Genomic DNA, 56164 nt, shown 5'->3' on the forward strand with positions numbered 1-56164 from the left:
TCATTTCGAGGCGGTTGACGCTGGCTCGTCTTCAAACCCGAAGGCTTTTCGTCGAACCGAGCCGCCCATCATAGCGGCTTTTTTCTTGCCGTCAATACCTTGTTGATCAAGGCGTTGACGCCGCTTCTTCGTCCAAACCCGTAGGCTTTTCCTCGAAGCGAGCCGGCCATATTAGCCGACTTTTTCACTTCGTCAACACCTTTTTGAGGAGGCTTTTGACGCCCTTGCCGCGTTGCCGTAAAGGCGTTGCGTCAGGGGAGGGAAATTATGGCTCCAAATCGGCCGCTTGGGAAGAGGGTGTGAAAACTTTTTTCACTCTGTCGTCGCAAAGCCCTGTCAGGGCCCTGTCTCCCCGCTGCCTGCGCGATCAGTCAGCACCGGCCGCGCGAGCGACGACTCCCTATATAGATGTGCAAGCCGCCACCGCCGCACTAGCCTTCTGCCCGTTCCGCCGTGGCCGGGCAGGCAATCTCATGCAGCGATGAGCTGCACACGGGCGAAGGTGCGCTTGCCGACCTGCAGCACGCCCTCGAAGCCGGGCGCGAAGCTCTGCTGCGGATCCTCCACCACTTCGCCGGCCACGCGCACCGCCCGCTCCTTCAGCTTGCGGGTGGCCTCGGAATTGCTGGCGGTCAGGCCCGCGGCGGTCAGCAATGCGGCGATCCTCAACCCTTCCGCCGGCACCGCAACCTGCTGCAGCGGCAAGGCGCTGGTGTCGCCCTGCCCGGTCACCACCGCGTGCCAGCCGACGATGGCCTGTTCGGCGGCGGCGGCATCGTGGAAGCGGGTGGTCAGTTCGCGCGCCAGGCGCAGCTTCACTTCGCGTGGATGCAGGCTGCCGGCCTGTACCTGCTGCCGCAGCGCCTGCGCCTCGGTCATGCCGATCTCGAAGGACAGCATCTCGATCCAGCGCCACATCAGCTCGTCGCCGATCTTCATGGTCTTGGTGACGATGTCGATCGCCGGCTCGCTGATGCCGATGTAGTTACCCAGCGACTTGGACATCTTGTTGACCCCGTCCAGGCCCTCCAGCAGCGGCATCGTCAGCACGATCTGCGCCGGCTGCCCGTAGTGCTCCTGCAGGCCACGGCCCATCAGCAGGTTGAACTTCTGGTCGGTGCCGCCCAGCTCGACGTCGGCCTTCAGCGCCACCGAGTCGTAGCCCTGCACCAGCGGATACAGGAATTCGTGGATGGCGATGGACTGCTGCGCGGCGTAGCGCTTGGCGAAGTCGTCGCGCTCGAGCATGCGCGCGACGGTGTGCTGCCCGGCCAGGCGGATCATGTCGGCCGCGCTCATCTGCCCGAACCACTCGGAATTGAAGCGCACTTCGGTACGGGCGCGGTCCAGCACCTTGAACACCTGCTCCTCGTAGGTGCGCGCATTGGCCAGCACGTCCTCGCGGGTCAGCGGCTTGCGGGTGACGTTCTTGCCGGTCGGGTCGCCGATCATCCCGGTGAAGTCGCCGATCAGGAAGATCACCTGGTGCCCCAGGTCCTGGAACTGGCGCATCTTGTTCAACAGCACGGTGTGACCGATGTGCAGATCCGGCGCCGTGGGATCGAAGCCGGCCTTGACCCGCAGCAGGCGGCCGCTGCGCAGGCGGGCCTCCAGTTCTTCACGCTTGAGGATTTCGTCGGCACCGCGGCCGATCAGGGCAAGGGACTCTTCGATCGTGGACAAAACTGGAACTCCGGCGAATGGCGTCAAGCAAGATGAATGGCGTTAAGAGCGAGTTAACCATGCAGCCAGGTGAAAATCCGAGCCGGCTCAATGGTTTGACGCGCTGTAGAACGATGTTTATGGTAGCCGAGTTTTGAGCTCGCGCTTCGGGCTCGTGAGGAAGCCTTGATGCCCAACAGTGATCAGGAACGCGCGCGCCGGCAGCGGTTCCAGCAACGCCTTCACGTTCTCCACGACACTGCGCTGCATCGCAAGTTGAAGGAACATCTTCCCGCCGGCCGCTGGACGCGCCGCCACTGGATCCACGCCAGCCTGTTCGCCACCATCGGCGCGATGGTCGCCACCATCGTCCCGGGCTTCTCCAATGCCATCGACGTGCCGCTGCAGACCACGCAGGCGACGTTGGCACTGCCGTTGCCGCCGATCTCGCTTGCCCAGCAACAGCAGGCCGCGAACACCGACAACTGGCAGGTGGTGCGGATCCAATCCGGGCAGACCCTGGGTTCGGTGTTCGAGCAACTCGGCCTTCCGGCCACGGTGATGCAGCGGGTGCTGGACCATCCGGGCACCCACGACGCGCTGACCAAGCTGCGCCCGGGCGCGGAGATCGGCTTCGACCTGGCCGACGGCGGCGACCTGCGCGCCCTGCGTTTCGACCGCGACGCCACCCACCGGGTGGAGCTGTCGCTGCTGGGCGACGACATCAAGGAAAAGGTGATCGAGCGCGAGACCAGCACGCGCACCGTGGTCACCAGCGGCGAGATCACCAGTTCGCTGTACGTGGCCGCGCGCAAGGCCGGGCTGTCGCCGTCGGCGATCGCCACGATGACCGACGAGATCTTCAAGTACGACATCGACTTCGACAAGGACCTGCAGCCGGGCGACCGCTTCAGCGTGGTCATGGACGAGACCTGGCGCGAAGGCGAGCGCATCGACACCGGCAAGATCCTGGCGGCGACCTTCACCACCCGCGGCAAGACCTACAGCGGCTTCCGCTTCGAGCGCGGCGGCAAGCCGGCCGAATACTTCGACGTGACCGGGCGGCCGCTGAAGAAGAGCTTCATCCGCATGCCGGTGTCCTACAGCCGCATCAGCTCCACCTTCGGTGCGCGCAAGCATCCGGTGCTGGGCACCATGCGCATGCACAAAGGCATCGACTACGCGGCGCCGACCGGCACGCCGATCATGGCGGCCGGCGATGCGCGGGTGCAGTTCGTCGGCACCCAGCGCGGCTACGGCAACGTGGTGATCCTGGACCACGGCAAGGGCTACAGCACGCTGTACGGGCACATGTCGCGCTTCGGCGGCGTCAAGGTGGGCCAGCGCATCAACCAGGGCACGGTGATCGGCTTCGTCGGCATGACCGGCATGGCCACCGGTCCGCACCTGCATTACGAATTCCGCGTGGACGGGGTGCAGCGCAATCCGGCCTCGGTGACGATGCCGCCGCCGACCCCGCTGGCCGGCGCCGAACTGGCGGCGTTCCGCGCGCAGACCTCGCCGGCGCTGGCGCGCATCCAGCGCGTGGAGAAGCTGATCTACGCCGATGCCGGCGAGCCGGCGGCGAAGAAGAAGAAGGTCGTCGCCTCGTCCAAGGCCGCCGCCTCGCACGACGCCGGCTGAGCGCCAGCGACCGGTTCCGCCGCGCCGCGCATTGACGGGCGGCGGCACCTGGCCCACGCTGCGGCGCCGACCGCTGCCTGGTGCCTTGCATGCCCTCGCCTTCCGCCGTTTCCGACGACGCCCTGTTCCTCGGCCTGATGTCCGGCACCAGCGCCGACGGCATCGACGCCGCGCTGGTGCGCTTCGACCATGACGGACGCCCGCAGCTGCACCTGGGTCGCACCTACGCCTGGGCACCGCAGCAGCGCGCCGCGCTGATCGCGCTGGGCGAAGGCGGCGACATCGCCTCGCTGGACGCGCTGGGGAAGCTCGACGCCGAGGTCGCGATCGCCTTCGCCGAGGCGGCGCTGCGCCTGCTCGACGACGCCGGCGTGGCGCCGGCCGCAGTCCGCGCGATCGGTTCGCACGGGCAGACCGTGCGCCACCGCCCGCTGGCCGACCCCGCCTTTACCTGGCAACTCGGCGACGGCAACCGCATCGCGGAGCTGACCGGCATCGCCACGGTCTGCGATTTCCGCCGCCGCGACGTCGCCGCCGGCGGCCATGGCGCACCGCTGATGCCGGCCTTCCATGCCGCGATGCTGGGGGCGGCGCACGAAGACCGGGCCGTGCTCAATCTCGGCGGCATCGGCAACCTGACCCTGCTGCCGGCGCACGGCGCCGTGCGCGGCTTCGACACCGGCCCGGCCAACGCGCTGCTCGATGCCTGGTGCCAGCGCCATCGCGGCCAGCCCTACGATGCCGGCGGCGCGTTCGCCGCCAGCGGCGCGGTCGACGCCGACCTGCTGCAGCGCCTGCTGGCCGATCCCTGGTTCGCACTGCCGCCGCCCAAGAGCACCGGGCGCGAGCAGTTCCACCTGCGCTGGCTGGAGGCCTGCCTGGAGGCGACGGCGCCCGCTCCGGCCGCGGTGCAGGCGACGCTGCTGGAACTCACCGCGGTCACCGTCGCCGACGCGCTGCAGACGCAGCAGCCGGCGACCCGGCAACTGCTGGTGTGCGGCGGCGGCGTGCACAACCCGCTGTTGCTGGCGCGGCTGCAGGCGCGGCTGCCGGACGTGCAGGTGCAATCGACCCAGGCGCAGGGCCTGGACCCGGACTACATCGAAGCGATGGGCTTCGCCTGGCTGGCCCGGCAGACCCTGGCCGGACTGCCGGGCAACCTGCCGTCGGTCACCGGCGCACGCGGTCCGCGCATCCTCGGCGCGATCCACCCCGCCTGAGCGACGCGTCGAAGGTCAGAAGCCGCTGCCGGACGGCAGCGCGCGCAAGGCCGCGATCGCCTCCGACAGCGCATCCACCTCGCGGTGCTCGAACCCGCTGCGCACGTCGTGCTCGCTGGAGAACAGGCCTTGCTCGATCAAGGCCAGCACCGCCTGGCGTTGGGTCCAGCCACGCGCGACGGCGATGCGGCGGATGCGTTCGAGCAGGAACGGGTCGATATCGCGCAACACAAGGTCGCTCATGCGGACTCCCGGGCAGCGGCGCACGGATGCGCCGTTGCTCATCATCCGTGCCTCAGGGCGCCCTTTCAATCGCCGGACGCGGTCGCCTGTGGCGTCTGTTCGCGGATCCGCGGCCACAGCCAGGCCAGCAGCAGCAGGGTCGGGATCACGGTGAAGGCGCTGAGCACGAAGAAGGTGCTGTAGGAGGTGGCTTCGACGATGTAGCCGGAGACGCCGCCGACGAACTTGCCCGGCAGGTTGGCCAGCGACACCAGCAGCGCGTACTGGGTGGCGGTGAAGTTGCGGTCGGTCAGCGAGGACATGAAGGCGACCAGCACGGTGCCGGCAAAGCCCTGGAACAGGTTGTCGGCGCTGAGCGCGGCATAGAACGACCAAAGCTGGCCGGGGTTGTGCGCCATCAGCAGGAACGCCAGGTTGGACAGCGCCACGCCCAGCGCGGCAACGAGCAACATGCGCCGGAAGCCGAAGGCGGCCACCGCCAGACCACCGGCGAAGGCGCCGGCGATGCCCATCCAGACGCCGAACAGCTTGGAGACGGTGGCGATGTCGGCCTTGTCGAAACCCGAGTCCAGGTAGAACGGGCCGGACATCACGCCGATCACCTGGTCGGGGAACTTGAACAGGCCCACGAACAGCAACAGCGCCAGCCCCAGCGCCAGGCCGTTGCTGGAAAAGAAGCTGGAGATCGGCTGCCAGAACGCGCCGACCACGTCGATCCTGCGCACCACCGTCGAGGCCGGCACCTCCGGCTCGCGGCACAGCAGGGTGGTGAGGATCGGCAGCAGCATCAGTCCGGCCATGACCAGATAGGCCACGGTCCAGTCGCCGTACTGCGCCAGATACAGCGCGCCGGCGCCGGCCAGGATCAGGCCGATGCGATAACCGAAGGTGTAGGTCGCGGCGAGCGCGGCCTGCGCCGACAGCGGCGCGATCTCGATGCGATAGGCGTCCACCACCGAGTCCTGGGTGGCGCCGGCGAAAGAGGCGATCAGCACCCACAGCACCAGTGCGCCCACACTCAGTTCGGGGCGGGTGAACGCCAGCGCCACCAGGCCGATGGCCACGCCCAACTGCGAGACCAGCAGCCACGAGCGGCGCCGGCCGAGGAAGCCGAGCAGCGGGAAGCGGTAGCGGTCCAGCAGCGGCGCCCACAGGAACTTGAGCAGGTAGAAGAAGCTGGCCAAGCTGATCAGGCCGATGCTGCCCAGGTCCAGGCCGACGTCGCGCAGGCGTGTGGACAGGGTCTGCGAGGCGATCAGCAGGAACGGCAGGCCGCTGCCGAAACCCAGCAGCGCCATCGTCGCCGCCGACGGCGTGGCGAAAGCGCGCTTGATCCCGGCCCAGCCCTTGTAGGACATCGGCGCCGTGGAAGCACCGCCGCTCATTCGCGGTAGTCCACCGTGAACGGCGCATGGTCGGAGAAGCGCTGCGCGGTATAGATGGAACAGCCCTGCAGGCGCTCGCGCAGCGCGGGAGTGACGAACTGGTAGTCGATGCGCCAACCGACGTCATTGGCGCGCGCCGCGCCGCGGTTGCTCCACCAGGTGTAGTCCTGGCCGTCCGGATGCAGCGCGCGGTAGGCGTCCACCCAGCCGCGGCCGCTGGCCGGGTCGGCGTCGTCGGCGCGATCGGCGCACAGGCCGTTGAGCCAGTCGCGCTCGGCGGGCAGGCAGCCGGAGTTCTTCTGGTTCGACTTCCAGTTCTTGATGTCCAACGCCGAGCGCACGATGTTCCAGTCGCCGCACAGCACGTAGTCGCGGCCGCTGTGCAGCCACTCCACCAGGATCGGCCGCAGCCAGTCCATGACCTGGAACTTGTAGCCCTGGCGCAGCTCGCCGGAGGACCCCGAGGGAATGTAGAAGGACACCACGCTCAGGTTGCCGAAGCGCGCCTCGATGTAGCGGCCTTCCTCGTCGAACTCGGGCCAGCCCAGTGCGGTCCGCACCTCGTCCGGCTCACGCTTGCTGTAGATGGCCACGCCGCTATAGCCCTTCTTGGTGCTGGCGTCGCGGAACCAGACCCGGTAGCCGTCCGGCAGGAACGCCGGCCCGGCCAACTGATGCTCCTGCGCCTTGGTCTCCTGCACGCACAGCACGTCCGCCTGCTGGGTGGCGAACCACTCGAAAAAGCCCTTGGTGGCGGCCGACCGCAGGCCGTTGGCGTTGAAGCTGATGATGCGCATAGAGCCGGGATTCGGGATGGAGGGATTGGGGATTCGTGGAAGCGTACCCCATGCGTGGACGCTGCACGCTCGCGACCAGCTATGCTTTTACGAATCCCGTCATCCCCAATCCCGAATCCCGGCCCCCCAATGACCGACTACCGGCAACGTTTCCTGCAACTGGCCCTGGACGCGGAGGCGCTGCGCTTCGGCGAGTTCACGCTGAAGTCCGGGCGCCTCAGCCCTTACTTCTTCAATGCCGGGCGCTTCGATTCCGGCGCCAGCATGGCGCGACTGGCGGCGTGCTACGCGGATGCGGCCGATGCCGCCGGGCTCGACTTCGACCTGCTGTTCGGCCCGGCCTACAAGGGCATTCCGCTGGCCACGGCAGTGGCCTGCGAGTACGCGCGGCGCGAGCGCGACCTGCCGCTGGCGTTCAACCGCAAGGAGGCCAAGGCGCACGGCGAAGGCGGCAGCCTGATCGGCGCGTCGCTGGCCGGCCGCCGGGTGCTGATCGTGGACGACGTGATCACCGCCGGTACCGCGATCCGCGAGGCGCTGGGCATCATCCGGGCCGCCGGCGGCGAGCCGGCCGCGATCCTGGTCGCGCTGGACCGCCAGGAGATCGCCGCCGAGCACGACCGCCGCTCCGCGGCGCAGGCGGTGGCCGCCGAAGCCGGCGTTCCTGTGGTCTCGGTCGCGCATCTTGGCGACCTGCTTGCATTCATCGACGGAAACGCAGACCTTGTCGGCTTCCGCGAACCGCTGCTGGCCTACCGGGCCCGCTACGGTTGCGCTTCGTCTGGCTGACAGCAGGGGGCTGCCACGATGCCGATCCGACCACGCAATCGCGTCCTGCCGGCCGTGCTGGCGCTGCTGGCCTTGCCGGTCGCGGCGCAACAGGCATCGGCACCGTCCAAGAAGCTGTACTGCTGGAACCAGGGCGGCCAACGCACCTGCAGCGATGCGCTGCCGCCGGAGGCGGTGAACCAGGCACGCGACGAGTTCAACGCGACCAGCGGCATGCGCAGCGCCGAGGTCGGGCGTGCGCTGAATGCCGAGGAACGCGCCGCGGCCGCCGCCGACGCCGCGCAGCAACGCGCCGACCAGGCCGCGCTGGAGACGCGCAAGCGCACCGACCAGGCGATGCTGCTGTCGTACCAGACCGAGGACGAACTGCGCCGGGTGTTCGCCGAGCGCATCGGCATCGTCGACAACAACATCCAGACCGCGCGCTACAACGTGGAGAGCCTGCGCCAGGGCCTGATCGGCCTGCTGTCCGGCGCCGGCGCGCGCGAGCTGGCCGGGCAGAGCGTGCCGGCCAAGACCGCCGTCGATGTGCAGCAGCGGCACCGCGCCTTGCTGTGGCAGTTGCGCATGCAGAAGAACTTCGAACAGCAGCGGCTCGGCCTGGATCAGGAAATCGAGGACGTGCTGCAGCGCTATCGCGCGGCCCGAGGCAGCGGCCCGGCACAGTCCGCGACCACCGCCGGCGGCTGAGCCGGCGCGCGGCCCGGCGCCCGGACGATCCCGGGCGCGGGCGAGCGACTCAGAAGGTCGGCGTCACCGCCGGCAACAGCGCCTGCAACTGGGCGCGGAACAGCGCCTTGATCCGCTCCAGCGCCGCCGTGTTGTCGGCTTCGAAGCGCAGCACCAGCACCGGCGTGGTGTTGGAAGCGCGCACCAGGCCCCAGCCGTCGGGGAAATCGGCGCGCAAGCCGTCGATGGTCAGCAGCCGCGCGCCGGCGAACGGCGAGCCGTCCTGCTGCGCCCGCGCGACCAGGTCGGCGACCAGCGCATGCGCGTCCTGCCCGTCCACCGGCAGCTTGATCTCCGGCGTGGCCACGCTGTCGGGCAGTTCGGCCAGCACGTCCGACGGCGATTCCTCGCGCTGGGCCAGGATCTCCAGCAGCCGCGCCGCCGCGTACAGGCCGTCGTCGAAGCCGTACCAGCGCTCCTTGAAGAAGAAGTGGCCGCTCATCTCGCCGGCCAGTTCGGCGTCGGTCTCGCGCATCTTCGCCTTGATCAGCGAGTGCCCGGTCTTCCACACCAGCGGGCTGCCGCCGTTGCGCAGCACGTAATCGGACAGCTTGCCGGTGCACTTGACGTCGTAGATCACCAGCGCGCCGGGATTGCGTTGCAGCACGTCGGCGGCGAACAGCATCAGCAGGCGGTCCGGATAGATCACCGTGCCCTCCTTGGTGACCACGCCGAGGCGGTCGGCGTCGCCGTCGAAGGCCACGCCCAGGTCGGCGTCGAAACGCCGCACGGTCTGCACCAGATCCTCCAGGTTGCGTGGCTCGCTGGGGTCGGGATGGTGGTTGGGGAAGGTGCCGTCGACGTCGCAGTACAGCGGCACGACCTCGGCACCGATCGCCTCGAGCAACCGTGGCGCCAGCTCGCCGCCGACGCCGTTGCCGGCATCGGCCACCACTTTGAGCGGGCGGTCCAGCTGCACGTCGTCGGCGATGCGCTGGATGTAGTCGTCGCCGACGTCGCGCTGCTGCAGCCGGCCCGGCTCGTCGGCCACCGGCAGGCGGCCGGCGCTGATCCGCGCGTGCAGATCGGCGATGGCGGCGCCGGACAGGGTCTCGCCGCCGACCACGATCTTGAAGCCGTTGTAGTCGGCCGGGTTGTGGCTGCCGGTCACCGCAACGCAGCTGCCGGCACGCAGGTGGTAGGCGGCGAAGTACACCACCGGGGTCGGCGCCAGGCCGATGTCGGTGACATGGCAGCCGGCGCGGCGCAGGCCCTCGATCAGCGCGGCCGACAATTCCGGTCCGGACAGGCGGCCATCGCGGCCGACCACCACCTCGTTGAGCCCCTGCTCCTGCATCACCGCACCGATCGCCTGGCCGATCAGCGCCGCGACCTGCGGGCTGAGGTCGCGGCCGACCACGCCACGGATGTCGTAGGCGCGGAAGATCTCCGGCGCCACCGTGAACGCCGGCACCGGCTTGGCCGGCGCGGCCTCCTCGGTGGCGGACGGCGGCGGCGGCGGCTCCTGGCGTTGCAGGCTCTGCTGCAGGGTGTGTTCTTCGGCGGCCGCCGCGCCGGCGCGGCGCGGCCGCGGCTGCGGCAGGCGCCCGCGCGCGGCCAGCAACAGCAGCGCGCCCAGCACCAGGCACAGGCCGGCGACCAGCAGGCAAGGCAGCGCGCCCAATCCCAGCGGACCGGCTTCGGTATCCGGCAGCGAGGCGACCATGCGCAGGCCGCTGTCGCCGACCGGGCGCGACATCGCGTCGGCGCGATCGTGCAGCGCAGTGTCGCCGGCGGCGATCACGTCGTAGCTGCCCTGGCGCAGGGCCAGATAGCCGGTGCCCGGCACCGATGCCTGCGCGACCGGGTCGGTGAGCAGCGCCAGCGGCAGGCGCAGGTAGACCACCCCGGTGCTGCCGCCCAGCGAAACCGGCGCGGCCAGGCCCAGCCGGGGGCCGCCGCCATCGCGGATCACCGCGCTGGCGAGCTTGCCGGTCATCAGCGCCTTCTCCAGCAGCGCCAGGCGGCCGTAGCCGAAGTGCGCCGCATCGGCGTAGCCCGGTTCCAGATCGGCCGGCAGCACCTGAGCGTCCTCGGCCTGCGCCCAGTCCGCACGCAGGGCCTGGGCGGCGGCCGCGGCGTCGCCGCGGCTCAGCGCTGCCTGCACGGCCGGCTGCTGCAGGCGCTCGGACAGGCGCTTGCCCACGCCCGCCAGCGCCTGCTGGGTCTGCGTCACCGTGGCATCGCGCGCCTGCTCCAGCGTGGCGGCGGCCTGCTCGGCTCGCCATTGCTCGACCCCGCTCCAGCCGAACCAGACCACCAACAGCACCAGCAGCACCGTCAGCAGAGGCGCCACCTTGCGCAAACCGTGCGGCACCGGCCGCGCTTGTGTTGCCTCGCTCATGCAGACGATCCCCTGTCAGCGCACTCCGGTATGGCCGAATCCACCCGTTCCCCTGGCGCTGTCGGCGAAAGTATCCACCACCTGCAGGGCGACGCGCACGACCGGCATCACCACCAGCTGCGCGATGCGGTCGCCGGGGGCGATGGTGAAGTCCTCGCGGCCGCGGTTCCAGACGCTGATCAGCAGCGGCCCCTGGTAGTCGGCGTCGATCAGGCCGGTGCCGTTGCCGAGCACGATGCCGTGGCGGTGGCCCAGGCCCGAGCGCGGCAGCACCACCGCGCACAGCTGCGGATCGGCGATGTAGATGGACAGTCCGCTGGGGATCAGCGCGGTGTCGCCCGGCGCCAGGGTCAGCGGCGCCTCGGTGGCCGCACGCAGGTCGAGCCCGGCGCTGGCTTCGGTGGCGTAGTCGGGCAGCGGCCAGCTGTCGCCGAAGCGCGGATCCAGCAGCTTCACCTGCAGCGGATAGGGCGTGGGAGTGCTCATGCGTGCAGCCTCTGCGCGATCAGGTCCAGCAGTTGTTCAGCCAGCTGCGTCTTGGAGACCGCCGGGAAGTCGCGTTCGCCATCCTGCCAATAGGCGGTGGCCGCGTTCTGGTCGCTCTCGAAGCCGTTCCCGGCCACCCCCACCCGGTTGGCCACGATCAGGTCCAGGTGCTTGTCGGCGAGTTTGCCACGGGCGTAGCGCTCGATGTCGTGGGTCTCGGCAGCGAAGCCGACCACCAGCTTCAGCGCCTGGGTCTGCGCGGCGACCTCGGCCAGGATGTCCGGGGTACGGGTCAGCTCCAGGGTCAGGGTCTCGCCGCTCTTCTTGATCTTCTGCGTCGCCACCTGCTTGGGCGTGTAATCGGCGACCGCGGCGGTGCCGATGTAGATGTCCGCCGGCAGCGCGCCGAGCACCGCCTCGCGCATCTGCGCGGCCGAGCGCACGTCGATGCGCTGCACGCCGGCGGGCGTAGGCAAATGCACCGGACCGCTGACCAGCACAACCTCGGCCCCCAGCCGGGCGGCGGCCGCGGCCAGCGCGTAGCCCATCTTGCCGCTGCTGCGGTTGCCCAGGTAGCGCACCGGATCCAGGTCTTCGTAGGTGGGGCCGGCGCTGATCACCATGCGCAGGCCGCGCAGGGCGCTCGTGCCAGTGGCAGTGCCGGAACGCGACGGGACGGCGGCCGCGGCCGCGGCGGCCGACACGGCGCTCTGGTCCGTATGCCCCGCCAGCGCGGCAACGATCTGCTCGGGTTCGGCCAGGCGGCCCGGGCCGGACTCGCCTTCGGCCAGCGGGCCATCGTTCGGGCCGACCACCTGTGCGCCGCGCTGGCGCAGAGTGGCGATGTTGGCCTGGGTGGCCGGGTGCAGCCACATGCGGTGGTTCATTGCCGGGCACACCGTCAGCGGCGCGGTGCTGGCCAGGCACAGCGTGCCCACCAGGTCGTCGGCCAGCCCGTGCGCCAGGCGCGCCAGCAGGTCGGCGGTGGCCGGCGCCACCACCACGTGCTCGGCCCAGCGCGCCAGTTCCAGGTGGCCCATCGCCTGCTCGGCGCCGCTGTCCCACAGCGTGGTGCGGGTGAGATGGCCGGACAGCGCCTGGAAGCTCAGTGGAGTGACGAACTGCTGTGCGCCGGCGGTCATCGCCACCTGCACCTCGGCGCCGGCGTCGCGCAGGCGCCGCACCAGTTCCAGCGCCTTGTAGGCGGCGATTCCCCCGCCGACGCACAACAGCACACGTCGCCCCTGCAGGGGCCTTTCCAAAATCGGGGTCACGTCGGGAATGTCCTACCCATACAAGGACGATTAGCTTACCCGATGGTTTTTGGCGGCCTGATACCGTTGCGCCATGTCGGCCGGCACCCTGGCGATATGCACATCTCCGACTGGCCCTGCGAAGAACGTCCCCGGGAAAAGCTGCTGGCACGCGGTCCCCGGGCCCTTTCCGACGCCGAACTGCTGGCGATCTTTCTCGGCTCCGGCCTGCCCGGCAGCGACGCGGTGCGCACCTCGCGCGACCTGCTGCAGCGGCATGGGCCGCTGCGCACGCTGCTGGACCGAACACCCGGCGACCTGGTGCGCCTGCCCGGGCTGGGGCCGGCGCGCGCCTGCCAGCTGTCGGCGGCGCTGGAACTGGGCCAGCGCCACCTGGCCGCGGAACTGCAGCGCGGCGACACCCTCAGCAACCCGGTCAGCGCCGGCCGCTACTTCGCGCAGCGCCTGCGGTCGCGGCCGTACGAGGTGTTCGCCGCGCTGTTCCTGGACACCCGGCACCGCTGGCTGGCCTTCGAGGAACTGTTCCAGGGCACCCTGGACGGCGCCGAGGTGCACCCGCGCGAGGTGGTCCGGCGCGCGCTCACGCTCAATGCCGCCGCGGTGATCATCGGCCACAACCACCCGTCCGGAAACCCGGAGCCCTCCCCCGCCGACCGCGCCGTCACCGAGCGGCTGAAGCAGGCGCTGGACCTGATCGACGTGCGCCTGCTCGACCACTTCATCGTCGGCGACGGCGTGCCGGTCTCGATGGCGTCGCGCGGCTGGGCCTGAGCCGCCGCGATGCGGGGCGAACCGTGCTGGCGTGGCGCCCGTCCCGGCGCAGCCAGCCGGGATTCCGCAAGGCAGGCGACCGGTCCAGGCGCCGACGCGCGCCGGGCGCCGCGTCACGGCTGAGGTCGGGCTGAACCCGGGGCGGGCCGGGAGGCGGCGGGTCGGGTAAAATCGCCGGTTCCGCGCTTCAAGCAGAGATCTCGTGAAATCCCAACTCCGCGCCCTGATCGGTCAAGGCATCGAAGCCTTGCGCGCCAATGGCACCCTGCCGGCCGACACCCTGCCGCCGGACTTCGTGGTCGAGCGGCCCAAGACCCGCGAGCACGGCGACTTCGCCACCAACGCGGCGATGCTGCTGGCCAAGGCCGCGCGCACCAATCCGCGCGCCCTCGCCCAGCAGTTGGTGGACGCGCTGCCGGCCAACGACGACGTGAGCAAGGTCGAGATCGCCGGTCCCGGCTTCATCAATTTCCACCTCGGCCCCGGCGCCTACCAGCGCGAGGTGCTGTCGGTGCTCAAGCAGGGCGAGGACTACGGCCGCAGCCTGGCCGGCAACGGCCGCACCGTGGGCGTGGAGTACGTCTCGGCCAACCCGACCGGGCCGCTGCACGTCGGCCACGGCCGCGCCGCGGCCATCGGCGACTGCCTGGCACGGCTGCTCGAGGCCAACGGCTGGAACGCCAAGCGCGAGTTCTACTACAACGACGGCGGCAACCAGATCGAGAACCTGGCGCGCTCGGTGCAGGCGCGCGCCCTGGGCAAGACCCCGGACAGCCCCGACTGGCCGGAGGAAGGCTACCGCGGCGACTACATCCAGGACGTGGCCGACGCCTACATGGCCGGCGCCGCGGTCGACCTGGAGGGCCACGTGGTCACCGGCGCCAGGGACCCGCAGGACCTGGACGCGATCCGCCGCTTCGCCGTGGCCTATCTGCGCAACGAGCAGAACCACGACCTGGCCGCGTTCGGCGTGGATTTCGACATCTACTTCCTGGAAAGCTCGCTGTACCGCGACGGCAAGGTCGAGGAGGCGGTGCAGAAGCTGATCTCCTCCGGCCATACCTACGAAGAGGGCGGCGCGCTGTGGCTGAAATCCACCGATTTCGGCGACGACAAGGACCGCGTGATGCGCAAGTCCGACGGCAGCTACACCTACTTCGTGCCGGACGTGGCCTACCACCTGAGCAAGTGGCAGCGCGGCTACGTGCGCGCCATCACCGAGCTGGGCGCCGACCACCACGGCTCGCTGGCGCGTGTGCGCGCCGGCCTGCAGGCGATGGACCTGGGCATCCCCAAGGGCTGGCCGGAATACGTGCTGCACCAGATGGTCACGGTGATGCGCGGCGGCGAGGAAGTGAAGCTGTCCAAGCGTGCCGGCAGCTACCTGACCCTGCGCGACCTGATCGAGGAAGCCGGCCGCGACGCCACGCGCTGGTTCCTGATCGCGCGCAAGGCCGATTCGCAGCTCACCTTCGACATCGACCTGGCGCGCCAGCAGAGCAACGACAACCCGGTGTTCTACGTGCAGTACGCGCATGCCCGCGTGTGCAGCCTGCTGCGCCAGGCGCAGGAGAAGAAGCTGGACTACGACCAGGCCGACGGCCAGGCGCAACTGAACCGGCTGAACGACGCGACCTCGCTGGAACTGATGCAGGAACTCTCGCGCTACCCGGAAGTGGTGGAGAATGCGGGGCATGCGCTGGAGCCGCACCTGATCGCGCAATACCTGCGCGAACTGGCCACGGCCTTCCACACCTGGTACCACGGCACCCCGGTGCTGGTGGACGACGCTGGCGAACGCAACGCCAAGCTGACCCTGGCGGTGGCGGCACAGCAAGTACTGGCGAACGGTCTGAATCTCCTGGGCGTCTCGGCCCCGGAAAAAATGTGAGTGGAGAAGCGGTAAATGGCAGCACGACGCGGTAAGACCCAGGCCCGGCGCAACAGCGGCAACGGCACGCCCGGGTGGGTGTGGCTGATCGCCGGCGCGGCGATCGCCGCGGTGGTGTTCCTCGGCGCGCCGGGCCTGTTCAAGAAGGATGGCGACTTCCTGCGCGTGGGCGGCCCGCGCGCCAATCCGGATGCGCAACCGGCGCCGGTGGCCGATGCCGATGTCGATGCGGCCCCGGATCTGCCCAAGCCCGCCGCCAACGCGGCCGGCAGCACCAAGCCGGAGGCGAAGAAGGACGCGCAGACCCAGTACGACTTCTACACCTTGCTGCCCGGCAAGGAAGTGCAGATGTCCGACGCCGAACTGGCTGCCAGCGCGCGCGCCGAGGCGATTCGCAAGGCCAAGGCACAGGCTGCCGCCGGCACGGCCGCGCCGGGCACCACCCCGGCTGCAGTCGCCACGGCGCCGACCGCGACGGCGGCCAATCCGACCCCGCTGCCGGAGACGCCGACTGCGACCGCCAGCGCCGCCCCCGCCGCCGCCAAGCCGGCGACCGCCACCGCAACGCCGGCCACGACCACCGCCCCAGCGGCGGCGGCCGCAACCGCGGCCGCCGCGCCCGACAACGCACGCTACATCCTGCAGGCCGGCTCGTTCGGCGCCTCCGGCGACGCCGAGTCGACCAAGGCCAAGCTGGCGATGCTGGGCCTGTCGGCACGCGTGGAATCGGCGCAGATCAGCGGCAAGACCGTCTACCGCGTGCGCATGGGACCCTACGGCACCGCCAGCGAACTGGCCGAGGCCAAGCAGAAGTTGAACGGCAGCGGGCTGTCGGCGATCGCGATCAAGGCGCAGTGAGGCCGGGATTCGGGAGTCGGGATTCGGGAATGGGAGGAGCGGGTTCCGTGCCGCTCTCACCTTCGCGTGCGTGCGTGCGTTGTCATCACCGATATTGGGCCGCGCCGGTCCTGAGATGACGCTGTCGTTCGATGGCAACGGCCTGCTGGCGACTGCGGGCAAGGCGCAGTGAAGCCGGGATTGGGGAATCGGGATTCGGGAATGGGAGGAGCGGGTTCCGTGCCGCTCTCACCTTCGCGTGCGTGCGTCGTTGCCACTGACATTTGGCCGCGCCAGCCTTGATATAACGCTGTCGTTCGATGGCAGCGGCCTGCTGGCGACTGCGGGCAAGGCGCAGTGAAGCCGGGATTGGGGAATCGGGATTCGGGAATGGGAGGAGCGGCATCCGTGCCGCTCTCACCTTCGCATGCGTGCATGCGTCGTCATCACCGATATTGGGCCGCGCCGGTCCTGAGATGACGCTGTCGTTCGATGGCAGCGGCCTGCTGGCGACTGCGGGTAAGGCGCAGTGAAGCCGGGATTGGGGAATCGGGATTCGGGAATGGGAGGAGCGGTTTCCGTGCCGCTTTCACCTTTGCGGTGCATGCGTCGTCACCACTGATATTGGGCCGTGCCGGTCCTGTGATGACGCTGTCGTTCGATGGCAGGGACCTGATGGCGACTGCGGGCCAGGCGCAGTAAGGCCGGAAGCAATAGGGGAAGAGGGGAAGCGAGCGCTGCCCCGTTCCCTGCGACAAGTAAGGCGCATCACGGCGCTTGGGATCTGCAGCTGTCGCGCTGGCACTGGCCGCAATCAATCATCCAAGCTGACTTCATACGCCGCCGTCGACGCCCGCGACCGCGTTTTGCTTTTACCATTCCCGATTCCCCACTCCCCATTCCCGGCCCCCAATGACCCAGACTGCCCTGATCACCGGCGCCACCTCCGGTTTCGGCGCCGCCGCCGTGCGCCGCTTCGTCGATGCCGGCTGGCGCGTGATCGCCACCGGCCGCCGCGCCGAGCGCCTGCAGCCGCTGCTGGACGCCTTCGGCGCCGAGCGCATGCACATCGCCGCCTTCGACATCCGCGATGCCGACGCCCTGGACGCGATGCTGGCGGCACTGCCCGAAGCCTTTCGCGGCATCGACCTGCTGGTCAACAACGCCGGCCTGGCGCAGGGCACCGCGCCCGCGCAGGCCGCGCAACTGGACGACTGGCGCACGATGATCGACACCAACATCACCGCGCTGGTGACGCTGACCCATCGCCTGCTGCCGACGCTGATCCAGCGCCGCGGCGCGATCATCAACATCAGTTCCGTCGCCGCGCTGTACCCCTACCCCGGCGGCAACACCTACGGCGGCACCAAGGCCTTCGTCAGCCAGTTCTCGCTGGGCCTGCGCTCGGACCTGCACGGCACCGGCGTGCGCGTGACCGCGATCGAACCGGGCATGGCCGAGACCGAGTTCACCCTGGTCCGCACCCATGGCGACCAGAAGGCCTCGGACACGCTCTACCAGGGCGCGCAGCCGATGACCGCCGAGGACATCGCCGAACAGATCTTCTGGGTGGCGACGCTGCCGCCGCATCTGAACATCAATCGGCTGGAAATCATGCCGGTGACGCAGTCCTTCGCCGGCTTCCAGGTCGCACGGCAACCGGCCTGAACGGTCGTGGGGGGGGGGCGCGCGGCCCCCCCCCCCCCCCCGCCCCCCCCCCCCCCCCCCCCCGCCCCCCCCCCCCCCCCCCCGGGTTAAAAAGGGTGGGCCCAGGCCCGGGTGGCGCCCCAACAGGGGGGGGCCCACCGCCCCGCGCCGCGGGGGGGGGGGGGCGGGGGGGGGGGGGGGGGGGGGGGGCCCGCCGCGGGCGGGGCCCCCCCCCCCCCCCCCGCCGCCCGCCCCCCCCCCCCCCCCCCCCGCGGGCGGGGCCCCCCCCCCCCCCCCCCCCACGACACCTCCAACTTCTCCCGCCATCGTGGCGAAGGCCCTCGGCCGCCTGCATGGCGAAGGCAGCACTTGTGGTGTCGCCACACGGCGATTCCGACAGCCCTTAACGAAATAATATAACATCACTTTTGTAGGGCCGCGTTCGTGCATCGGACCGTGCACCACCCGCTCGCCTGCAGCCGCGCCGCTGCCGCCAGCCTCCACTCCACTTTCTTTCGCAGACACCATGAAGATCGATTCCCGTGCCCTCGCCGTGCTGGCTGGACTCGCGGCCGGCGACGGCGCCGCGCAGACGACAACAACCGACACGACCACAACCACGACACTCGGCACCGTGGAAGCGCGGCGCCATAGCGCCGCTTCGCTGTCCACGCGCAACATCCTCAGCTCGGTCGACGTACTCGGCAGCGAGCAGATCGGCGACAAGAACGTCATGAACAGCTGGGAGCTGCTCGGGCAGATGCCCGGCATGCAACTCACCGAAACCCGGCAGGGCGCCGAGTCCGGCAAGGTCACCTTCCGCGCCTTCAACGGCGAGGGCTACCTCAACGGCATCAAGGTGCTGATCGACGGCGTGCCGAGCAACGTCAACAGCGGCAACCAGCGCTTCATCGACATGATCTTCCCGCTGGAGATCGCCTACATCGAAGTGGTGCGCGGCACCAACGACCCGCGCTACGGCCTGCACAACATCGGCGGCAATTTCAACATCGCCACCCGCCAGGGCGGCAACTACCAGGACCTGCGGCTGAGTGGCGGCAGCTTCGCCACGCGCGAACTGCAGTATGCCGCCGGCCATGAGGCCGATGGCCTTGCGCAGAACTACTTCGTCGGCGTGCAGGCCGCGCACGGCTATCGTGCGCACGACAGCTCGCGCAAGTACACGCTCGGCGGCAAGTGGTTCTACGGCGAGGAGGACGATGCCGCACGCATCGGCCTGATCGCCCGCGTCTACCACCACGAGGCCGACGAACCGGGCTTCCTCACTGCCACCGAACTGGCCGAGGACCGCGAACAGTCGCCGCCGAAGAACGCCAACGACGGCGACGACCGCGACATGCGCCAGGCCAGCGTGCACGCCGACTTCAGGCTCGGCGACGGCCTGCAGCTGCGCAACACGCTGTACCTCAACCGCTACCAGGACGACCGCCGGGTCACCTTTACCAGCTACCCGCTGGGCAACGCGCCGCGGCAGCGCCGGCAGTGGGACGAAACCCAGACCGGGCTGCTCAGCACCGTCACCTGGCAGGCCAGCGACCTGCTGAGCGTGGAAGCAGGCCTCAACGCCGAGCATCAGGACAACCGCTACCGACGCGCGCGCTACGCGTACAGCGTGCCGACCGACTTCGATCGCGCCCCGGCACGCGTGCAGAACGACGACCGCTACAGCCTGGACAACCTCGGTCTGTACCTGCAGGCGGTGATCCAACCGAGCGATGCGCTGAAGATCGTCCCCGCGTACCGCGTCGACCGCTTCTCCGGCGACACCGCGCTGCCCGGCGGTATCCATGCGCCGCTGCAGCGCTACGGCTGGATCGAGCAGCCCAAGCTCAGCGTGATCTATGCGCTGACCCCACAACTAAGTGTGTATGCCAACTGGGGCCGCACCTTCCAGATCCTCACCGGCTCCACCGCCCCGGCCTACCTGACGCCGGGGCAAAGCGCATTCCGGCCCTCGATCAATACCGGCAAGGAGCTGGGCCTGAAGCTGCAGCCGGTCGCCGGCACCGAGGCGCGCGTGGCGGTCTGGCGCCAGGATGCCACCGACGAGGTGGCCAACATGCCCAGCACCGGCACCACGGTCGGGCTCGGCCAGACCCGCCGGCAAGGCGTGGACCTGCAACTGAGCACGCAACTGGGCGAGCGCTGGACGCTGTGGCTGTCGCACGCGATCCAGGAAGCCAAGGTGGTCAGCGCCTTCACCGCGACCGGCGAACCGCTGCGCGGACGCGAGGTGTTCTCCACCCCGCGCTACATCAGCAACGCCGGCGTCGACTACCGGCCCAACGCACGCTGGAAGTTCGGGCTGCAGGCGCGCGCACAGGGCGACTACTACATCGACGAGCGTAATGCGCAGGGCAAGTACGGCGGCTTCCGCGTGGTCGACGCCAGCGTGCGCTACCAGCTCGGCCCGCGCACCAGCCTCGATCTGCAGGTGAAGAACCTCACCGACAGCCGCTACGCCTACGTCTGGTACGACAACTTCTTCTGGGGTGGCAACGACCAGCCGATGTTCTCGCCAGCGCCCGGGCGTTCGGCCTATCTCGGGTTCGAACTGCGGTTGTAACGGCGTCATGCGGTCAAGGCGGGCCGCGCAGTCGTCCGAAGCGGCGTCCGCCGCGTGTGTGGTACGGTTCCAGGCGTCGCCAGCCTTTGCGCAAGCCTCCCTCGTTCACAGGAGTGCCTTGCGATGCTCTCTCCTTCTTCGCTCGACCACGTCGTCTTCCCTTTGCGGGAGACGCCACGATGACCGACTTCGTCACCGACGCGGCGCAGCTGCAGGACTGTGTGGGCCGCCTGCCCGGCCCGCGCGACCTGAAGGTGATCGACCACCTGGACGCGCACGCGTTGCGTTGGCTGGCCGCCAGTCCCTTGCTGTTCGCCGGTGTCGCCAGCCAGCGCCTGGCGCTGAGCGCGGGCAGCGGCGCGCCCGGCTTCGCGCGCGGCGACACTCCGCATTTGCTGTCGATCCCGCTGCAGGCGCTGGATGCGGCCCACGCGCATGTCGGCGCCGGCTTCGGCTCGCTGTTCCTGGTGCCCGGGTTGGGCGAGACCCTGCGGATCAATGGCCGTATCGCCGGCGACGACGGCACGCGCCTGTTCGTCGCGGTCGAGGAATGCTATCTGCACTGCGCCAAGGCCCTGCTCCGCGCCGACTGGTGGCACGCCGAGGCGCAGACCGGCGCCACGCCGGCGGAAACGCCGGAGGGATTGCTCGCCAGCTGCCGGCTGCTGATCCTGGCAACTGCCGATGCCGAGGGCCGCGTCGATGTCAGTCCGCGCGGCGATCGCGCCGGGGCCTTGCTGCAAGCCCACCGCGACGCCTGGTGGTTTGCCGACCGGCCGGGCAACCGCCGCGTCGACAGCCTCGGCAACCTGCTGGCGCGGCCGCAAATCGCGCTGCTGGCGCTACGCCCCGGCAGCGCGCGCTGCGTGCGCATCGAAGGTCTCGCCCGCCCCAGCACCGATGAGGCGATCCGCAACGCGCTCGCCGTCGATGACCGCGTTCCGCATCTGGCGGTACGGGTGCTGCCCGCGCTCCTCGAAGACACGCACAGCCCGGCGCTGGGTCGCTTCGACCGTTGGCCGCCCGCCGCCATCGCACACGACCTGGATCCGCCGGCGATCTTCCGCGACCACGTCAGGCTCAGCGGCGCGCGTGGTGCCCAGGCCGCGCTGATGCGCGCGGCGGTCTCGGTGCCCGGCGTGGTCCGCAAGGGGCTGCAGGCCGATTACAAGAAGAACATGTACTGAGCGTGCGACCCAGCTGGCTCACCCGGCTGCGCCGATCGCGCCGGGTGCGCTGAGGTGATGCACGGCATAGCGCTGTGCCTCGTCGTCTGCCGGCGGCAGCTCGCGCCACAGGCGGAAATGCAGGCGCGTCCATCCAAGCGGTTCGTAGCCGTGCACCGTGGCCAGCACGCGTTCGTCGGGCGCTTGCGCGTCAGCGGGGTCGTTCCCCAAGGCAGGCGAAGCTGCCTGAAGCACGCGCGTGGCGTAGCGCGCCGTGCGCAACGCCGCGGACGACCATGCCGTGCCGACCATCCACGTCTGCACCGCCGGGCAGCCGAAGGCGTCGCACAGCGCGGCGAACGCGGGCCCGGCGAGGAAGGCATGCATCGCCGCGGCATCGCGCCACAGGTAGAACGGCGCATACAGGTTCTGCCGGCCTGGCAGGAGCGGATCGGTGCGATCGGCGACCAGGTAGGCCTTGAACTGCAGCCCCGGCAGGGTGTCGAGCAGCGGCCCCTTGTCGGCGATGCGGCGGCGGATGATGGCCATGTCGTAGTCCGCCGGCAACGCGATGCTGTACTGCATGGCGATCATGCCGGCGCTCCGCTGGCCGTGATGCCGGCGCGGCCGCCGCCGAAGGACCAGTCCTGCGCCGCGGTGGTGACGATGTTGACCATCACGTCCTCAGGCGCGATCCCCGGCGCGATCGCCAGCAACTCGACCAGGCGCCGGTAGAACGCCTGCTTGCAGGCGGCGCTGCGTTCGCGGCCGGCGGTGATGGCGATCAGCACGAAGCCATCCGAGCGCGGCCCGCCCAGGTAATGGCGGTCGAACACCAGTTCGTCCGGGTCGTGCTGATGGATGACCTGGAAGCAGTCGCCGGCGGGCACCTCGAAGGCCTCGTGCATGGCCTGGTAGAGGCTGGCCGACAGCGCGCGCAGATAGGCGGGCGCGTGGCCACGCAGCAGCGAAATACGGGCGTACGGCATCAGCGCGTCTCCGTCGTGGTCGTGGCCGACGCTGCCGCCGCGGCTGTGCGCAGCAACGGCAGTGCGGACGCCGCGCACGGCCAACCGGCGTAGAACGCCAGGTGGGTGATGGCTTCGGCCAGGGTGTCGCGGTCCAGGCCGTTGTCCAGCGCGCGGGCCAGGTGCAGCGGCAACTGCTCCAGGCGGGACAGCGCCACCAGCGCCGCCACGGTGACCAGGCTGCGTTCGCGTGGCGACAGCCCGGGGCGCTGCCACATCTCGGCGAACAACACCTCGTCGGTGAGGCGGGCGAAGGCCGGCGCGATGTCGCCGAACGCGGCCTGCGGGGAAGGAAACGGCGTAACAGGGTCGGACATCGGAGGTCTCGCAGTGGGAACGGGCACAGCCTAGTCGCGCAAGACCTTCCGAAAAATCGGAAAATATCGAACCGACCATTCGGAAAAACAGGATCGACCGATGCGCCCCGTGACTTTCGACCTTGATGCACTGCGCAGCTTCGTCGCCGGCGTGGAACTGGGCAGCTTCGCGAGGGCGGCCGACCGCCGCGGGCGCTCCACCTCGGCGATCAGCGCGCAGCTGAAGAAGCTGGAGGAGCAGGCCGGGCAACCGGTGCTGCGTCGCCAGGGCCGCGGCCTGGCCCTGACCGAGGCCGGCGAAGCGCTGCTGGGTTACGCGCGGCGGCTGCTCGAGCTCAACGACGAAGCGGTCGTGGCGCTGCAGGACACGGCGCTGCAAGGCTGGGTGCGGTTGGGCCTGCAGGAGGATTTCGGCGAGCACATGCTGCCGGACGTGCTCGGGCGCTTCGCCCGTGCCCACCCGCAGGTGCGGATCGAAGCACGCATCGCCCGCCACCAGGAACTGCTGGCGCGGGTGGAGGCCGGACAACTGGACCTGGCACTGGCCTGGGAGTCCGGCGCGGCCTCGGCGCATCGGCAGGCGCAAGCGGCGTGGCCGTTGCGCTGGATCGCCGCCGCCGAGCGCAGCAGCCTGCCCGCGACGGCCAGCTGGAGCGGTGAAGCGCCGCTGCCGCTGGTGATGCTGGAAGCACCCTGCCTGCTGCGCACGGCCGCGACCACCGCACTGGACCGTGCCGGCATCCCGTGGCGCATCGCCTTCACCAGCGCCAGCCTCGGCGGCGTGTGGGCCGCGGTGCGCGCCGGATTGGGCATCACCCTGCGCACGCCGGCCGGGGTGCCGGCCGGACTGGCCCTGCTCCCGCCCGGCGCCGGCGGCCTGCCGACGCTGCCGGCGCTGGGGCTGGGCCTGCATCGCGCGGTCGCCGTGCCGCCACCGGCGGTGGCGCGGCTGGCGGAGATCCTGCACCAGCGCCTGCAGGCGGCGCATGCGGCGCTGGTCGGGGATGGGCGAGCGACGGCGGCATGACACGTCGCGCCGATGGTGTCGCGCGCGACCTGCCACCGCGCGCCACACCCAACGGCAGCGCCTGCAGCAATACCGGGATTACTTGCAGGGCAACATCTTGCCGATCAGTCCGCCGCCGCTGCTGATCGAGGTCTTGACGACGCTGTCGTCGCTCTTGATTTCCACGTCCCTGAACATCTCGTCGTTGCGCGCAACCGTGTAGTCCTGGCGCTCGTAATGGTCCACCTGGGCGGCATCGCCGTAGCTGCTGCCCACATACACATCGCGCGACTTGGCCTGGTTGAACTCGAACTGCATGGCCAGGATGTAACGGCCTGGCAGCATGTCGGTGAACTGGAACGCGCCCTTGCCGTCGGTCTGGGTTTCCACCCGGGTGTTGTAGGCCTGATCGGACATGGTCACCGCTTCCTTGCTGCGGTCCGACTTCTTGCGCAGGGCGACCCATTGTTCGAAGTACGGGGTCGCCGGGAACAGCATGACCTTGCGGTTGTCGGCCAGATACATGCCTTTGTCGTGATAGGCGCAGGCCACGCCGGTGATGGTCGCATGGCCCTTGGCCAGCGCGGCCTCGGCTGCCGCCTTGTCGAACGGCAGGCTGGGCGAGGTCTGGCGGATCTTCGGCGTGCTGTCCACGGTCGGCGACGTGCGCACCTGTGCGACGCTCTGGCCGGCGGCGGCCAGTCCGCAGCTCAGCAGCAGGACCCAGCCACAGCGTGTGATCGTCGGCATTGCATTCCCCTATTCGTCCATGAAGGCGCGCACGCTAGCACGATCCACCGCGGTGCTACAGGGGTGTGCCGCACAGGTCGGCCACCGTGCGTTCAGCCACGCGCCGCCGTCGCGACCGGCGCGCTGCGCCGCTCGCGCAGGCGCAGGCACGGCTGCTCCACTGCGTAGTGCAGGACGGCCGCGAACAGCAGCGCCACGCCGGCATAGGCAGCGAAGGCGAGCGGCCCACGCCCGTCCAGTTGCGCACCGAACCACGCCTGGGTCAGATGGAACGCGGCCTTGTGGCTCAGGTACAGGCTGTAGGACACCGCGGCCAGCCAGGCCGCGCCCGGCACCCGACAACGCCCCAGCCATCCCTGCGTGGAGGCGCCGGCGCCGACCAGCAGCGCCAATCCCAGCGACAGCACCGGCCAGCCGATCGCGTTGCCGAGCAGGCCCGTGCGGTCGCGGAACAGCCACATCGCCAGCGCGCAGACCACGATGCCGGCAAGCGCCAGGGCGTTGGCGTGGCGCTGCAGCCGCTGCCAGTGCTGCGGCCGGAAGGTCTTCAGCACCGCCAGCGCCACGCCGGCCAGCAGGTCGTCCAGGCGGTTCCAGGTGGGGTAGTAGAGATCCTCGATGAACCAGTTGCGCTGCAGTCCGGCGCCGATGCGATCCAGCGCGCTGTCGTGCAGCCAGATGGCGCTGCGCAGGGCGACGCCGGCCAGCACCACGGCCACGCACAGCGCCACGAAACGCGGCGCCGACGGCCGCCGCAGCATCCACGCCGCCAGCAGCGGGAACACCAGGTAGAAATGCTCTTCCACGCACAGCGACCAGGCATGCGAGAACGCCTGCTGGTTGGCGTAGTCGATGCCCAGGTTGAGGGTGAAACTGGCGAACAGCCACCACGGCGCGATCCCGGGCGCTTCGCGGAAACCGGGCCAAGCCAGGTACAGCGCCAGCACCACCGCGTACGCCGGCAGGATGCGGTAGGCACGGCGGCGGTAGAACTGGCCGTAGTGCAGCCGCTCGCCACGGGCCAGCGGCGCCAGCACCTGGCCGCCGATCAAAAAGCCGCTGAGCACGAAGAACAGGTCCACGCCCATCCAGCCGTAGCGCGACAGCCACTGCCAGTCCGGCCCCAGTCCACCGACCACGAAGGAATGGAACAGCATCACCCAGACGATGGCGATGGCGCGCAGCAGGTCGAGACCGGGATAGCGCATCGTAGGAAGGCGGCGGTGGGGAGCGTGCAGCTTACTGGCTGCGTTGGCGTTTGCGGCGGCGGCCGTCCACGGGCGTCCGCACGATCGCATCGCGCCTAGAAACGCAGCCGCTGCGCTATGCGACCAACCCCATGCTCGCGTGCGCGGACGTACCCTCACCCCAACCCCTCTCCCGGGGGGAGAGGGGCTTGAGCGGATCGCGCGCTCAGCCCAGCGGTTCGTCCGACAGGTAGGTGTAGCCGGTCAGGCCGGCTTCGAGCGCGTCGGCCAGTTCCGTCGCCTGCGCGGCCGGCAGCTGCGCGGCGGCCACGCGTTCGGCGTAGGCGGCGCGCAGGTCGTCCAGGCGGTAGCCGACATAGTCCAGCATCACGTCGGTGGTGTCGCCGCGACGCTGCTGGGCGATGCGGTAGCCGTCGCCCTCCACCGCCACTTCCACCGCATCGGTGTCGCCGAACAGGTTGTGGATGTCGCCGAGGATCTCCTGATACGCGCCGACCAGGAAGAAGCCGATGCGGTAGCTCTCGCCCGGGCGCAGCGCGTGCAGCGGCAGCGAGCTGTCCAGGCTTTCGTTCTCGACGTAGGTCTTGACCATGCCGTCGGAATCGCAGGTCATGTCGCAGACCACGCCGCGCCGCGCCGGTGCCTCGTTCAGGCGCTCGATCGGCACGATCGGGAACACCTGGTCGATCGCCCATACGTCGGGAATCGATTCGAACACGCTGAAGTTGACGAAGTACTTGTCGACCAGGCGCTCGTTGAGTTCGTCCAGCACCGGGCGGTGGCTCTTTTCCTCGTGGCTCAGCCGCGCGCGCACGCCGTGGGCGATGGCATAGAACAGGTCGTCGATGCGCGCGCGATGGGTCAGGTCGATCTGGCCCAGGGCGTAACCGCTGAGGCCTTCGGCGTGGAAGTGCTGCGCTTCCTGGAACAGTTCCACCGCCGGGCGCTGGTCCAACTCGGCATGGATCTCGCGCAGGTGACGGATCGCCGCCGGCTCGTCGTCGTGCGCGTCCGGCACGCGGCCTTCCGGCGCCTGCTCCACCTCCGACACGTTGGCGATCAGCACCGCATGGTGCGCGGTCATCGCGCGCCCGCACTCGGTGACGATGCGCGGCGGCGCCAGGCCGTGCTCCTCGCAGGCGCTGGCCAGCGGCTGCACGATGTTGCTGGCGTAGGAGTGCAGGCCGTAGTTGATCGAGCAGTAGCTGCGCGAGCGGGTGCCTTCGTAGTCGATGCCCAGGCCGCCGCCGACGTCGACGTGGCTGATCTTGGCGCCCAGCTTGGACAGCTCGACGAAATAGCGGGTGGCCTCGCGCATGCCGTTGGCGATGTCGCGCACGTTGGAGATCTGCGAGCCCATGTGGAAGTGCAGCAGGTTCAGCGCGTCGGCGTACTCGGTGTCGCGCAGGGTCTTCCACAGGTCCAGCACCTGCCGCGGCGACAGCCCGAACTTGGCCTTGTCGCCACCGCTGTTCTGCCACTTGCCCGCACCCAGCGAGGCCAGGCGCATGCGCACGCCCAGGCCTGGCTTCACGTCCAGCGCGCGCGCTTCCTCCAGCACCAGCTTCAGCTCCGACGGCTTCTCGATGACGATGAAGGTCTGCAGGCCGAGCTTGCGCCCGATCAGCGCCAGGCGGATGTATTCGCGGTCCTTGTAGCCGTTGCAGACGATCAGCCCGCCCGGCCGCGACAGCGCCAGCACCGCCATCAGTTCCGGCTTGCTGCCCGCCTCCAGGCCGAAGCCCTCGCCCTGGTGGCTGGCCAGGGTGCCGGCCACGCCGCGATGCTGGTTGACCTTGATCGGGTACACCGCGGTGTAGCCGCCGGTGTAGTCCCAGTCCGCCTGGGCCTGGGCGAAGGCGCTCTGCAGCTTGCCCAGGCGCTCGCCGAGGATGTCCGGGAAGCGCACCAGCATCGGCAGCTTGGCTCCGGCCGCGCGCGCGGCGTCCACCACCTCCGGCAGCGCGATCGCCACGCCGTCGGCGCCCTGCGGCCGCACCACCACCCGGCCGGCCGCGTCAACGTCGAAGTACCCGTCGGCCCAGTGCGGGATCGAGTAGGTCTTGCGGGCTTGGTCGAGGGACCAATCGCTCATCGTGGCGGCTCGGCTGACGGAAAAAGGGCGTGGATTGTAACCCCTGCTACGCGTGGGGTCCGTTACAATCCGCGCCGTTCCGACGCCCTCGGCTCCTGGTGGAGCCGGGCCGGGTTCGCGGGCGCCTGGCGTGGCCTGCGCCTCGCCCTCATCCGGAGAGGGCGCGGTCACAGTCTCGCGTGGCCTGGCTACGCGAGGCTGCGCACGAGCCTCATCCGGCGAGAGCGTGGTAACAGCGTCGCGTGGCTTGGCTGCACGAGGCTGCGCCCGACCCTCATCCGGCGAGAGTGTGGTAACAGCGTCGCGTGGCCTGGCTGCACGAGGCTGCGCCCGACCCTCATCCGGCGCTTCGCGCCACCTTCTCCCGGGGGGAGAAGGAAATGCTGCATTCTTTTTGCTTTCCTAGGACATTCCATGAGCGCCAACGACAACTGGTACATCGAACACTTCCAGCCCACCGGCTCGGCCATCGGCTACCGCATCACCGGCAAGCTGGACGAGGTGCAGTCGCCGTTCCAGAAGATCGAGATCTACGACACCACCGACTGGGGCAAGTTGATGGTGATCGACGGCGCGGTGATGCTGACCACCCGCGACAACTTCTTCTACCACGAGATGATCAGCCACCCGGCGCTGTTCACCCACGCCGCGCCCAAGCGCGTGGTGATCATCGGCGGCGGCGACTGCGGCACCCTGCGCGAAGTGCTCAAGCACCCGGGCGTGGAAAGCGCCACCCAGTGCGACATCGACGAGCAGGTCACGCGCATGGCCGAGAAGTACTTCCCGGAACTGTGCGAGTCCAACGGCGACCCGCGCGCCGAGCTGCTGTTCGACGACGGCGTGGCCTACATGGCCAACTGCCCGGCCGGCAGTGTGGACATCGTCATCGTCGACTCCACCGACCCGGTCGGCCCGGCCGAAGGCCTGTTCAACAAGGCCTTCTACGAGAGCTGCTTCAAGGCCCTGAAGGACGACGGCATCCTGGTGCAGCAGTCCGAATCGCCGCTGGCGCTGCTGGACCTGATCAAGGAAATGCGCGCGGAGATGGGCAAGGCCGGCTTCGCCAGCTTCCACACCGTGCCGTTCCCGCAGCCGTGCTACCCGACCGGCTGGTGGAGCGTGACCATGGCGCGCAAGCAGGGCGGTTTCGACTTCCGCCAGGACGACGCCGCGGCCAAGCCGTTCGCCACCCGCTACTACAGCGCGCACCTGCACACCGGCACCCAGGTGCTGCCGCCGTTCGTGGCCGAGGCGCTGGGCGGCTGATCGCCGCCGTCGGCATCGGCGCGCGCATTCGGGCGTGCGCCGATACCGCTGCCGACCCGCCGCGCGGCCGGCAAACCAGCCAAGGTCGCCATCGTCGCCTGCATGCACACGTTCCTGCGCTGGCTCAATGCCATCGCACGCGATCACGCCCCATACGCTCCCCGGTCATCGCCGCGGTATGACAATTGACTCCCACAGGTGCGGCACTCGCCTTGTCGGAGGACTGCGCTGTGGGAGGGACTTCAGTCCCGACGCATTACGCCATCGGAAAGCACGCCACCTCGCGTGTCGCGGCGGCATGACAGTTGATTGCCACACGGACGGAACACGAACATGTCAGCGCCGACGCGCGGGGGCGCCGGATCGAAGAACCGCATAGCGCACTACAGCGCGTCGGCATCCAGTTCGCCGGTGCGGATCCGCACCACGGTACCCAGGTCGTAGACGAACACCTTGCCGTCGCCGATCTTGCCGGTGGCGGCGGCCTTGACGATGGCCTCGACCACGCGCTCGACCTGGTCCTCGCTGACCGCCACTTCCAGCTTCACCTTCGGCAGGAAATCGACCACGTACTCGGCGCCGCGGTACAGCTCGGTGTGGCCCTTCTGCCGGCCGAAGCCCTTGACCTCGGTGACAGTGATGCCGGCCACGCCCTGCGCGGCGAGCGCTTCGCGCACGTCGTCGAGCTTGAACGGCTTGATCACGGCCATGATCATCTTCATGCGGCGTTCTCCAATCACAATGGCCTCAGGATAGCGCGGTTGCGCGATCGGCGGCCGTCGGGTTCAATGATCGCGCGCCCCCAACGCCGGAATTTTCCGACAGCGCGCCGCGTCCGATCCCGATGGTCCCGACCTTCCGGGTGCCGCACTCTGACGCCACCTGCCGGAGCACAGCCATGATCGACCTCAACCATCTCGACGACCTCGCCCGCCGCCTCAGCGACCTGGTGCCGCCGGGCCTGCGCCAATCCCGCGACGAACTGCAGAGCACCTTCAAGAGCGCGCTGCAGGCCGGGCTGGGCAAGCTCGACCTGGTCACCCGCGAGGAGTTCGAAGTGCAGCGCGCAGTGCTGCTGCGCACGCGCGAGAAGCTCGAAGCGCTGGAGCGCAGCGTCGCCGCGCTGGAAGCGGCGCGCAGCGGCCAGACGCCCAGCGCCAACACCTGATCCACCCGCCACCATGAGCCTGGCGCTGGTGCACAGCCGTGCCCGCGCGGGGGTGCTTGCGCCTCCGGTTCGGGTCGAAGTCCATTTGTCCGGCGGCCTGCCGACCACGCAGATCGTCGGCCTGCCCGAGGCGGCGGTGCGCGAGTCGCGCGATCGCGTGCGCGCCGCCCTGCTCTGCGCGCAGTACGAATTCCCCGCACGGCGGATCACCGTCAACCTGGCCCCGGCCGACCTGCCCAAGGAGGGCGGCCGCTTCGACCTGCCGATCGCGCTGGGCATCCTCGCCGCCGCGGGCCAGCTCGACCCGCAGGTGCTCGGCCAGTACGAATTCCTCGGCGAACTGGCCTTGACCGGCGAACTGCGCCCGGTCGACGGCGTCCTGCCGGCCGCGCTGGCCGCCGCCCAGGCCGGCCGCACCCTCATCGTCCCGGCCGACAACGGCGCCGAGGCCGCACTGGCGCAACATGTGCAGGCCTTCACCGCGCGCACTCTGCTGGAGGTCTGCGCGCTGCTCAACGGCAGCAAGACCCTGCCCGCCGCAACGGCGCCGCCCGCGGTCGCCGCACCCTTTCCCGACCTGAGCGACGTGCGCGGCCAGGCGCAGGCGCGGCGCGCCCTGGAGATCGCCGCGGCCGGGCATCACCACCTGCTGCTGATCGGCAGCCCGGGCTGCGGCAAGACCCTGCTGGCCTCGCGCCTGCCCGGGATCCTGCCCGAGGCCAGCGAGGCCGAGGCGCTGGAGAGCGCGGCCATCGCCTCGGTCAGCGGCCGCGGCGTGGATCCGTCGCGCTGGCGGCAACGCCCGTACCGCGCACCGCACCACACCGCCAGTGCGGTGTCGCTGGTCGGCGGCGGCACCCATCCGCGTCCGGGCGAGATCTCGCTGGCGCACCACGGCGTGTTGTTCCTGGACGAACTGCCGGAGTGGAACCGGCATGCGCTGGAAGTGCTGCGCGAGCCGCTGGAGTCGGGCCAGGTGACCGTGTCGCGCGCGGCGCGCACCGCCGAGTTTCCCGCGCGCTTCCAGTTGGTGGCGGCGATGAATCCCTGCCCCTGCGGCTGGGCCGGCGACCCCAGCGGCCGCTGCCGCTGCAGCGAGGACGCGGTGCGGCGCTACCGCGCGCGCATCTCCGGCCCGCTGCTGGACCGCATCGACCTGCACGTGGAAGTGCCACGACTCCCGCCACAGGCGCTGCGCGCCGATGCGACGCCCGGCGAAGCCAGCGCCGTCGTGCGCGAGCGCGTGGAGCTGGCCCGGCAACGCCAGCAGGCGCGTGCCGGCCGGCCCAACGGCCAGCTCGGCCACAGCGAAACCCTGCGCGACTGCCGCCTGCAGCCACGCGACGAGGCGCTGCTGGAACAGGCCATCGAACGTCTGCGGCTGTCGGCGCGTTCGTTGCATCGGATCCTGCGCGTAGCCCGCACCATCGCCGACCTGGACGCAAGCGAGCGCATCGCCACCGCGCACCTGACCGAGGCCATCGCTTACCGGCAGTTGGACCGGGGCGAGCCCGCACCGGCGCCCATGGCGCGCAGCGCGTAAGGCATCCTCTACACGGTTGCGTCGCTGCCGGCTGGGTACGGCGGATATCTGCCCCATTCACCGCACGACCTGGCGTGGGCACGCCTTGCGGACAAGTGATCGGCGGCATCGCGCATGCGCCCAGATGTCGATCGCCTGGGACGCTTTTTTACACTTGCTTCCGCCGCATCGTTCAGGACTGGCGGTCGCGCAATCGGTCCACTGAGCGCCGGCCATCGCCGCTCGGCACGATGCCACGGCTACTGAGGGCCACAGCCCCCTCAGATACAGATGTTCCAGGCGGATTTCTCCGCCTGGAACACAACCACGGCAATGCGTCGGGTCGATCAGGGCAGCGAGGTGTAGGGCTGCCGCCACGGATTGACTTCGACGTAGCTGCGGCCGGTCACGGCGGCGCCGTTGAGGGTGCCGACCACTTGCGACGCGCCTTCCCAATACGTGCGGTGCCCGGTCCAGAGCATCTCCTGGTCGTCGACCAGCGGCGTGATGAGCAGGTTGCCTTCCGGCAGGATCACGTTCCACTTCGACTCGTAGGTGTAGCCGGAGTTCGGACTCGTCCAGGTCGCCAGCCGCTGCAGGTCCATCTGGTCGCCGGACACCGGGGTCGCCACGCCCTTGGACACGCGCGTGCCGAACTTGTTGGTGATGGCGCCGGTGTTGGGATCCTGCAGGTAATACAGCATGTACTGGGTGTCGTTATCCATCTGGATGGCGAACCAGTTCCAGCCGCCGCCGAAGAACGAGCCGTTTTCGTCCGACGCCATGCCCTTCACGAACCACTGGCGATCCTGCCACGACGTGCCGATGATCTTGATCGGCACGCCGTTGTCGTAGACCGTGCCTTCGGTATCCAGCGCCGTGGACGAGTAGTAGGCGGAGGTCTTGGCGATGGGCCGGTAGTCCACCACGCCATTGCCGTTATGCAGCACGAACGGCAAGTCGCTGCTGGTCTTGAGGTCGATGGCGAAGCGTCCATCGCCGAGGGCGCCCTTGATCGTGTAATTCTGCTGCGAACCGCTGATCGACCAGTCCTTGTTGGTGAAATCGAACGATCCCTTCCGATCGGGAATCTGCTCGGTGACGACGCGCTCTTCCACCTTGTGCAGCTTGTTGTTGACGTCGGTCACCGCGAAGTGCCAGGAGTAGGTGGCAGGTCCGGAGCCGATCGGCCACAACTGGAACACGGTGACTTCGTAACCGAACTCGCGCTTGGCACCGCTCGGGTCCACGCCATACAGGTGGCCGACGAAATACCACCATTCCAACTGGCTGTGGTGCGGACCTTCGTCGCGCGGCAATTGTATCGGTGCAGGCTCTTCGAACACCTGCGCGGCCGCGGGTGCGGACGAGAAGCCGCACGCGATGACCATGGCAGCGGCGAGCCAGCCGCGGAAGCGGCTGAACGTTCTGGTGGATAGACGCATTGTGATCCCCTGAAAAGTGATGACGGATGTCATGCTGGCTGGATGCGATTGGACGACTTCAAGGCAGGACGCGCGCACCCCATTCCACGCCCCACGGATTCATTTCGGCGAACGCCTTGCCGGTGATCGATTTCCCCGCCACGGTGCCGACCACCTTGGCCGGACCCTCGAAATAGAACTTCTGCGTGGCCGGCGCATACAGCTCGGCGTCCTGCAGCATCGGCGTGATGGTGATGGCGCCGTCCGGCAAGGTGACCTTCCATTGCGCCGGATAGGTGTAGCCGGTATTGGGACTCGTCCAGCTGCCGATCCGTTGGAGCTTGAGCGCACTGGGATCGAGCGGCGTGTAGTGCCCGTCGGCGGTCTTGACGGCGAGCGCCTGATCGACCGTGCCGTCGCCCTTGATGAAGAAACTGATGTTGTATTGGCTGTTGTCGTCCAGCGACACGCCGAACCAGGTCCATCCGCTTTTGGCATCGCCGGGAATACCGTTGGCCCACTCGTGGTCGTACCAGGAGGTTCCGGTGACCTTGATCGGCACGCCGTGATCCCACACCGTGCCGCTGGTTGCATTAACGTTGAAGGAGTAATACGGCGAGATGAATTCACCGTAGGTTTCCACGCCATTGGTGCCGTTCAACGTGGGTTTCTGCAGCGCCTGCGTGCCGAGATCGATGGCGTAATCCATGTCCACAGGCGCGGCCTTGGCATAGTAACTCCCCATCGAACCGCCCATCTGGAAGCCGGCCACATCCAGATCGAAACGATCGGTCGAGGTGGTGAATGGCCCGGTCACTACCTGCTTCTTGAAGCGAAAGTCGCCGCGATCCAGATCCGAGATCGCGAAATGCGCATCGTAGATCGGCGGGGTATTGGCGACGCCGACAATCTGGAATACCACCAATTCGTACGCGTATGAGTGTTTTCCCCCAGAAGGATCGGTCCCGTCCAGGAAACCGGTCATATACCACCATTCGGCGGGCTGGCGATGGGAAGCTTCGTCGTGCGGGAGCGAGATACTTGTTTCGATGGGTGGAAATGTCCCGATCGCCTGCGCTGCCGCCACCGGCGCAAGCACTGTCGCAGAAAACGCGAGAGCGGCGATCGCGAAAGCATGCACGAGCCCGTGCATCCGAATCATTTTCATGACGGAATCCCCTGACTGGTATTGAGTAAGTAGCAACTACAGCTGATGAAATGCGTGGAACACGACGTCGCCTTGTGCAGTGCAGCGATATCGTGTTCGACGAACATCTATTCCCGCCTTTTCGGCTGTCAATGCTTCATCTTTAAATACTTCGATCCTGTAACGGACGTCTCATCGTGACAGTGCGCGACGCTTCAATCGATGCTCGCGATCGTCCGATTTATAACCAGTTTCTGACAGGCGCACCGAGGCAATGCGCAACTCGCAAAAAGATTGCCCATACTCTTCGCTCGCAATAAGAACGGACCTGCCGCGCATAAAAATCCGCCGGTCACGCTTCCTGTCTAAATAATCGTCCAGCGCAAGTTGTTCCACGCCGCGGTATTCGTGAGCAGAGGCTCAAAGCATCCGATCGGCCGCGGCCACCGCATCGGCGATCAACGCGTTGCAACGGCGCGCATGGGTGAAGGTCATGCCGTGCGACGCCCCGGCCAGCACCTCATGGCGCGCCTGCTGCAGCCAGTCCGCCAGCGCGGCGGCGTTGTCGCGGTACTGGGCCGGGCTGCGTTCGCCGACGACCAGCAACACCGGCATCGCCAGGGTGGCGGCCTGCTCGGGCCGGTACGCCGGCAGCGCATCGCCGATCTGCGGCACCAGGGTCTGCGCGTTGTCGCGCACCATCTGTCGGAAACTCGCGCTGCTGCGCGCCCAGGCGCCGGGCTGGCTGACCGAATCGACGAAGCATTCCAGGCCCGCCTCGACCTGGCCGCTCTGCAGCAGCGCGATCGCCTTCGCGCGGACCGCCTGCACCTCGGCTGGCAGGCCCTGCGGCTGCGGGCCGCCGGGATCGAACAGGGTCAGGCTCGCGATGGCATCCGGCCGCAGCAGCGCCGCCTGCCAGGCCACGGCGGCGCCGCGAGAATGGCCGACCAGATGCACCGGTCGCGCTTCCTCGGCGATGAAGGCGGCGAGCTGCTGCGCATGCCAGCGCCAGCCGAACGCATGTCGCGATGCCGAGGGCAGCCGCGGGTAGTACTGGCCCAGGCTCAGTGCGCTGAGCTGGAAGCGATCGGCCAGGCCGCGCAGTTGCGGCGACCAGTAGCGGTAGTCGCACAGCGCCCCGTGCACCAGCAATACCGGCGCGCCCTCGCCCACCCGCAGATAGGCCAGCGCATCATCCGCGCCGAGCCGGCGCACCTCAGGCTTGGGCAAGGGCGTCCGCGGACTGGTCATGCCCCTGCGCTTCTCGACGGAACAGACCTGGCGCGCGGGCGAAAGCCGTCAGTGTCGGCGTCCGTGCTGCGATATCGGGCAACACGCGCGGACACGGGAAGCAACAAGATGGGTGCAGGCATGCGCATACGATAGCGGTGTTGCAGACGCAGGCGTGGCGACGCTGGCCCGCCTGTCGGCCCAGCAACCGGATCGTCAGGCCGATGCTCGGTGGAACCCGGTGCGGCGCCCTCCGCTCGCGACCTGCCAGCCGGGCAATGCCAGTTCCGGCGCTTCTGGGTCGAGGCAGTCATCGCGGCCAGCGGGGAAGACACGCGGCATCGGCGATCGGTCGCCGGAAACCGCCATGCGAGCAGGGCATGCAGTGCGGTACTGAGTTGGCGCGCCCGGAGGGATTCGAACCCCCGACCAATGGCTTCGGAAGCCACTACTCTATCCGGCTGAGCTACGGGCGCAACGGACGCGCATTCTAACGACATTCGCGGGCCGCGTCTCCCCCACGCGCCCTGGCCAGCGATACGCTTCCCGGACCGGCCGCTGAGCTTGCCGCACCCCGCTCCGCCTGGCATCGCGCCCAGCCTGGCGACCAGGCCCTCGGCGCTGAAACTGATCGCAGCGCCGTCTGCCTGCATGATCGGCGCAACGGCGGACGCCAGCCCGGCGCCCACTCGGCCCCACCATCGCCAGCCCCAGGCGCGGCAGCGCACGCCACCGCAGCAGCATCGCGTGCTGCCGCCCACACGGCACGGCTGCTACCCTTGCGCGATGGGTTACGAACGCTACGAAACGCCTGCCGCGCTGCCGCCGCGCGCGCGCCTGGGCCAGTACTGGAAGCTGCTGCGCGGCGACCGGCCGATCGGCGTGCTGCTGCTGCTGTGGCCGACCTGGTGGGCGCTGTGGCTGGCCGCCGATGGGGTGCCGCCGCTGTGGACCCTGTGCGTGTTCACCGCCGGGGTGTGGCTGACCCGCTCGGCCGGCTGCGTGATCAACGACTACGCCGACCGCTGGCTGGACCCGCAGGTCGAGCGCACCCGCAGCCGGCCGCTGGCCACCGGCGCGGTCAGCGGCCGCGAGGCGCTGGCGGTGTTCGCGGTGCTGATGCTGGTGGCGTTCGCGCTGGTGCTGACGATGAACGCGCTGACCATCGGCCTGAGCGTGGTCGGGCTGTTCCTGGCCGCCAGCTATCCCTACCTGAAGCGCTACACCTACCTGCCGCAGGTCTACCTGGGCATGGCCTTCGGCTGGGGCATCCCGATGGCGTTCGCGGCGATCCGCGGCGAAGTGCCGGCGCTGGGCTGGCTGCTGTACGCGGTCAATATCCTGTGGGCCACCGCGTACGACACCTGGTATGCGATGGTCGATCGCGAGGACGACCTGCGCGCCGGCTCCAAGTCCACCGCCATCCTGTTCGGCGAACTGGACCTGGTCATCCAGGGCGTGCTGTACGCGCTGATGTTCGTCGCGCTCGCCTTCGTCGGCCACCGCGCCACCATGGGCGTGTGGTACTGGGCCGGCCTGGGCGTGGCGGCACTGCTGGTGGCCGCCGAGTTCCGCATGGCCCGGCACCGCGAACGCGCGGCGTGCTTCCGCGCCTTCCTGCACAACAACTGGGTCGGCCTGGCGATCTTCGCCGGCATCGCCGCGGCGCTGGCGTTGCGCGCGGCCTAGGGCCTGTCGTCGCCCACGCGCAGCGCGCTCTGAAACTCGACCCTGCGCGGGCGACTCTCGCGCCAGGCCGTCGCGAGTCAGCGGCGATGCGCCGTGCCGGCCGCGGCCTCGCAAAACGCTGGCTCGCCCCGACGCGCAATGCCGACATCGTGACGCCCAGGCAGCGCCCATCTCCAGCCACGCCAGCGGTTCGCCCCACGCAGGACCGGAGAACGACGCGGCATCCGGCCGCGCCTCATCGCACCGGCACGTTCTAGCGCTTGCCGTCCTGCGCTGGCGCATCCGCGGCCGGCGCGCGGGTCAACAGCGCGAACGCCCGCTGCTGTTCCTGCACGTCCTGCAGCCCGCTGATCCGCAGGCTGTCGCCCGGCAACGGCGCCATGATCGTGGCCACGGTCAGCACCCGGCCGTCGGCCAACAGCGCGATCGGCTTGCCGACATTTTGCTCGGTGGCCTGGGTCAGACGTTGGCCGTGTCCAGGAAAGCGCAGATCCAGCGCCGGCTGCCCATCGCCGTTGTCGGCGGGCGCCACGGTCGCCGCATTCTCGACGACCAGCAGCGGCTGCGGCGCCAGGTACACCGGCTGCCCGTGGTAGTCGGCCTGAGCATAGTCGGGCGCGGGTGTGTGGCTGACCAGGCGCCATTCCATCTTCGCCTTGACCGGGCTGGCATCGGCGGCGTCCGGTGCCTTGCCGTCTCCACACCCGGTGGCACCGAAGACACACAGCGCCATCGACAGACCCAAAGCCATCCAGCGCATCGCAAGCTCCTTTCGTTGAGGTCGTCACGATCATAAAGCCGCGTGCGTCTGCCGACCGTTCATACGCACAGGCGCAAGCGCCTGGCGGAGACCGCCGCTGCAGCGCGTCGGCCGATACGCGCGCAACGCGGCGCGTACCGGTTGTCTTGCACGGCACGCAAAGCGTCCCGCCCCGGGCGCCTTCCAGCTGAGCCCAGCCGCTGCACCACGCGCGACAGAGGCGCCACGCTCACGGCACCCGCGCCACCACCCAGGCATCGACCCGGGCGACGCCGGCACGCCGCAGTGCCTGTGCCGCGGCGTGCAGGGTCGCGCCGGTGGTCATCACGTCGTCGACCAGCGCCACATGCGCCGGCAGCACCGCTGACGCCGACGCCGGCACCGCGAACGCACCGCGCAGATTGCGCCGGCGCGCGCGGGCATCCAGTTCGGATTGTGCAGCGGTCGCGCGCACTCGCTGCAGCTCCAGGCACAGCGGCAGCGCCAACGCGCGCGCCAATGGCCGCGCCAGTTCCAGCGCCTGGTCGTAGCCACGCTGGCGCAGCCGCGCCGGATGCAGCGGCACCGGCAGCAGCGCCTGCGGCCGCGGCAGCGCCGCGCAGCGTGCCTGCAGCAGCGCGGCGAGCAACCGCCCGGCCGCCAGGTCCTGGTGGAACTTGAAGCGACGCAATAGGCCATCGACCGGCGCGGCGTACACGCAGGCGCTGGCGACCCGCTCCAGCGGCGGCGGCCGGCGTTGGCACACGCCGCAGACCTGCTCGGCATCCAGCGCCGGCAACGGCAGCGCACAGCGGCAGCAGGCCGCCGCATTCCAGGGCACGCCTTCGCGACAGGCCGCACACAGGTCCAGGCCCGGCACGCCAGGCTCCCCGCAGACCAGGCAGCGTTCCGGCAGCAGGCGGCGCTGCAGCCACCGCCAGCCACCGTCAACCAAACCAAGCATCGTGAAGTTGACAGGACTTTGCATGCTCACCAGACTGCCCGCTTTCCCAGCCGCTGACCGTCAGGAAACCCCCATGTCCGCTGTCGTCCGACACGACTGGCAACGCCAGGAATTGCTTGCCCTGTTCGATCTGCCGTTCCCGGAACTGCTGCACCGCGCCGCCGCCGTGCACCGCGAACACTTCGATCCAGCACAGGTGCAGGTGTCCACCCTGCTGTCGGTGAAGACCGGCGGCTGCCCGGAAGACTGCGCGTACTGCCCGCAGGCGCAGCGCTACGCCACCGGCGTGGAAGCGCAGAAGCTGATGAGCACCGAGGCGGTGCTGGACAAGGCGCGCCAGGCCAAGGCCGCCGGCGCCTCGCGGTTCTGCATGGGCGCGGCCTGGCGCTCGCCCAAGGACCGTGACATCCCGAAGGTGGCGGAGATGATCCGCGAGGTGAAGGCGCTGGGCCTGGAGACCTGCGCCACCCTGGGCATGCTCGACGGCACCCAGGCGCAGGCGCTGAAGGCGGCCGGGCTGGACTACTACAACCACAATCTGGACACCGCGCCGGATTTCTACGACTCGATCATCCACACCCGCCAGTACCAGGACCGCCTGGACACGCTGACCCACGTCCGTGACGCCGGCCTGAAGACCTGCTGCGGCGGCATCGTCGGCATGGGCGAGTCGCGCGACCAGCGCGCCGGCCTGCTGCAAGCGCTGGCCAACCTGCCGGTGCATCCGGACTCGGTGCCGATCAACCGCCTGGTGCAGGTCGCCGGCACCCCGCTGCACGGCACGGTCGAGCTCGACCCGTTCGAGTTCGTGCGCACGATCGCGGTTGCCCGCATCGCGATGCCGCGGGCGATGGTGCGGCTGTCGGCCGGGCGCGAGAGCATGAGCGACGAGTTGCAGGCGCTGTGCTTCTGCGCCGGCGCCAACTCGATCTTCTACGGCGAGAAGCTGCTGACCACCGGCAACCCGGACACCGAGCGCGACCAGGCGCTGTTCGCGCGGCTGGGGCTGCGGCCGATGCAGGTGACGGTGGACGCCGACGCGCACGACCACCCCGGCACCGTGCACGCGGACATCACCGCCCAGCCCACGCCGGCGATCGCCGCCGCCCTGGTCTGAGCCCAGGGCGCGCGTCCGTCCGCCGATCCGGCCGTCCATCGCCGGCGGCGCCCGGCCCGGCCGGGGACGCGCTACGCTAACCGGCCCGTTGCCCGTCCCGCGCCCATGGCCCGTCCCGACCTGCACGACCGCATCCAGTCCGCACGCGCCTTGCGCGAAGCGCAGGGGCGCCTGCGCGTGCGCCGCAGCGTCGGCCGCCGCGACGGCGTGCGCCTTGAGCTAGACGGCCGCTGGCTGACCGGCTTCTGCAGCAACGACTACCTGGGCCTGGCCCAGCAGTTCGAAGTGGTCGCGGCGCTGCAGGACGCGGCCTCGCGCGAGGGCGCCGGCGCCACCGCCTCGCACCTGGTGTGCGGCCACCACGCGCTGCACGAGGCGCTGGAACGCGAGATCGCCGACTGGCTCGGCTATCCGCAGGCGCTGCTGTTCGGCAGCGGCTTCATCGCCAACCTGGCGGTGCAGCAGGCGCTGCTGAGCGAGGAAGAGGACGTGTGCGTGCAGGACCGGCTCAACCACGCCAGCCTGCTCGACGCCAGCCGCCTGGCCGGCTGCCGCCTGCGCCGCTATCCGCACCTGGATGCCGAAGGCGCGATGCGCCAGCTCAAGCACGCCGCCGACGGCGCGGCGATGCTGGCCACCGATGGCGTGTTCAGCATGGATGGCGACGTCGCGCCGCTGCGCTCGCTGGCGCTGGTGGCGCGCACGCAACAGGCGCTGCTGTACGTGGACGACGCGCACGGCGTCGGCGTGGTCGGCCCGCATGGGCGCGGCAGCGTCGCCGAGGCCGGGCTGAGCGTCGACGACGTTCCGCTGCAGCTGGTGACCCTGGGCAAGGCGCTGGGTGGCTACGGCGCCGCGGTGGTCGGCGATGCGGCGCTGATCCGGCATCTGGCCGAAACCGCGCGGCCGTATCTGTACACCACCGCGCTGCCGCCGGCGCAGGCCGCGGCCTCGTTGGCGGCGGTCAAGCTGGCGCGCCGCGACCAATGGCGGCGCGAGCGGCTGGTCGAACTGATCGCCCTGTTCCGCGGCGGCGCACGCCGCCATGGCCTGGAACTGATGGCCTCGGACACGCCGATCCAGCCGCTGCTGTGCGGCGAGGAGCGCACCGCGCTGGCGTGGTCGGCGGCGCTGGAACAGGCCGGCTACCTGGTCTCGGCGATCCGTCCGCCGACCGTGCCGGAAGGCAAGTCGCGGCTGCGCGTGACCCTGTCGGCGCTGCACACGCCGGCGCAGGTGCAGGCACTGCTGGATGCACTGGCGCTGGCGCGCGATCGCGTGGCCGCGCATCCGCCCGGCCTGCCGGCGTGAGCGAGGACACCGCACAACGCAAGGTCTGGGAGGCGCTGTCGGAGCTGTATCTGGACGATGCGGTCGACGTCCGCCATGCGCACATCGCCGCCGTGCTCGCCGCCTCGCCGTTCGCCACCGACGCGCTCTGGCAGATGCTGCGCGACGACGTGCATCCGCGGCTGGCGCCCAACCTGCTGACGCCGGCCGGCGCCTGGCAGGGCATCGACGGTGACTGGCTGAGCGCGGCGATCCAATGCCGCGGCGGCGTGCACCGCTGGTCGGCCTGGCGCACCCGCGACTATCCGCGCCGGCAGTGGCACCTGCTGCTGCCGCAGGTGCTGGCCCAGCGCGCGGCGCACTGACGCGGCAGCCGACACGCCTTCCTGTTTCTTCGCGACGACCGACGACGATGCATATCGACACCCTGGGGCAGGGCCCCGATCTGGTCCTGCTGCACGGCTGGGCGTTGAACGGCGGCATCTTCGCGCCATTGGTGGAGCGCCTGTCGGCGCAGTACCGCCTGCATCTGGTGGACCTGCCCGGGCACGGCCACAGCCGCGGCGACGACACGCCGCTGGCGCTGCCGCATGTGGTCAGCGCGATCGCCGCGGCCACGCCGCCGGCGGTGTGGCTGGGCTGGTCGCTGGGCGGACTGTTCGCGCTGCATGCCGCCGCCACGCAACCGCAGGTGCGCGGGCTGGCGATGCTCGCGGCGACGCCACGCTTCGTGCGCGGCAGCGACTGGCCGCACGCGGTGGAGCCGCAGGTGTTCGAACAGTTCGGCCGCGATCTGGCCGAGGACTACCGCGGCACCCTCGAGCGCTTCCTGGCACTGGACACGCTCGGCTCGGCGCACGCCCGCGCCGAACTGCGCACCCTGCGCGAAGCGCTCGACGCCCGCGGCGCCCCCGACCCGCACGTGCTGCAGGACGGGCTGACCCTGCTGGAACGCACCGACCTGCGCCGCGCCCTCCCCGGCCTGCGCGTACCCAGCCTGTGGATCGGCGGCCAACGCGACCGCCTGGTCCCGCCCGCGGGCATGGAGGCTGCCGCGGCGCTAGCGCCGAACGCGCGCGCACTGATCGTCGCCGGCGGCGGCCACGCCCCGTTCCTCGGCCATGCCGACGCCGTCGCCGAAGCGCTGCGCGACTTTCTGGCGGCGCTGGACTAGCGGCGTCGCGCCGCGTGGACGATCCACGGCCGTGCCGTGGGAGCGGCGTCGGTCGCGGCGCATGTTCGGCCAATCGCGTCGCGGCTGAAGTCAATCCCATAAAAAGCCGAAATCGGAATTCTTCCGGGACCGCGGGGCGATTGCGATTGCACTGTGGGAGGGACTTCAGTCCCGACGACTGGACCTGGCGGCCTCCATTCCTCTCACCCAGACAGTCCTGCAACGCGCGGACGCATGGCATCCCGATCGCGTCCGAAGACGGTGGACTTCCCCACTCCGTTCGTCGCGACCGCATGACGGTCGACTCCCACACTGCATCACGCACCCCGTACCGACGTCAGAAGACGCAAGCGGCTCCATCATGGAACTCAACTGTCATGCAGCCGCGACAAGCGACGCCGAAAGCCCGCTGACACCCTCCGTCGTCGGGACTGAAGTGCCTCCCACAAGGATGCCCACCCCATCCCTGCGAGAGCGGCTTCAGGACACGTCGACCCCGAAAACTCGATCTGCATCTTTCGCAACCGACTGATCCGTCTGGCGCGCGATTCTTTAAGTCGAGGTTTTTAGAGGTGCCCTTCAGTCGCGACGCATGACAGCCGCGCGCAGCGCAGCGAAAGCCGCTACGGCACAGGTCTTGCGCGCTCAACCGTCCTGCCGTCGCGCTGCGACGCTGGCCGCCGCAACGCCGATGTCCGATCATTGCGACTTCTTCGAAACGGAGTGCACGCATGGACCTGGGAATCGCCGGCAAGTGGGCGCTGGTCTGCGCCGCGAGCAAGGGGCTGGGACTGGGCTGCGCGCAGGCGCTGGCCCGCGAAGGCGTCCACGTGACGATCGTGGCGCGCGGCCAGGCCGGGCTGGATGCGGCCGCGGCGCAGTTGCGCGCGCTCGACGGCGGTGGCGAGGTGGTCGCGGTGGCCGCGGACATCGCCACCGAAGCCGGACGCGCCGCCGCACTGGCCGCCTGCCCACAGGTCGACATCCTGATCAACAACGCCGGCGGTCCGCCGCCCGGCGATTTCCGCGAGTGGGAACGCGAGGACTGGCTGCGCGCGCTCGACGCCAACATGCTGGCGCCGATCGCATTGATCCGCGCCACCGTCGATGCGATGCAGGCGCGCGGCTTCGGTCGCATCGTCAACATCACCTCGGCCGCGGTGAAGGCGCCGATCGACAGCCTGGGCCTGTCCAACGGCGCGCGCGCCGGCCTCACCGGCTTCGTCGCCGGGCTGGCGCGGCGCACGGTGGCGCACAACGTCACCATCAACAACCTGCTGCCCGGGCAGTTCGACACCGACCGGCTGCGCGGCAACATCGCCCACGCCGCGCAACGCGAGGGCGTCGATCCCGCCGACCTGGCCGAACGCAAGCGCCGGCAGATTCCGGCCGGACGCTTCGGCACCGCAGAGGAATTCGGCGCGGCCTGCGCCTTCCTGTGCAGCGCGCAGGCCGGTTACCTGAGCGGACAGAACCTGTTGCTGGATGGCGGCAGCTATCCGGGGACGTTCTGAAGAGCCGGGATTGGGGAGTCGGGAATCGGGATTCGTAAGCCGAGATTGGCGGCGCGTGCGCAGAACGCGGTGATGCAGACACCACAACTGGCCGCAGCGCGGCGCGGCCGGCGATAATGCGCGGATGGATCCTTCCGCGTTCGATTCCCAGCACATCCGCCGCGCATTCGCGCGTGCCGCCGCCAGTTACGACGCCGCCGCGGCGCTGCAGCGCGAGGTGCAGGGGCGCTTGCTGGAATCGCTGGACTACCTCGGCGACCGCGTGCCGCAGGTGGTGCTGGACGTCGGCAGCGGCCCGGCGCACGCCGCCGCGGCGATGAAGAAGCGCTGGCCGCGCGCGCAGGTGATCGCGCTCGACCAGGCCCTGCCGATGCTGCAGCAGGCCAAGCGCCAGGCCGGCTGGTGGAAGCCGTTCGGCCGCGTTTGCGCCGATGCGCGCGCGCTGCCGCTGGCCGAGCACAGCGTCGATGTGATCTTCAGCAATCTGTGCCTGCAGTGGGTCGAGGACCTGCCGGCAGTGTTCGCCGGGTTCCGCCGCGTGCTGCGCCCCGGTGGGCTACTGCTGTGTTCCAGCTTCGGCCCGGACACCCTGATCGAGCTGCGCGAGGCGTTCGCCCAGGCCGACCGGACCACGCCGCATGTGAGCCGCTTCGCGCCGATCGCGCAGTTCGGCGATGCGCTGATGCTCTCGGGCTTCCGCGATCCGGTACTGGACCGCGACGTGTTCAACCTGACCTACCCGGACCTTGCCGCGCTGATGCGCGAACTGCGCGCGATCGGCGCCACCAACGCGCTGCAGGCGCGCCGCCACACCCTCACCGGCCGCGGCCGGTTCGCCGCCGCCAACGCCGCCTACGAGCCGCTGCGCGGCGCCGACGGTACCCTGCCCAGCACCTGGGAAGTGATCTACGCGCATGCCTGGGCGCCGCCGCCGGGCGCGCCGATCCGCGAAGGCGGCGGCGAGATTGCCGCGGTGCCGCTGTCAGCGATCCCGATCCGCCGCCGCGGCGACTGAGCCGGGCAGCACCCGGAACAGCACCCGGCCCTGGTAGGGCGTCCCCAGCGCCTGCACCTGCGCGCCCTGCGCGCCCTGCGCGGCGATGCGCGCGGCCACCTGCGGCCAGGCCACGTCCTTGCACACCCACACGCGGCCGGCGCGCGGTTGCCGCAGCACCGTCGCCAGGTCGGCGTCGTACTCGGGACCGAAACGCGGCGCGTCGGGCAAGGGATCCAGGCGGATCTTGCGCACCTGCGCGCCCAGTTCCAGGCGCAGGCCGTAGCGCGCCATGTCCTCGACGAACACCACCTCGCGCACCGGCGCGCCGGCACGCTGGGCGATCGCCTGCGCCCAGGCGTCGGCGTCCTTGTGCGTGGGCAGCAGCGCCAGCGCCAGCTTGAGCGCCAGCAACAGCGCGCACCAGCCCAGCAACCACGGCCAGCGCCACGGCGCACGGCGCTCCTGCACGCGCTGCCACGCCGCCAGCAGCGCCAGCGGCACGAACAGCGGCAGCACGTACAGCGGCAACCGCGAGCGCGACAGGCACAGCACCAGCAGCGGCACCAGCAGCCACAGCGTCAGCAACAGCGGCGCGGCCTGATACAGGCGCTGCGCCGGATCGCGCCACCATTGCCGCAGCTGCCGCGGCAACTGCCAGGCCCAGCGCGCCAGCGCCGGCGTCCACGGCAGCGTGCCCAGGACCAGGATCGGCGCATACGCCACCGCCCAGCCGTACCACTGCGCGTTGCGCCCGAACGCATCGCTGGCCACGCGCTTGACCACCTCGTCGCCGACGAAGTACTGCAGCAACCCCGGATGGCCGTGGATCACCGCCAGGTACCAGGGCAGCGCCAGCACCACGAACAGGACGAGGCCGGAGAGTTGCAGCGCGCGCCGCGGCGGTCCCGGCGTCACCGCGTTGAACAGCAGCAGCGCCGGCAACGGCAGCAGGCCGGGCGGGCCCTTGGTCATGAACGCCAGGGCGAAGCCGGCCCACATCGCCGCGATCCAGCGCTTGCCCTGTCCGGGCGGATGCGCACGCGCCTCGACGAAGGCCCACACCGCCAGGGCCTCGCAGGCGGCGAGCGGGAAGTCGGTGGAAATCCATTGCGACACGCCGAACGGCGCCAGCATGGTCGCGTAGAGCAGCGCGGCCTGCGCCGGCAGTTCGGGCCGTTCGGGAAACAGCCGCGCGGCCAGGCGCCAGACCAGCAGCACGCTCAGCAGGTAGGCCAGCGCCGACGGCAGCCGCGCCGCCCACGGCGACGGCCCGAAGACCGCGACGCTGGCGGCGATCGCCCAGTAGGTCAGCGGCGGCTTGGTCCAGTGCGCCACGTCCTCGCTGCGCCGGGGCGTGAGCCAGTCGCCGCTGTGCAGCATGTTCAGCGCGACATTGGAATAACGGCCTTCGTCGGCGTCCCAGATCCCGCGCGTGCCCAGCAGGGCCAGCGCGAGCGTGCAGGCGAGCAGCGCCACCGCGACGGCCGGGGAACGAAGCAGCGCGCGCATCGGCGGTCCTCTCGGTCGGCGCGGCGACCATAGCCGCGGCGCCTGCGGCCGCAGATGACGGCCGGCGGACAGTTTTGCGACAGCGCGAACGCGCCGGCTTCAGGCCGGCGCGCGGCTCAGGCGGAGACCTGCGCGATCCAGTCTTCCAGGTTGTAGTAGTTGCTGACCCGGGCGATCTTGCCGTCGCGGATGTCGAAGAACGCCCCGCCCGGCAGCACGTAGCGCTGGCCGCGCGCCTCCGGCAGTCCGGTGTCGGTGTGGTGGTATTCGCCATGCACCACGTATTCGGCGGCGGCGCGGCGGCCGTCCTGCGCGGCGAGCACTACGATGTCGTGCAGCTGCTCGCGGTAACTGGCGTTCATGCGCTGCAGGAAGGCGGCGAAGACGTCCTTGCCGGTCTCGCGCGCGCCCTGGTTGAGATCGTGGGCGACGTCGTCGCTGAGCATGCCCAGCATGCCGTCCCAGTCGCCGCGGTTGAACGCCGCGTAATAGGCCTGGACCAGGGCGATGGCCTGGTCCTGCGCAGGAACTCCGTGGTTGCTCATGGCTGCCGCCCTCGGGCCGTGGAAACGCCCATCATACGGTCTGGCCACCGCGCTCAGGCGGCCTGCTCGAACAGGTCGCGGTGGAAGAAGTACAGCTCCTGCAGCAGGAAGCGCCAGCGGGTCTGGAAGCTGCGGAAACGGCTGCTCGGCGTCGACGACGCCAGCGCGTCGATCTGCAGTTCCTGGCACAGCCGCAGCGCCCGCGCCATGTGCAGCGGATCGCTGACCACGATGACCCGGTGCAGGCCGTGTTCGCGCATCAGCCGGCGCGCCTCGATCAGGTTCTGCCGGGTGGTGCGCGACACCGTCTCGATCAGGATCGCGTCGGCCGGCACGTCGTGGCGGAGCGCGTAGCGGCGGGCCACCTGCGACTCGGCGAAACGCGCGCCGTTGCCGAAGCCGCCGGTGAAGATCAGGGTCGGCGCGTAGCCGCGCTGGTACAGGTCCAGGCCGTGGCGGATGCGCTCCTCGAACACCGGCGACGGCTTGGCGTCGTAGGCGGCCGCGCCGAGCACGATGATCGCGTCCGCCGGCGCCGCCTGGTCGCGGTCGCCGACCCAGACGATGTAGATCGCCACGCCGAGCAGCCACAGCCCCAGCAACGCCGCCAGGCGCAGCAGCCAGCGCAGCCAGCGGAAGCCGCCCCGCGCGCTCATGCCGCGCCCCATGGCAAGGCGTCCAGGTCGACGTTGCCGCCGGACAGGATCACCCCGACCCGGCGCCCGGCGAAGCGCGCCGGCTGCGCCAGCACCGCCGCCAGGGCGATCGCCGAGGACGGCTCCACCACCTGCTTGAGCACCTGCCACAGCAGCCGCATCGCCGCCACGGTCGCCGCGTCCTCGACCACCAACACCTCGGCATGGCCATGCAACAGGGCGAAGTTGGGTTCGCCCAGGCTGCCGCGCAGGCCGTCGCAGACGGTGTCCGGGACCATGTCCACGCGGCGCTCGCCGGCGGCCAGCGAACGCGCGGTGTCGGCGGCGCCGGCCGGCTCGGCCAGCAGCAGTTGCGCCTGCGGCGCCCGCGCCGACAGGGTCAGGTGGCTGCCCGCGGCCAGGCCACCCCCGCCGACCGGCACCACCAGCAGGTCCAGCCCACCGCTGGCGTCCAGCAGTTCCAGCGCGGCGGTGCCCTGCCCGGCGATCACCGCCGGATCGGCATAGGGATGCACCAGGGTCGCGCCGGTATCGCGCTGCACCTGGGCGCACAGCGCCTCGCGCGCGGCGATGCTCGGCGCGCAGCGCCACAGCGTGGCGCCGTGACGGGCGATGTTGGCGAGCTTGGCGGCGACCGCCCCCTCCGGCACCACCACATGGCAGCCGATGCCACGGGTGCGCGCGGCCAGGGCCAGGGCCGCGCCGTGGTTGCCGGAAGAGTGGGTGACCACACCGCGCTTCGCCTGCGCCGGGTCAAGTGCCCACACCGCGTTGCAGGCACCGCGGAACTTGAACGCGCCGCCGCGCTGCAGGTGTTCGGCCTTGAAGTACAGCTGCGCGCCGGTGGCGGCATCCAGCGCCCGCGAGCGCAGCACCGGGGTCGGCCGCGCGTGCGCGGCAATGCGTGCGGCGGCCGCCAGGACGTCGCCGAACTCGGGCAGAAAACGTGAGACCATGCGCGAAAGGGTAGCGTATCGTCGCCAACGTGCAGCGTCCGCCAACCGTGCCGGTTCGCCGCCGTTGCGCGCAACTTAAGCGTTCAAGTGCAGCCGATGAAGTTAAGGGGGGATTCAATGCCACGGACCGAACCTGTCAGCCAGCCTGCTGGAGGGCAAACGCCATGAAACTGCGCCTGATCTGCGCCGCTGGACTGCTGGCCGCACTGGGCGGCTGCGCCACCTACGATTACGCCGGAGGCGGCGACGGTGGCTACTACCGTGGCGCCCCCTCGGTCGAATACCGCTATCCGGCCGGTTACTCCGAGTACTACTCGCCCTACGGGGCGGTGCCCTACTACGGCTACGGCCCGGCGTACTACGGCTACTACGGGTATGGCGTGCCGTATTACTACTACCGTGGCTACGACGGCCCGCGTCACCGCCCGCCGCCGCGGCCGCGGCCGGACGACGGTGGTTCGCGCCCGCCTCCGCCGCCGCCCAGCGTGGGCGGTCGGGTGCCCTCGCCCTGGCGCGACATGGATCGCCTGCGCCGTCCGGACGCGCTGAATTCGGCGCCGCGGCCGCAGTCCATGCAGCCGGCGCGGCCAGCGATGCAGCGTCCGGAAGGCATGCAGCGTCCGCCGGCGCCGCGCCCCGGCAATATGGGTCGCAGCAATGGGACACGTCGCACACTCGAACCCTGAGAAAGGGCTTGCGTTCGCCTGTCCCAGCACGCACTCTACGTCCTACGGGGTGACCGTCTGCGTCGCTTTATGACCCGAAGGGGTCGACCCCACTGTCTATGTCGATGTCCGACAGGGAAATCTGGATCCCCCCTGTTCCGGCCCTGTCGGGCGTCGGCGCCTCACAACGAAAAGCCCCGGTTCGCCGGGGCTTTTCGCGTTGGGGCCTTGCCGTTGCTGGCGCGGCGCCGGCGATGCGCGAAAGACGGGCATAAAAAAGGGCCGGTAGTCCCCCGACTACCGGCCCCCAGCTCCCCCAACGTGCGCGTGACTGGCCCCTGTTCCAATTCCAGTCATACGCCCCTGACGCATTGCCACGTTGGGTGCAGTGGGAATATCTGCAGATTGCGTGCCAACTTGAGGCCCGGATCTGCAATTTGTGATGCAACCGCTAAAATTCCTGTTTCCGCCCTTGGCGATCCCGCCTGCGGCCCCTGCTGCCGGTCCCGCGCCGGCCGACGAGACCCCGATGAGCGACTCCTTCTACCGCTATGACGTGATCGTGATCGGCGGCGGCCATGCCGGCACCGAGGCGGCGCTGGCGTCCGCGCGTGCCGGCGCGCGCACCCTGCTGCTGACCCACAACGTGGAGACGGTGGGAGCGATGAGCTGCAACCCGGCCATCGGCGGCATCGGCAAGGGCCACCTGGTCAAGGAGATCGACGCGCTGGGCGGGGCGATGGCCCAGGCCGCGGACCTGGCCGGCATCCAGTGGCGCACCCTCAACGCCTCCAAGGGCCCGGCGGTGCGCGCGACCCGCTGCCAGGCCGACCGCAACCTGTACCGCAGCGCGATCCGGCGCCTGGTCGAGGCGCAGCCGAACCTGACCCTGTTCCAGGCCGCGGTGGACGACCTGGTGATGGACGGCGAGCGCGTGCGCGGCGTGCTGACCCAGACCGGGCTGCGCTTCGAGGCCGCGGCGGTCGTGCTGACCGCCGGCACCTTCCTGGCCGGCAAGATCCACATCGGCCAGACCCAGTACGCCGGCGGCCGCGCCGGCGATCCGCCGGCCACCGCGCTGGCGCAGGCACTGCGCGACGGTCGCTTCGGCGTGGACCGGCTCAAGACCGGCACCCCGCCGCGCATCGACGGGCGCAGCCTGGACTACACGGCGATGGAGGAACAGCCCGGCGACGATCCGCTGCCGGTGATGTCCTTCCTGGGCGAGGTCGCCCAGCATCCGCGCCAGGTCTCGTGCTGGATCACCCACACCACCGAGCGCACCCACGCCATCATCCGCGGCGCGCTGGACCGCTCGCCGCTGTACACCGGGCAGATCGAGGGCATCGGCCCGCGCTACTGCCCCTCGATCGAGGACAAGGTGGTGCGCTTCGCCGAAAAGGCCAGCCACCAGATCTTCGTCGAGCCGGAAGGCCTGGACGTGGTCGAGATCTACCCCAACGGCATCTCCACCTCGCTGCCGTTCGACGTGCAGCTGGAGCTGGTGCGCTCGATCCGCGGCTTCGAGCGCGCCCATATCACCCGCCCCGGCTACGCCATCGAATACGACTTCTTCGACCCGCGCGGGCTCAAGGCCTCGCTGGAGACCAAGGCCATGCCCGGGCTGTTCTTCGCCGGGCAGATCAACGGCACCACCGGCTACGAGGAAGCCGCCGCGCAGGGCCTGATCGCCGGCCTCAACGCCGCGCGCCAGGTGCGCGGGCTGGAGCCGTGGTCGCCGCGCCGCGACCAGGCCTACATCGGTGTGCTGATCGACGACCTGATCACCCACGGCACCAGCGAGCCGTACCGCATGTTCACCAGCCGCGCCGAGTACCGGCTGCAGTTGCGCGAGGACAACGCCGACGCGCGCCTGACCGGGATCGGCCACGACCTGGGCATCGTCGATGCAACGCGCTGGGCGCGCTTCCAGGCCAAGCAGGAGGCGGTGGCACGCGAGAATGAGCGCCTGCGCGCGCTGTGGGCCACGCCGGGCAACGCGCTGGGCCGCGAGGTCGCGGCCACGCTGGGCGTGGCGGTGAGCCGCGAAACCAATGTGCTGGACCTGATCAAGCGCCCGGAGCTGGACTACGCCGCGCTGATGCGGGTGCCGTCGCTGGGCCCGGGCGTGGCCGATACGCAGGTGGCCGAGCAGGTGGAGATCGGCATCAAGTACGCCGGCTACCTGGACCGCCAGCGCGAAGAGATCGCGCGCCAGCAGCGCCACGAAGACACCCCGATCCCGGCCACGTTCGACTACGCGCAGGTGCGCGGGCTGTCGGCCGAAGTGCAGCAGAAGCTCGAGCGCGTGCGTCCGCAGACCGTAGGCCAGGCGCAGCGCATCCCCGGCATGACCCCGGCCGCGATCTCGCTGCTGCTGGTGCACTTGGAACGGGCGCGGCGCAGCCGGGTGGCGTGATCTGCCCCGGACGCGCATCGCCCGCGGCATTCGCGTAGGCGTCCACTGTCATGCAGCCGCGACAAGCGAAGCCGAAAGCCGACTGACACCCTCCGTCGTCGGGACTGAAGTCCCTCCCACAGTGCAGTCCTCCGACAAGGCGAGTGCCGCACCTGCGGGAGCGGTTTCAGCCGCGACGAGCGGAGTGGGCCGGCGATCGGACCTCGGAGCGCTCGGGTCCGAAGTCCCTGCCAGAACAAGCAGTTCGACACGTCCGTGCCGGCAACCGACCGTGCATCGTTAGGAGTCCCCTATCTTCAGCCGCGACAGGTTCCCTTAACGCCTGCCGCGGCTGAAGCCGCTACTACAGCATGCGGGCGGTACACGGCGCGATGCATTGCGATCGCGCCGTGCGGCATTCAGTCCCGGACGACCACCGGCAGTAGACGCTGTCGCAGCAACAGCGCCGCCAGGTCCAGGGTTTCGCCGGCCACGCGCATCACGCTGCCCATGTTGATGAAGCCGTGGATCATGCCGGGGTGGACACGCACCAGGGTTTCCACGCCGGCCTCGCGCAGGCGCTGCGCGTAGTGCAGGCCTTCGTCGTGCAGCGCGTCGCGGTCGGCCAGCACCACCAGCGCCGGGGCGACGCCGGCCACGTCCGGCGCGACCACCGGCGAGATGCGCCAGTCCGACCCAAGCGACGGGTCGGGCAGATACTGATTGTCGAAGAAGCGCATCGCCGCTTCGGTCAGCGGCGGGATGCCGGCGTTGTGTACGCGCGAGGGGAAGGGATTGTCCGGGCGCACGTCGGTGAGCGGATAGATCAGGATCTGGCAGCGCAGGGCGATGCCGGCATCGCGCGCGGCCAGCGCGGCGCTCGCCGCCAGGGCGCCGCCCATGCTGTCGCCGGCGACGGCCAGGCGCTGCGCATCGGCGCCGACCTCGCCCGGGTGCGCGGCCAACCAGTGCAACACGGCGATCACGTCCTCGATGCCGGCCGGCGCCGGATGCTCGGGCGCCAGCCGGTAGTCCACCGCCAGCACCTGGCAGCCGGCACGCGCTGCCAGTTGTCGGCACACGTCGTCGTGCGAGTCGAGGTCGCCGACCACGCCGCCGCCGCCATGCGCGTAGAGGCAGGTCGGCGCCGGGCCTGCGTCGAGGCCGTGCGGACGGTACAGGCGCAGCGGAATCGGCGCGGCCGGACCCGGCGCCTGCAGGTCGCGGACCTCTGCCATTTCCACACGCGGGAAACCGAACTGCGCAGCGACGCCACGCATCATCGCCCGCGCCTCGGGCAAGGGCAGTTCCTCCATCGGTGGCTGCCCGGACTGCTGCGCCAGGGCGAAGAAACGGACGACGTCTGGATCGAAATACATGGGTGGCCCTCCCGGGGCGGCTGCACAAGCGGCGTCGGCCAAATTGTTATTGTCTATAACCATTTTCGCAAATAAGCGAAATGGAACGACCATCACGGCGCTTGGCGGGTCAGCGGCAGGCGGCCGGTCGCGGGGGCGAAGAGGTGCGCGCAATGCAGGCGTGGCAAGGCTTCACGCGGCTTGCCGCGCACGCTGGCCGGTATCGCACCTGCACCGCCGCCGCATTGCGGCGCAGCATGGGCGTGCGCGAATGGGGCTCGCGCCACGGCGTGCCACCTATTCCCAGGTGCGCCGCGTCGAGGTTGGCGAGCGTCCGCTGGCGTTGTGGGTCGCAGCGCCCGCTTGGCGTCCGGTCACGCCGCGCTGTGTCGGCGGCGCGTTGATCAGCCCCAACCGAAGGGCACGGTCGCGCGCCTGTGGTCACGTGGCGATATTGGATTCGGTGCAATCGCACAGGCCCCGATCAGCAGATCAGCAGATACGGTCAGTCTCGCCGAGGCCATGGGCGCCTTGCAGGCGGCCGCGGGCCTGCTGCATGCGGTCGCCCAGGCAGAGAGACTGGGCCACGTGTTCGTTTACGGCGCGGCATGCGCGTGGGAGGAATGACAGCCCTAGTCGTCCTGCTCGGCGGCCTCGCGGCCCTGCTGGCGAATGATGGCTTCCTGCCGCGCGTCCTCGATCGAGGCGCGCACCGCGCGTACGTCGGCACGGCGGGTATCGAAGGTGAAGCGGCCGGTGAGCACGCTGTCCGGGCGCAGCGTGCCCTTCTCGTACAGCGCCCACATCTCCTCGCCGTAATGGGTGGCGTTGAGCTCGGGCGCGAAGCGGCCCAGGCAGTCGCGCAGGTTGTGCACGTCGCGCAGCAGCATGGTGCGGGCGGCGTTGTTGCCGGCGGCACTCACCACCTGCGGGAAATCGATCACCACCGGGCCATCGGCGCCGACCAGCACGTTGTATTCGGACAGATCGCCATGGACCAGGCCCAGGCACAGCATCTTCACCACGTCGCCGACCAGCTGCGTGTGGAAGGCCTCCGCCTGCGCCGGTTCCAGCTCGACTTCGCCCAGCCGCGGCGCGCTCTGCCCGTCGGCATCGGTGACCAGGTCCATCAGCAGCACGCCATGGAAGTAGCCGCGCGGCTGCGGCACGTGCACGCCGGCATCGACCAGCTGGTACAGGGCGTTGGCCTCGGTGTCCTTCCACGCGGCTTCCTGCTCGCGGCGGCCGAACTTGCTGGCCTTGCCGATCGCCCGCGCCTGGCGGCTGCCGCGCACCTTGCGCCCTTCCTGGTACTGCACGCGGGCCTGGAAGCTGCGCTGCGCCATGTCCTTGTAGACCTTGGCGCAGAGCACGTCGTCGCCGGCCTGGACCACGTAGACCGCGGCCTCCTTGCCGCTCTTGAGCGGGCGCAGCACGCCGTCGATGACGCCATCGTCGATCAGCGGCTGCAGGCTCGGGGGGATCTTCATCAGATACGGGCACCTTGGGGTGGAGCCGGGATTATGGCCCACCCCCGCGCCGCGCCCGTCGACAAACAATCGCAGCGCCGGCGTGCGCCGGCGGAGTAGAGTGACGGCCACGGTCGTCGCCAGTGCGGCAGAGTCCGGGTTTCCACAGCATGAACGTCACGAGGGTGTCATGAGCAAGGGCATGGATCAGAAGAAGAGCGAGAAGAAGCAGCCGACCAAGACGCTGAAGGAAAAGCGCGCGGCCAAGCAGGAAAAGAAGAAGGGCTGAGTGGATCCGGCCCCGCCGCAACGCTGCGGACGGGGTCGGACACAGCGCGGACGGCGCCGATGGACGGAAGCGTCCATGCCGTCCGCGGAGGGACCACGCCGCCCCGCGGCGTGGGCAGCTTGGCCATGCAGCGCTGCGTCCGCGTTGCTGCTTGCCGCCGTGCTCAGGGCGCGGCGGCCTGCGCGTCGGCACCGCCGCCGAGCATCTGGTACAGGGTGACGCGGTTGCTGGCGTCCTGCAGGCGCAGCGCGATCAGCGCCTGCTGCGCGGCAAACAGCGAACGCTGCGCATCCAGCACCGGCAGGTGGCCGTCCAGGCCGGCGCGGTAGCGCGCGTCGGCCAGGGTGTAGCTGCGCTGGCTGGCGTCGACCAGGGCCTGTTGCGCGGTCAGCTGCGACTGCAGGTGATCGCGCGTGGCCAGGGCGTCGGCCACTTCGGCGAAGGCCGACTGGATCGCCTTCTCGTACTGCGCCACGGCGATGTCCTTGCCGAGCTTGGAGGCGTCCAGCGAGGCCTTCAGCGCACCGGCGTGGAAGATCGGCGCGGTGATGCTGGGCACGAACGACCAGGTGCGGCTGCCGGCGGAGAACAGCGTGGACAGCGCATCGCTGCTGCGCCCGGTGGACGCGGTCAGGCTCAGCGACGGGAAGAACGCCGCGCGCGCGGCGCCGATGTCGGCATTGGCCGCCTGCAAGGTGTGCTCGGCGGCGAGCACGTCCGGGCGCTGCAGCAACACCGTCGAGGACAGGTGCGCCGGCAGCCCCGCCAGTGCGACGCTGCCCTGCATGGCCTGCGCGGTCGGCAGCAGCGCCGCATCGACCGGTGCGCCCACCAGCAGCTGCAACGCATCGCGCGCCTGCGCCAGCTGGGTGGCGGCGCTGGCGACGGCGACACGTGCCGACTCCACGCTGGTCTGCTGCTGCGCCAGGTCCAGCCCGGACGCGCTGCCGATGTCGTGCCGACGCTCGGTCAGTTGCAGGGTCTGGGTCTGGCTGTCCAGGGTCTGCTGCGCCAGGTCCAGTTGTTCCTGGTCCGCGCCCACGGTCAGCCATGCCGCGGCGACCTGGGCGACCAGGGTCAGGCGCACGTTGCGCTGGTTCTCGGCGCTGGACAGCCAGTTCTGCAGGGCCTCCTGCTTGAGGCTGCGCAGTTGTCCAAACAGATCCAACTGCCAGCTGCTGAGCCCGACCTGCAGGGTG

50 protein-coding genes and 1 tRNA gene (1 of these 51 cut by a window edge) are annotated in these 56164 nt (G+C 70.0%); 23 read left to right on the forward strand and 28 right to left on the reverse strand.

What is annotated here, in order from left to right:
• Nucleotides 1–471: 471 nt before the first annotated feature.
• On the reverse strand, nucleotides 472–1683 hold the full coding sequence (tyrS, locus tag GGR64_RS16885; RefSeq protein WP_184647267.1) for a tyrosine--tRNA ligase: 1212 nt from the start codon (nucleotides 1681–1683) through the stop codon (nucleotides 472–474).
• Between the two features lie 168 nt (nucleotides 1684–1851).
• Here tyrS and GGR64_RS16890 point away from each other — a divergent pair, with 168 nt between their 5' ends.
• On the forward strand, nucleotides 1852–3306 hold the full coding sequence (locus GGR64_RS16890) for a peptidoglycan DD-metalloendopeptidase family protein (RefSeq protein ID WP_184450089.1): 1455 nt from the start codon (nucleotides 1852–1854) through the stop codon (nucleotides 3304–3306).
• 89 nt (nucleotides 3307–3395) lie between these two features.
• Nucleotides 3396–4526 carry an anhydro-N-acetylmuramic acid kinase gene (locus GGR64_RS16895; RefSeq protein ID WP_160968626.1) on the forward strand — a complete coding sequence of 377 codons (1131 nt, stop codon included), beginning with the start codon at nucleotides 3396–3398 and terminating at the stop codon, nucleotides 4524–4526.
• 15 nt (nucleotides 4527–4541) lie between these two features.
• Here the strand turns inward: GGR64_RS16895 and GGR64_RS16900 are convergent, their stop codons facing one another.
• The 3 genes from GGR64_RS16900 to GGR64_RS16910 all read right to left on the reverse strand — a co-directional run bounded on the left by GGR64_RS16900 (nucleotide 4542) and on the right by GGR64_RS16910 (nucleotide 6951).
• A complete protein-coding gene (locus GGR64_RS16900) occupies nucleotides 4542–4769 on the reverse strand; it encodes a hypothetical protein (RefSeq protein ID WP_160968628.1) in 228 nt (75 codons plus the stop codon).
• A 65-nt stretch (nucleotides 4770–4834) separates the two neighbouring features.
• Nucleotides 4835–6154 (reverse strand): MFS transporter, encoded by a 1320-nt coding sequence (locus tag GGR64_RS16905; RefSeq protein ID WP_184647269.1) that lies wholly within the window; start codon nucleotides 6152–6154, stop codon nucleotides 4835–4837.
• Complete coding sequence (locus GGR64_RS16910; protein WP_184647270.1) at nucleotides 6151–6951, reverse strand: exodeoxyribonuclease III; 801 nt, start codon at nucleotides 6949–6951, stop codon at nucleotides 6151–6153. The genes GGR64_RS16905 and GGR64_RS16910 overlap by 4 nt, the downstream gene beginning before the upstream one ends.
• A 129-nt stretch (nucleotides 6952–7080) precedes the next feature.
• Between GGR64_RS16910 and pyrE the strand changes: the two genes are divergently transcribed.
• Together pyrE and GGR64_RS16920 are read left to right on the forward strand one after the other, a co-directional pair.
• A complete protein-coding gene (pyrE, locus tag GGR64_RS16915; RefSeq protein ID WP_160968634.1) occupies nucleotides 7081–7740 on the forward strand; it encodes an orotate phosphoribosyltransferase in 660 nt (219 codons plus the stop codon).
• An 18-nt stretch (nucleotides 7741–7758) separates the two neighbouring features.
• Nucleotides 7759–8430 (forward strand): hypothetical protein, encoded by a 672-nt coding sequence (locus GGR64_RS16920; protein ID WP_184647272.1) that lies wholly within the window; start codon nucleotides 7759–7761, stop codon nucleotides 8428–8430.
• 49 nt (nucleotides 8431–8479) lie between these two features.
• Here GGR64_RS16920 and GGR64_RS16925 read toward each other — a convergent pair whose 3' ends face one another.
• The 3 genes from GGR64_RS16925 to coaBC are packed head-to-tail and all read right to left on the reverse strand — an operon-like array spanning nucleotide 8480 to nucleotide 12573.
• On the reverse strand, nucleotides 8480–10813 hold the full coding sequence (locus GGR64_RS16925; protein WP_184647274.1) for a phosphomannomutase/phosphoglucomutase: 2334 nt from the start codon (nucleotides 10811–10813) through the stop codon (nucleotides 8480–8482).
• 15 nt (nucleotides 10814–10828) lie between these two features.
• Nucleotides 10829–11299: a dUTP diphosphatase gene (gene dut / locus GGR64_RS16930; RefSeq protein ID WP_017907877.1), complete on the reverse strand. Its 471-nt coding sequence runs from the start codon at nucleotides 11297–11299 to the stop codon at nucleotides 10829–10831.
• The gene (gene coaBC / locus GGR64_RS16935; RefSeq protein WP_184647276.1) at nucleotides 11296–12573 is read right to left on the reverse strand and encodes a bifunctional phosphopantothenoylcysteine decarboxylase/phosphopantothenate--cysteine ligase CoaBC; all 1278 of its coding nucleotides are present in this window, start codon (nucleotides 12571–12573) and stop codon (nucleotides 11296–11298) included. The genes dut and coaBC overlap by 4 nt, the downstream gene beginning before the upstream one ends.
• A gap of 96 nt (nucleotides 12574–12669) precedes the next feature.
• Here coaBC and radC point away from each other — a divergent pair, with 96 nt between their 5' ends.
• From radC to GGR64_RS16965, 6 genes are all read left to right on the forward strand, one after another.
• Nucleotides 12670–13344 carry a DNA repair protein RadC gene (gene radC / locus GGR64_RS16940; protein WP_160968640.1) on the forward strand — a complete coding sequence of 225 codons (675 nt, stop codon included), beginning with the start codon at nucleotides 12670–12672 and terminating at the stop codon, nucleotides 13342–13344.
• Nucleotides 13345–13546: 202 nt separating this feature from the next.
• Nucleotides 13547–15235, forward strand: a complete 1689-nt coding sequence (gene argS / locus GGR64_RS16945; RefSeq protein WP_184647278.1) for an arginine--tRNA ligase — start codon at nucleotides 13547–13549, stop codon at nucleotides 15233–15235.
• A 15-nt stretch (nucleotides 15236–15250) separates the two neighbouring features.
• Nucleotides 15251–16093, forward strand: coding sequence for an SPOR domain-containing protein (locus GGR64_RS16950; protein WP_184647280.1), 843 nt, complete (start codon nucleotides 15251–15253; stop codon nucleotides 16091–16093).
• A gap of 891 nt (nucleotides 16094–16984) precedes the next feature.
• Nucleotides 16985–17740, forward strand: a complete 756-nt coding sequence (locus GGR64_RS16955) for an SDR family NAD(P)-dependent oxidoreductase (RefSeq protein WP_184647282.1) — start codon at nucleotides 16985–16987, stop codon at nucleotides 17738–17740.
• Nucleotides 17741–18245: 505 nt separating this feature from the next.
• Complete coding sequence (locus tag GGR64_RS16960; RefSeq protein WP_184647284.1) at nucleotides 18246–20306, forward strand: TonB-dependent receptor; 2061 nt, start codon at nucleotides 18246–18248, stop codon at nucleotides 20304–20306.
• A 179-nt stretch (nucleotides 20307–20485) separates the two neighbouring features.
• On the forward strand, nucleotides 20486–21493 hold the full coding sequence (locus GGR64_RS16965; protein ID WP_184647286.1) for a pyridoxamine 5'-phosphate oxidase family protein: 1008 nt from the start codon (nucleotides 20486–20488) through the stop codon (nucleotides 21491–21493).
• Between the two features lie 18 nt (nucleotides 21494–21511).
• Here GGR64_RS16965 and GGR64_RS16970 read toward each other — a convergent pair whose 3' ends face one another.
• Genes GGR64_RS16970 through GGR64_RS16980 form a run of 3 tightly spaced genes read right to left on the reverse strand, consistent with a single transcriptional unit; the run spans nucleotide 21512 to nucleotide 22817 of the window.
• The gene (locus GGR64_RS16970) at nucleotides 21512–22066 is read right to left on the reverse strand and encodes a DUF4865 family protein (RefSeq protein WP_184647288.1); all 555 of its coding nucleotides are present in this window, start codon (nucleotides 22064–22066) and stop codon (nucleotides 21512–21514) included.
• Nucleotides 22063–22461, reverse strand: coding sequence for a tautomerase family protein (locus GGR64_RS16975; protein ID WP_167087927.1), 399 nt, complete (start codon nucleotides 22459–22461; stop codon nucleotides 22063–22065). Before GGR64_RS16975 ends, GGR64_RS16970 begins: the two co-directional genes overlap by 4 nt.
• Nucleotides 22461–22817, reverse strand: coding sequence for a carboxymuconolactone decarboxylase family protein (locus GGR64_RS16980; RefSeq protein ID WP_184647290.1), 357 nt, complete (start codon nucleotides 22815–22817; stop codon nucleotides 22461–22463). The genes GGR64_RS16975 and GGR64_RS16980 overlap by 1 nt, the downstream gene beginning before the upstream one ends.
• A gap of 100 nt (nucleotides 22818–22917) precedes the next feature.
• Here GGR64_RS16980 and GGR64_RS16985 point away from each other — a divergent pair, with 100 nt between their 5' ends.
• On the forward strand, nucleotides 22918–23844 hold the full coding sequence (locus GGR64_RS16985; protein ID WP_184647292.1) for a LysR substrate-binding domain-containing protein: 927 nt from the start codon (nucleotides 22918–22920) through the stop codon (nucleotides 23842–23844).
• A gap of 78 nt (nucleotides 23845–23922) precedes the next feature.
• Here GGR64_RS16985 and GGR64_RS16990 read toward each other — a convergent pair whose 3' ends face one another.
• The 3 genes from GGR64_RS16990 to speA form a co-directional block, all read right to left on the reverse strand.
• On the reverse strand, nucleotides 23923–24573 hold the full coding sequence (locus GGR64_RS16990; protein WP_184647294.1) for a carboxypeptidase-like regulatory domain-containing protein: 651 nt from the start codon (nucleotides 24571–24573) through the stop codon (nucleotides 23923–23925).
• 92 nt (nucleotides 24574–24665) lie between these two features.
• Complete coding sequence (locus tag GGR64_RS16995) at nucleotides 24666–25781, reverse strand: acyltransferase (protein ID WP_184647296.1); 1116 nt, start codon at nucleotides 25779–25781, stop codon at nucleotides 24666–24668.
• Nucleotides 25782–25986: 205 nt separating this feature from the next.
• Nucleotides 25987–27876 (reverse strand): arginine decarboxylase, encoded by a 1890-nt coding sequence (speA, locus tag GGR64_RS17000; RefSeq protein ID WP_160968662.1) that lies wholly within the window; start codon nucleotides 27874–27876, stop codon nucleotides 25987–25989.
• A 414-nt stretch (nucleotides 27877–28290) separates the two neighbouring features.
• On the opposite strand from speA, the gene speE reads away from it, so the two are divergent.
• Nucleotides 28291–29142 carry a polyamine aminopropyltransferase gene (gene speE, locus GGR64_RS17005; protein ID WP_160968664.1) on the forward strand — a complete coding sequence of 284 codons (852 nt, stop codon included), beginning with the start codon at nucleotides 28291–28293 and terminating at the stop codon, nucleotides 29140–29142.
• A gap of 383 nt (nucleotides 29143–29525) precedes the next feature.
• Here speE and GGR64_RS17010 read toward each other — a convergent pair whose 3' ends face one another.
• The gene (locus tag GGR64_RS17010) at nucleotides 29526–29864 is read right to left on the reverse strand and encodes a P-II family nitrogen regulator (protein WP_010341856.1); all 339 of its coding nucleotides are present in this window, start codon (nucleotides 29862–29864) and stop codon (nucleotides 29526–29528) included.
• A 176-nt stretch (nucleotides 29865–30040) separates the two neighbouring features.
• Here GGR64_RS17010 and GGR64_RS17015 point away from each other — a divergent pair, with 176 nt between their 5' ends.
• Together GGR64_RS17015 and GGR64_RS17020 are read left to right on the forward strand one after the other, a co-directional pair.
• Nucleotides 30041–30310, forward strand: a complete 270-nt coding sequence (locus GGR64_RS17015; RefSeq protein WP_160968666.1) for an accessory factor UbiK family protein — start codon at nucleotides 30041–30043, stop codon at nucleotides 30308–30310.
• A gap of 13 nt (nucleotides 30311–30323) precedes the next feature.
• Nucleotides 30324–31853: a YifB family Mg chelatase-like AAA ATPase gene (locus tag GGR64_RS17020; RefSeq protein WP_184647298.1), complete on the forward strand. Its 1530-nt coding sequence runs from the start codon at nucleotides 30324–30326 to the stop codon at nucleotides 31851–31853.
• Nucleotides 31854–32179: 326 nt separating this feature from the next.
• On the opposite strand, the gene GGR64_RS17025 is transcribed toward GGR64_RS17020, so the two are convergent.
• The 5 genes from GGR64_RS17025 to GGR64_RS17045 form a co-directional block, all read right to left on the reverse strand.
• Nucleotides 32180–33277 carry a lipocalin-like domain-containing protein gene (locus GGR64_RS17025; RefSeq protein ID WP_255421805.1) on the reverse strand — a complete coding sequence of 366 codons (1098 nt, stop codon included), beginning with the start codon at nucleotides 33275–33277 and terminating at the stop codon, nucleotides 32180–32182.
• A gap of 58 nt (nucleotides 33278–33335) precedes the next feature.
• Nucleotides 33336–34424: a carotenoid 1,2-hydratase gene (locus GGR64_RS17030; protein WP_260303093.1), complete on the reverse strand. Its 1089-nt coding sequence runs from the start codon at nucleotides 34422–34424 to the stop codon at nucleotides 33336–33338.
• A gap of 171 nt (nucleotides 34425–34595) precedes the next feature.
• Nucleotides 34596–34799, reverse strand: coding sequence for a hypothetical protein (locus GGR64_RS17035; RefSeq protein WP_160968670.1), 204 nt, complete (start codon nucleotides 34797–34799; stop codon nucleotides 34596–34598).
• A 24-nt stretch (nucleotides 34800–34823) separates the two neighbouring features.
• The gene (locus GGR64_RS17040) at nucleotides 34824–35657 is read right to left on the reverse strand and encodes an alpha/beta fold hydrolase (RefSeq protein WP_184647300.1); all 834 of its coding nucleotides are present in this window, start codon (nucleotides 35655–35657) and stop codon (nucleotides 34824–34826) included.
• 378 nt (nucleotides 35658–36035) lie between these two features.
• Nucleotides 36036–36112, reverse strand: a tRNA-Arg gene (locus GGR64_RS17045).
• A gap of 310 nt (nucleotides 36113–36422) precedes the next feature.
• On the opposite strand from GGR64_RS17045, the gene ubiA reads away from it, so the two are divergent.
• Entirely contained in the window at nucleotides 36423–37325 is a 903-nt protein-coding gene (ubiA, locus tag GGR64_RS17050; RefSeq protein WP_184647302.1) for a 4-hydroxybenzoate octaprenyltransferase, read from the forward strand.
• A gap of 253 nt (nucleotides 37326–37578) precedes the next feature.
• Here ubiA and GGR64_RS17055 read toward each other — a convergent pair whose 3' ends face one another.
• Nucleotides 37579–38085: a preprotein translocase subunit SecD gene (locus GGR64_RS17055; RefSeq protein ID WP_160968676.1), complete on the reverse strand. Its 507-nt coding sequence runs from the start codon at nucleotides 38083–38085 to the stop codon at nucleotides 37579–37581.
• A gap of 229 nt (nucleotides 38086–38314) precedes the next feature.
• Nucleotides 38315–39052 (reverse strand): ComF family protein, encoded by a 738-nt coding sequence (locus GGR64_RS17060; protein ID WP_184647304.1) that lies wholly within the window; start codon nucleotides 39050–39052, stop codon nucleotides 38315–38317.
• A 49-nt stretch (nucleotides 39053–39101) separates the two neighbouring features.
• Between GGR64_RS17060 and bioB the strand changes: the two genes are divergently transcribed.
• The 6 genes from bioB (at nucleotide 39102) to bioC (ending at nucleotide 45138) form a co-directional block, all read left to right on the forward strand.
• The gene (gene bioB, locus GGR64_RS17065; protein ID WP_160968680.1) at nucleotides 39102–40145 is read left to right on the forward strand and encodes a biotin synthase BioB; all 1044 of its coding nucleotides are present in this window, start codon (nucleotides 39102–39104) and stop codon (nucleotides 40143–40145) included.
• Nucleotides 40146–40250: 105 nt separating this feature from the next.
• Nucleotides 40251–41456, forward strand: a complete 1206-nt coding sequence (gene bioF, locus GGR64_RS17070; protein WP_184647306.1) for an 8-amino-7-oxononanoate synthase — start codon at nucleotides 40251–40253, stop codon at nucleotides 41454–41456.
• Nucleotides 41453–41800, forward strand: a complete 348-nt coding sequence (locus GGR64_RS17075) for a hypothetical protein (RefSeq protein WP_184647308.1) — start codon at nucleotides 41453–41455, stop codon at nucleotides 41798–41800. Before bioF ends, GGR64_RS17075 begins: the two co-directional genes overlap by 4 nt.
• A gap of 47 nt (nucleotides 41801–41847) precedes the next feature.
• Entirely contained in the window at nucleotides 41848–42609 is a 762-nt protein-coding gene (gene bioH, locus GGR64_RS17080; RefSeq protein ID WP_184647310.1) for a pimeloyl-ACP methyl ester esterase BioH, read from the forward strand.
• 731 nt (nucleotides 42610–43340) lie between these two features.
• On the forward strand, nucleotides 43341–44123 hold the full coding sequence (locus tag GGR64_RS17085; RefSeq protein ID WP_184647312.1) for an SDR family oxidoreductase: 783 nt from the start codon (nucleotides 43341–43343) through the stop codon (nucleotides 44121–44123).
• 124 nt (nucleotides 44124–44247) lie between these two features.
• Complete coding sequence (bioC, locus tag GGR64_RS17090) at nucleotides 44248–45138, forward strand: malonyl-ACP O-methyltransferase BioC (RefSeq protein WP_184647314.1); 891 nt, start codon at nucleotides 44248–44250, stop codon at nucleotides 45136–45138.
• On the opposite strand, the gene GGR64_RS17095 is transcribed toward bioC, so the two are convergent.
• From GGR64_RS17095 to GGR64_RS17110, 4 genes are all read right to left on the reverse strand, one after another.
• Nucleotides 45106–46629: a glycosyltransferase family 39 protein gene (locus GGR64_RS17095; protein WP_184647316.1), complete on the reverse strand. Its 1524-nt coding sequence runs from the start codon at nucleotides 46627–46629 to the stop codon at nucleotides 45106–45108. The genes bioC and GGR64_RS17095 overlap by 33 nt on opposite strands.
• A gap of 116 nt (nucleotides 46630–46745) precedes the next feature.
• Nucleotides 46746–47174, reverse strand: coding sequence for a ketosteroid isomerase-related protein (locus GGR64_RS17100; RefSeq protein ID WP_184647318.1), 429 nt, complete (start codon nucleotides 47172–47174; stop codon nucleotides 46746–46748).
• Between the two features lie 53 nt (nucleotides 47175–47227).
• Complete coding sequence (locus GGR64_RS17105) at nucleotides 47228–47842, reverse strand: YdcF family protein (RefSeq protein ID WP_184647320.1); 615 nt, start codon at nucleotides 47840–47842, stop codon at nucleotides 47228–47230.
• On the reverse strand, nucleotides 47827–48786 hold the full coding sequence (locus GGR64_RS17110) for a pyridoxal-phosphate dependent enzyme (RefSeq protein WP_184647322.1): 960 nt from the start codon (nucleotides 48784–48786) through the stop codon (nucleotides 47827–47829). Before GGR64_RS17110 ends, GGR64_RS17105 begins: the two co-directional genes overlap by 16 nt.
• Before the next feature lie 164 nt (nucleotides 48787–48950).
• Between GGR64_RS17110 and GGR64_RS17115 the strand changes: the two genes are divergently transcribed.
• Both GGR64_RS17115 and mnmG read left to right on the forward strand, forming a co-directional pair.
• On the forward strand, nucleotides 48951–49472 hold the full coding sequence (locus GGR64_RS17115) for a hypothetical protein (RefSeq protein WP_160968700.1): 522 nt from the start codon (nucleotides 48951–48953) through the stop codon (nucleotides 49470–49472).
• A gap of 508 nt (nucleotides 49473–49980) precedes the next feature.
• Nucleotides 49981–51870 carry a tRNA uridine-5-carboxymethylaminomethyl(34) synthesis enzyme MnmG gene (gene mnmG / locus GGR64_RS17120; protein WP_184647324.1) on the forward strand — a complete coding sequence of 630 codons (1890 nt, stop codon included), beginning with the start codon at nucleotides 49981–49983 and terminating at the stop codon, nucleotides 51868–51870.
• A 398-nt stretch (nucleotides 51871–52268) separates the two neighbouring features.
• Here the strand turns inward: mnmG and GGR64_RS17125 are convergent, their stop codons facing one another.
• From GGR64_RS17125 to GGR64_RS17135, 3 genes are all read right to left on the reverse strand, one after another.
• Nucleotides 52269–53228: an alpha/beta hydrolase gene (locus GGR64_RS17125; RefSeq protein WP_184647326.1), complete on the reverse strand. Its 960-nt coding sequence runs from the start codon at nucleotides 53226–53228 to the stop codon at nucleotides 52269–52271.
• A gap of 611 nt (nucleotides 53229–53839) precedes the next feature.
• The gene (locus tag GGR64_RS17130; protein WP_184450029.1) at nucleotides 53840–54697 is read right to left on the reverse strand and encodes a PA4780 family RIO1-like protein kinase; all 858 of its coding nucleotides are present in this window, start codon (nucleotides 54695–54697) and stop codon (nucleotides 53840–53842) included.
• A 431-nt stretch (nucleotides 54698–55128) separates the two neighbouring features.
• A protein-coding gene (locus GGR64_RS17135) for an efflux transporter outer membrane subunit (protein ID WP_184647328.1) crosses the window boundary here: on the reverse strand, nucleotides 55129–56164 show its 3' portion. It continues 398 nt past the right edge of the window; only the last 1036 of its 1434 coding nucleotides appear in the window; its start codon lies beyond the right edge, outside the window — the gene reads right to left on this strand; the stop codon is at nucleotides 55129–55131.

This window comes from Xanthomonas sp. 3307 (assembly GCF_014199735.1).
Taxonomy (GTDB): Bacteria; Pseudomonadota; Gammaproteobacteria; order Xanthomonadales; family Xanthomonadaceae; genus Xanthomonas_A; species Xanthomonas_A rydalmerensis.

Coding starts and splice junctions, on each gene's coding strand:
- GGR64_RS16890 (WP_184450089.1), top strand. CDS start 1,852: ATGCCCAACAGTGATCAGGAACGCGCGCGCCGGCAGCGGTTCCAGCAA.
- GGR64_RS16895 (WP_160968626.1), top strand. CDS start 3,396: ATGCCCTCGCCTTCCGCCGTTTCCGACGACGCCCTGTTCCTCGGCCTG.
- GGR64_RS16900 (WP_160968628.1), bottom strand. CDS start 4,769: ATGAGCGACCTTGTGTTGCGCGATATCGACCCGTTCCTGCTCGAACGC.
- GGR64_RS16905 (WP_184647269.1), bottom strand. CDS start 6,154: ATGAGCGGCGGTGCTTCCACGGCGCCGATGTCCTACAAGGGCTGGGCC.
- GGR64_RS16910 (WP_184647270.1), bottom strand. CDS start 6,951: ATGCGCATCATCAGCTTCAACGCCAACGGCCTGCGGTCGGCCGCCACC.
- pyrE (WP_160968634.1), top strand. CDS start 7,081: ATGACCGACTACCGGCAACGTTTCCTGCAACTGGCCCTGGACGCGGAG.
- GGR64_RS16920 (WP_184647272.1), top strand. CDS start 7,759: ATGCCGATCCGACCACGCAATCGCGTCCTGCCGGCCGTGCTGGCGCTG.
- GGR64_RS16925 (WP_184647274.1), bottom strand. CDS start 10,813: ATGAGCGAGGCAACACAAGCGCGGCCGGTGCCGCACGGTTTGCGCAAG.
- dut (WP_017907877.1), bottom strand. CDS start 11,299: ATGAGCACTCCCACGCCCTATCCGCTGCAGGTGAAGCTGCTGGATCCG.
- radC (WP_160968640.1), top strand. CDS start 12,670: ATGCACATCTCCGACTGGCCCTGCGAAGAACGTCCCCGGGAAAAGCTG.
- GGR64_RS16950 (WP_184647280.1), top strand. CDS start 15,251: ATGGCAGCACGACGCGGTAAGACCCAGGCCCGGCGCAACAGCGGCAAC.
- GGR64_RS16955 (WP_184647282.1), top strand. CDS start 16,985: ATGACCCAGACTGCCCTGATCACCGGCGCCACCTCCGGTTTCGGCGCC.
- GGR64_RS16960 (WP_184647284.1), top strand. CDS start 18,246: ATGAAGATCGATTCCCGTGCCCTCGCCGTGCTGGCTGGACTCGCGGCC.
- GGR64_RS16965 (WP_184647286.1), top strand. CDS start 20,486: ATGACCGACTTCGTCACCGACGCGGCGCAGCTGCAGGACTGTGTGGGC.
- GGR64_RS16970 (WP_184647288.1), bottom strand. CDS start 22,066: ATGATCGCCATGCAGTACAGCATCGCGTTGCCGGCGGACTACGACATG.
- GGR64_RS16975 (WP_167087927.1), bottom strand. CDS start 22,461: ATGCCGTACGCCCGTATTTCGCTGCTGCGTGGCCACGCGCCCGCCTAT.
- GGR64_RS16980 (WP_184647290.1), bottom strand. CDS start 22,817: ATGTCCGACCCTGTTACGCCGTTTCCTTCCCCGCAGGCCGCGTTCGGC.
- GGR64_RS16985 (WP_184647292.1), top strand. CDS start 22,918: ATGCGCCCCGTGACTTTCGACCTTGATGCACTGCGCAGCTTCGTCGCC.
- GGR64_RS16990 (WP_184647294.1), bottom strand. CDS start 24,573: ATGCCGACGATCACACGCTGTGGCTGGGTCCTGCTGCTGAGCTGCGGA.
- GGR64_RS16995 (WP_184647296.1), bottom strand. CDS start 25,781: ATGCGCTATCCCGGTCTCGACCTGCTGCGCGCCATCGCCATCGTCTGG.
- speA (WP_160968662.1), bottom strand. CDS start 27,876: ATGAGCGATTGGTCCCTCGACCAAGCCCGCAAGACCTACTCGATCCCG.
- speE (WP_160968664.1), top strand. CDS start 28,291: ATGAGCGCCAACGACAACTGGTACATCGAACACTTCCAGCCCACCGGC.
- GGR64_RS17010 (WP_010341856.1), bottom strand. CDS start 29,864: ATGAAGATGATCATGGCCGTGATCAAGCCGTTCAAGCTCGACGACGTG.
- GGR64_RS17015 (WP_160968666.1), top strand. CDS start 30,041: ATGATCGACCTCAACCATCTCGACGACCTCGCCCGCCGCCTCAGCGAC.
- GGR64_RS17020 (WP_184647298.1), top strand. CDS start 30,324: ATGAGCCTGGCGCTGGTGCACAGCCGTGCCCGCGCGGGGGTGCTTGCG.
- GGR64_RS17025 (WP_255421805.1), bottom strand. CDS start 33,277: ATGCGTCTATCCACCAGAACGTTCAGCCGCTTCCGCGGCTGGCTCGCC.
- GGR64_RS17030 (WP_260303093.1), bottom strand. CDS start 34,424: ATGAAAATGATTCGGATGCACGGGCTCGTGCATGCTTTCGCGATCGCC.
- GGR64_RS17040 (WP_184647300.1), bottom strand. CDS start 35,657: ATGACCAGTCCGCGGACGCCCTTGCCCAAGCCTGAGGTGCGCCGGCTC.
- ubiA (WP_184647302.1), top strand. CDS start 36,423: ATGGGTTACGAACGCTACGAAACGCCTGCCGCGCTGCCGCCGCGCGCG.
- GGR64_RS17055 (WP_160968676.1), bottom strand. CDS start 38,085: ATGCGCTGGATGGCTTTGGGTCTGTCGATGGCGCTGTGTGTCTTCGGT.
- GGR64_RS17060 (WP_184647304.1), bottom strand. CDS start 39,052: ATGCAAAGTCCTGTCAACTTCACGATGCTTGGTTTGGTTGACGGTGGC.
- bioB (WP_160968680.1), top strand. CDS start 39,102: ATGTCCGCTGTCGTCCGACACGACTGGCAACGCCAGGAATTGCTTGCC.
- bioF (WP_184647306.1), top strand. CDS start 40,251: ATGGCCCGTCCCGACCTGCACGACCGCATCCAGTCCGCACGCGCCTTG.
- bioH (WP_184647310.1), top strand. CDS start 41,848: ATGCATATCGACACCCTGGGGCAGGGCCCCGATCTGGTCCTGCTGCAC.
- GGR64_RS17085 (WP_184647312.1), top strand. CDS start 43,341: ATGGACCTGGGAATCGCCGGCAAGTGGGCGCTGGTCTGCGCCGCGAGC.
- bioC (WP_184647314.1), top strand. CDS start 44,248: ATGGATCCTTCCGCGTTCGATTCCCAGCACATCCGCCGCGCATTCGCG.
- GGR64_RS17095 (WP_184647316.1), bottom strand. CDS start 46,629: ATGCGCGCGCTGCTTCGTTCCCCGGCCGTCGCGGTGGCGCTGCTCGCC.
- GGR64_RS17100 (WP_184647318.1), bottom strand. CDS start 47,174: ATGAGCAACCACGGAGTTCCTGCGCAGGACCAGGCCATCGCCCTGGTC.
- GGR64_RS17105 (WP_184647320.1), bottom strand. CDS start 47,842: ATGGGGCGCGGCATGAGCGCGCGGGGCGGCTTCCGCTGGCTGCGCTGG.
- GGR64_RS17110 (WP_184647322.1), bottom strand. CDS start 48,786: ATGGTCTCACGTTTTCTGCCCGAGTTCGGCGACGTCCTGGCGGCCGCC.
- GGR64_RS17115 (WP_160968700.1), top strand. CDS start 48,951: ATGAAACTGCGCCTGATCTGCGCCGCTGGACTGCTGGCCGCACTGGGC.
- mnmG (WP_184647324.1), top strand. CDS start 49,981: ATGAGCGACTCCTTCTACCGCTATGACGTGATCGTGATCGGCGGCGGC.
- GGR64_RS17125 (WP_184647326.1), bottom strand. CDS start 53,228: ATGTATTTCGATCCAGACGTCGTCCGTTTCTTCGCCCTGGCGCAGCAG.
- GGR64_RS17130 (WP_184450029.1), bottom strand. CDS start 54,697: ATGAAGATCCCCCCGAGCCTGCAGCCGCTGATCGACGATGGCGTCATC.